The 57,671-nt window shown below is 73.3% G+C and carries 49 protein-coding genes (1 of these 49 running past the window's edge); 28 read left to right on the top strand and 21 right to left on the bottom strand.

Going from position 1 to position 57,671, the window contains the following annotated elements; translation table 11 throughout:
- From ACH45N_RS02270 to ACH45N_RS02295, 6 genes are all read right to left on the bottom strand, one after another.
- Window positions 1-767, bottom strand: the 5' portion of a protein-coding gene (locus ACH45N_RS02270) for an SCO7613 C-terminal domain-containing membrane protein (protein WP_397390749.1). The gene continues 3,619 nt to the left of window position 1, outside the view; only the first 767 of its 4,386 coding nucleotides appear in the window; it begins with the start codon at window positions 765-767; its stop codon lies beyond the left edge, outside the window.
- 114 nt (window positions 768-881) lie between these two features.
- Entirely contained in the window at window positions 882-1,829 is a 948-nt protein-coding gene (locus ACH45N_RS02275; protein ID WP_397390751.1) for an alpha/beta hydrolase, read from the bottom strand.
- Window positions 1,826-3,226 (bottom strand): MFS transporter, encoded by a 1,401-nt coding sequence (locus ACH45N_RS02280; RefSeq protein WP_397390753.1) that lies wholly within the window; start codon window positions 3,224-3,226, stop codon window positions 1,826-1,828. Before ACH45N_RS02280 ends, ACH45N_RS02275 begins: the two co-directional genes overlap by 4 nt.
- Entirely contained in the window at window positions 3,223-3,879 is a 657-nt protein-coding gene (locus ACH45N_RS02285) for an ArsR/SmtB family transcription factor (RefSeq protein WP_397390755.1), read from the bottom strand. The genes ACH45N_RS02280 and ACH45N_RS02285 overlap by 4 nt, the downstream gene beginning before the upstream one ends.
- 134 nt (window positions 3,880-4,013) lie before the next feature.
- Window positions 4,014-4,775 carry a sulfite exporter TauE/SafE family protein gene (locus ACH45N_RS02290; protein WP_397390757.1) on the bottom strand — a complete coding sequence of 254 codons (762 nt, stop codon included), beginning with the start codon at window positions 4,773-4,775 and terminating at the stop codon, window positions 4,014-4,016.
- On the bottom strand, window positions 4,772-5,485 hold the full coding sequence (locus ACH45N_RS02295) for a FadR/GntR family transcriptional regulator (RefSeq protein WP_397390759.1): 714 nt from the start codon (window positions 5,483-5,485) through the stop codon (window positions 4,772-4,774). The genes ACH45N_RS02290 and ACH45N_RS02295 overlap by 4 nt, the downstream gene beginning before the upstream one ends.
- Window positions 5,486-5,594: 109 nt before the next feature.
- Here ACH45N_RS02295 and ACH45N_RS02300 point away from each other — a divergent pair, with 109 nt between their 5' ends.
- The 3 genes from ACH45N_RS02300 to ACH45N_RS02310 are packed head-to-tail and all read left to right on the top strand — an operon-like array spanning window position 5,595 to window position 9,560.
- Window positions 5,595-6,917: an SLC13 family permease gene (locus ACH45N_RS02300; protein WP_397390761.1), complete on the top strand. Its 1,323-nt coding sequence runs from the start codon at window positions 5,595-5,597 to the stop codon at window positions 6,915-6,917.
- Window positions 6,918-6,930: 13 nt separating this feature from the next.
- Window positions 6,931-8,127, top strand: coding sequence for a CaiB/BaiF CoA transferase family protein (locus ACH45N_RS02305; RefSeq protein WP_397390763.1), 1,197 nt, complete (start codon window positions 6,931-6,933; stop codon window positions 8,125-8,127).
- A complete protein-coding gene (locus ACH45N_RS02310) occupies window positions 8,124-9,560 on the top strand; it encodes a carboxyl transferase domain-containing protein (protein WP_397390765.1) in 1,437 nt (478 codons plus the stop codon). Before ACH45N_RS02305 ends, ACH45N_RS02310 begins: the two co-directional genes overlap by 4 nt.
- 103 nt (window positions 9,561-9,663) lie before the next feature.
- Here ACH45N_RS02310 and ACH45N_RS02315 read toward each other — a convergent pair whose 3' ends face one another.
- Window positions 9,664-10,458 (bottom strand): sulfite exporter TauE/SafE family protein, encoded by a 795-nt coding sequence (locus ACH45N_RS02315; RefSeq protein WP_397390767.1) that lies wholly within the window; start codon window positions 10,456-10,458, stop codon window positions 9,664-9,666.
- Complete coding sequence (cpt, locus tag ACH45N_RS02320; RefSeq protein WP_397390769.1) at window positions 10,442-10,999, bottom strand: chloramphenicol phosphotransferase CPT; 558 nt, start codon at window positions 10,997-10,999, stop codon at window positions 10,442-10,444. Before cpt ends, ACH45N_RS02315 begins: the two co-directional genes overlap by 17 nt.
- Before the next feature lie 127 nt (window positions 11,000-11,126).
- On the opposite strand from cpt, the gene clpB reads away from it, so the two are divergent.
- Both clpB and ACH45N_RS02330 read left to right on the top strand, forming a co-directional pair.
- Window positions 11,127-13,736, top strand: coding sequence for an ATP-dependent chaperone ClpB (clpB, locus tag ACH45N_RS02325; protein ID WP_397390771.1), 2,610 nt, complete (start codon window positions 11,127-11,129; stop codon window positions 13,734-13,736).
- 220 nt (window positions 13,737-13,956) lie between these two features.
- Window positions 13,957-15,000, top strand: coding sequence for an ArsR/SmtB family transcription factor (locus tag ACH45N_RS02330; RefSeq protein ID WP_397390773.1), 1,044 nt, complete (start codon window positions 13,957-13,959; stop codon window positions 14,998-15,000).
- Here the strand turns inward: ACH45N_RS02330 and ACH45N_RS02335 are convergent.
- Both ACH45N_RS02335 and ACH45N_RS02340 read right to left on the bottom strand, forming a co-directional pair.
- A complete protein-coding gene (locus ACH45N_RS02335) occupies window positions 14,978-16,906 on the bottom strand; it encodes a septum formation family protein (RefSeq protein ID WP_397390775.1) in 1,929 nt (642 codons plus the stop codon). The genes ACH45N_RS02330 and ACH45N_RS02335 overlap by 23 nt on opposite strands.
- Before the next feature lie 144 nt (window positions 16,907-17,050).
- A complete protein-coding gene (locus ACH45N_RS02340) occupies window positions 17,051-17,875 on the bottom strand; it encodes an exodeoxyribonuclease III (protein WP_397390777.1) in 825 nt (274 codons plus the stop codon).
- Window positions 17,876-18,057: 182 nt separating this feature from the next.
- Here ACH45N_RS02340 and ACH45N_RS02345 point away from each other — a divergent pair, with 182 nt between their 5' ends.
- From ACH45N_RS02345 to ACH45N_RS02380, 8 genes are all read left to right on the top strand, one after another.
- Entirely contained in the window at window positions 18,058-19,329 is a 1,272-nt protein-coding gene (locus ACH45N_RS02345) for an ATP-binding protein (protein WP_397390779.1), read from the top strand.
- A 35-nt stretch (window positions 19,330-19,364) separates the two neighbouring features.
- Window positions 19,365-20,885, top strand: coding sequence for an ABC transporter substrate-binding protein (locus tag ACH45N_RS02350; protein ID WP_397390781.1), 1,521 nt, complete (start codon window positions 19,365-19,367; stop codon window positions 20,883-20,885).
- A 24-nt stretch (window positions 20,886-20,909) separates the two neighbouring features.
- Window positions 20,910-21,857 (top strand): ABC transporter permease, encoded by a 948-nt coding sequence (locus ACH45N_RS02355; protein WP_397390783.1) that lies wholly within the window; start codon window positions 20,910-20,912, stop codon window positions 21,855-21,857.
- Window positions 21,854-24,451 carry a dipeptide ABC transporter ATP-binding protein gene (locus ACH45N_RS02360; RefSeq protein WP_397390785.1) on the top strand — a complete coding sequence of 866 codons (2,598 nt, stop codon included), beginning with the start codon at window positions 21,854-21,856 and terminating at the stop codon, window positions 24,449-24,451. Before ACH45N_RS02355 ends, ACH45N_RS02360 begins: the two co-directional genes overlap by 4 nt.
- 154 nt (window positions 24,452-24,605) lie before the next feature.
- Entirely contained in the window at window positions 24,606-28,043 is a 3,438-nt protein-coding gene (locus ACH45N_RS02365) for a S8 family serine peptidase (protein WP_397390787.1), read from the top strand.
- A 102-nt stretch (window positions 28,044-28,145) separates the two neighbouring features.
- Window positions 28,146-28,826, top strand: coding sequence for a hypothetical protein (locus ACH45N_RS02370; protein ID WP_397390789.1), 681 nt, complete (start codon window positions 28,146-28,148; stop codon window positions 28,824-28,826).
- Between the two features lie 287 nt (window positions 28,827-29,113).
- Window positions 29,114-30,118: an isopenicillin N synthase family dioxygenase gene (locus ACH45N_RS02375; protein ID WP_397390791.1), complete on the top strand. Its 1,005-nt coding sequence runs from the start codon at window positions 29,114-29,116 to the stop codon at window positions 30,116-30,118.
- 160 nt (window positions 30,119-30,278) lie between these two features.
- A complete protein-coding gene (locus ACH45N_RS02380) occupies window positions 30,279-30,698 on the top strand; it encodes a rhodanese-like domain-containing protein (protein WP_397390793.1) in 420 nt (139 codons plus the stop codon).
- 191 nt (window positions 30,699-30,889) lie between these two features.
- Here the strand turns inward: ACH45N_RS02380 and ACH45N_RS02385 are convergent, their stop codons facing one another.
- The gene (locus ACH45N_RS02385) at window positions 30,890-31,642 is read right to left on the bottom strand and encodes a response regulator (protein WP_397390795.1); all 753 of its coding nucleotides are present in this window, start codon (window positions 31,640-31,642) and stop codon (window positions 30,890-30,892) included.
- Window positions 31,639-33,021, bottom strand: a complete 1,383-nt coding sequence (locus ACH45N_RS02390; protein ID WP_397390797.1) for an ATP-binding protein — start codon at window positions 33,019-33,021, stop codon at window positions 31,639-31,641. Before ACH45N_RS02390 ends, ACH45N_RS02385 begins: the two co-directional genes overlap by 4 nt.
- A 191-nt stretch (window positions 33,022-33,212) precedes the next feature.
- Here ACH45N_RS02390 and ACH45N_RS02395 point away from each other — a divergent pair, with 191 nt between their 5' ends.
- From ACH45N_RS02395 to ACH45N_RS02410, 4 genes are read left to right on the top strand one after another with little or no spacing between them, the layout of a single operon-like run.
- A complete protein-coding gene (locus ACH45N_RS02395; protein ID WP_397390799.1) occupies window positions 33,213-34,214 on the top strand; it encodes a Bug family tripartite tricarboxylate transporter substrate binding protein in 1,002 nt (333 codons plus the stop codon).
- Window positions 34,211-34,801: a tripartite tricarboxylate transporter TctB family protein gene (locus tag ACH45N_RS02400; protein ID WP_397390801.1), complete on the top strand. Its 591-nt coding sequence runs from the start codon at window positions 34,211-34,213 to the stop codon at window positions 34,799-34,801. Before ACH45N_RS02395 ends, ACH45N_RS02400 begins: the two co-directional genes overlap by 4 nt.
- Complete coding sequence (locus ACH45N_RS02405) at window positions 34,794-36,296, top strand: tripartite tricarboxylate transporter permease (RefSeq protein ID WP_397390803.1); 1,503 nt, start codon at window positions 34,794-34,796, stop codon at window positions 36,294-36,296. Before ACH45N_RS02400 ends, ACH45N_RS02405 begins: the two co-directional genes overlap by 8 nt.
- 10 nt (window positions 36,297-36,306) lie before the next feature.
- Window positions 36,307-37,086 carry an SDR family NAD(P)-dependent oxidoreductase gene (locus ACH45N_RS02410; RefSeq protein ID WP_397390805.1) on the top strand — a complete coding sequence of 260 codons (780 nt, stop codon included), beginning with the start codon at window positions 36,307-36,309 and terminating at the stop codon, window positions 37,084-37,086.
- 44 nt (window positions 37,087-37,130) lie between these two features.
- Here ACH45N_RS02410 and ACH45N_RS02415 read toward each other — a convergent pair whose 3' ends face one another.
- Window positions 37,131-38,228 (bottom strand): magnesium and cobalt transport protein CorA, encoded by a 1,098-nt coding sequence (locus ACH45N_RS02415; RefSeq protein ID WP_397390807.1) that lies wholly within the window; start codon window positions 38,226-38,228, stop codon window positions 37,131-37,133.
- 72 nt (window positions 38,229-38,300) lie between these two features.
- On the opposite strand from ACH45N_RS02415, the gene pyrE reads away from it, so the two are divergent.
- Complete coding sequence (pyrE, locus tag ACH45N_RS02420) at window positions 38,301-38,882, top strand: orotate phosphoribosyltransferase (RefSeq protein ID WP_397390809.1); 582 nt, start codon at window positions 38,301-38,303, stop codon at window positions 38,880-38,882.
- A gap of 85 nt (window positions 38,883-38,967) precedes the next feature.
- Entirely contained in the window at window positions 38,968-39,693 is a 726-nt protein-coding gene (locus tag ACH45N_RS02425) for a hypothetical protein (RefSeq protein WP_377230827.1), read from the top strand.
- A 30-nt stretch (window positions 39,694-39,723) separates the two neighbouring features.
- On the opposite strand, the gene ACH45N_RS02430 is transcribed toward ACH45N_RS02425, so the two are convergent.
- From ACH45N_RS02430 to ACH45N_RS02450, 5 genes are all read right to left on the bottom strand, one after another.
- On the bottom strand, window positions 39,724-40,500 hold the full coding sequence (locus ACH45N_RS02430; RefSeq protein ID WP_397390811.1) for an HAD-IIA family hydrolase: 777 nt from the start codon (window positions 40,498-40,500) through the stop codon (window positions 39,724-39,726).
- 66 nt (window positions 40,501-40,566) lie between these two features.
- Window positions 40,567-40,710, bottom strand: coding sequence for a type II toxin-antitoxin system RelE/ParE family toxin (locus ACH45N_RS02435; RefSeq protein WP_397390813.1), 144 nt, complete (start codon window positions 40,708-40,710; stop codon window positions 40,567-40,569).
- Window positions 40,647-40,841 carry a type II toxin-antitoxin system RelE/ParE family toxin gene (locus ACH45N_RS02440; protein ID WP_397393858.1) on the bottom strand — a complete coding sequence of 65 codons (195 nt, stop codon included), beginning with the start codon at window positions 40,839-40,841 and terminating at the stop codon, window positions 40,647-40,649. Before ACH45N_RS02440 ends, ACH45N_RS02435 begins: the two co-directional genes overlap by 64 nt.
- Complete coding sequence (locus tag ACH45N_RS02445) at window positions 40,838-41,143, bottom strand: hypothetical protein (protein ID WP_397390815.1); 306 nt, start codon at window positions 41,141-41,143, stop codon at window positions 40,838-40,840. The genes ACH45N_RS02440 and ACH45N_RS02445 overlap by 4 nt, the downstream gene beginning before the upstream one ends.
- A 146-nt stretch (window positions 41,144-41,289) precedes the next feature.
- On the bottom strand, window positions 41,290-42,063 hold the full coding sequence (locus ACH45N_RS02450) for a VTT domain-containing protein (RefSeq protein ID WP_397390817.1): 774 nt from the start codon (window positions 42,061-42,063) through the stop codon (window positions 41,290-41,292).
- Window positions 42,064-42,094: 31 nt separating this feature from the next.
- Between ACH45N_RS02450 and ACH45N_RS02455 the strand changes: the two genes are divergently transcribed.
- The 3 genes from ACH45N_RS02455 to fbaA all read left to right on the top strand — a co-directional run bounded on the left by ACH45N_RS02455 (window position 42,095) and on the right by fbaA (window position 45,243).
- Window positions 42,095-42,733 (top strand): TrmH family RNA methyltransferase, encoded by a 639-nt coding sequence (locus tag ACH45N_RS02455; protein ID WP_397390819.1) that lies wholly within the window; start codon window positions 42,095-42,097, stop codon window positions 42,731-42,733.
- Window positions 42,734-42,781: 48 nt separating this feature from the next.
- Window positions 42,782-44,032 carry an MFS transporter gene (locus ACH45N_RS02460; protein WP_397390821.1) on the top strand — a complete coding sequence of 417 codons (1,251 nt, stop codon included), beginning with the start codon at window positions 42,782-42,784 and terminating at the stop codon, window positions 44,030-44,032.
- A gap of 191 nt (window positions 44,033-44,223) precedes the next feature.
- Window positions 44,224-45,243 carry a class II fructose-bisphosphate aldolase gene (fbaA, locus tag ACH45N_RS02465; RefSeq protein WP_397390823.1) on the top strand — a complete coding sequence of 340 codons (1,020 nt, stop codon included), beginning with the start codon at window positions 44,224-44,226 and terminating at the stop codon, window positions 45,241-45,243.
- A gap of 171 nt (window positions 45,244-45,414) precedes the next feature.
- Here fbaA and ACH45N_RS02470 read toward each other — a convergent pair whose 3' ends face one another.
- A complete protein-coding gene (locus ACH45N_RS02470) occupies window positions 45,415-45,894 on the bottom strand; it encodes an STAS domain-containing protein (RefSeq protein WP_397390825.1) in 480 nt (159 codons plus the stop codon).
- Between the two features lie 417 nt (window positions 45,895-46,311).
- Between ACH45N_RS02470 and ACH45N_RS02475 the strand changes: the two genes are divergently transcribed.
- Window positions 46,312-48,603: a SpoIIE family protein phosphatase gene (locus ACH45N_RS02475; protein WP_397390827.1), complete on the top strand. Its 2,292-nt coding sequence runs from the start codon at window positions 46,312-46,314 to the stop codon at window positions 48,601-48,603.
- A 94-nt stretch (window positions 48,604-48,697) separates the two neighbouring features.
- On the opposite strand, the gene ACH45N_RS02480 is transcribed toward ACH45N_RS02475, so the two are convergent.
- Entirely contained in the window at window positions 48,698-49,102 is a 405-nt protein-coding gene (locus tag ACH45N_RS02480; RefSeq protein WP_285101873.1) for an STAS domain-containing protein, read from the bottom strand.
- A 161-nt stretch (window positions 49,103-49,263) separates the two neighbouring features.
- Between ACH45N_RS02480 and ACH45N_RS02485 the strand changes: the two genes are divergently transcribed.
- The 3 genes from ACH45N_RS02485 to purD all read left to right on the top strand — a co-directional run bounded on the left by ACH45N_RS02485 (window position 49,264) and on the right by purD (window position 52,383).
- The gene (locus ACH45N_RS02485) at window positions 49,264-49,707 is read left to right on the top strand and encodes a DUF3151 domain-containing protein (RefSeq protein WP_285101874.1); all 444 of its coding nucleotides are present in this window, start codon (window positions 49,264-49,266) and stop codon (window positions 49,705-49,707) included.
- 76 nt (window positions 49,708-49,783) lie between these two features.
- Complete coding sequence (locus ACH45N_RS02490; RefSeq protein WP_397390830.1) at window positions 49,784-51,076, top strand: adenylosuccinate synthase; 1,293 nt, start codon at window positions 49,784-49,786, stop codon at window positions 51,074-51,076.
- Between the two features lie 17 nt (window positions 51,077-51,093).
- Window positions 51,094-52,383 (top strand): phosphoribosylamine--glycine ligase, encoded by a 1,290-nt coding sequence (purD, locus tag ACH45N_RS02495; RefSeq protein ID WP_397390832.1) that lies wholly within the window; start codon window positions 51,094-51,096, stop codon window positions 52,381-52,383.
- 49 nt (window positions 52,384-52,432) lie between these two features.
- On the opposite strand, the gene ACH45N_RS02500 is transcribed toward purD, so the two are convergent.
- Entirely contained in the window at window positions 52,433-54,739 is a 2,307-nt protein-coding gene (locus ACH45N_RS02500) for a substrate-binding domain-containing protein (protein WP_397390834.1), read from the bottom strand.
- Window positions 54,740-54,802: 63 nt separating this feature from the next.
- Between ACH45N_RS02500 and ACH45N_RS02505 the strand changes: the two genes are divergently transcribed.
- Both ACH45N_RS02505 and ACH45N_RS02510 read left to right on the top strand, forming a co-directional pair.
- On the top strand, window positions 54,803-55,927 hold the full coding sequence (locus ACH45N_RS02505) for a LacI family DNA-binding transcriptional regulator (RefSeq protein WP_397390836.1): 1,125 nt from the start codon (window positions 54,803-54,805) through the stop codon (window positions 55,925-55,927).
- 142 nt (window positions 55,928-56,069) lie between these two features.
- Window positions 56,070-57,476 carry a glycoside hydrolase family 6 protein gene (locus tag ACH45N_RS02510; RefSeq protein ID WP_397390838.1) on the top strand — a complete coding sequence of 469 codons (1,407 nt, stop codon included), beginning with the start codon at window positions 56,070-56,072 and terminating at the stop codon, window positions 57,474-57,476.
- Window positions 57,477-57,671: the final 195 nt, after the last annotated feature.

A 57,671-nucleotide genomic window follows, 5' to 3' on the forward strand; every position in this document is an offset into this window, starting at 1 on the left:
GCGAGGAAGGGCGCGACGCCGCCGAGCAGCCCCGCCTCCAGCCCGAGCTCCGCGCACACCCAGCCCAGCGCGACGGCCAGGGTCGCCACGGCCTCCGCCGACGAGCGCAGCCCGGCCCGGCGCATCAGCGCCGCCGCCACCACGGAGGCGACCGTGACCGCGAGCGTCGCCACGGTGCGCAGCACGAGCTGGTCGGCGAGCGTGAAGAACACGAAGACCACAGCGGAGACGGCCACCAGCGCGGCGCCGACCCCGGCGAGGATCGGCTGGAGGGCCACGGTGCTGCGCCGCCGCGCGGGACCGGCGACGGTGCCGGACGACGGGGCGGTGCCGCCCGCGGCGCCCTGTCCGGCCGAGGCGTCCGACCCGGCCGCCGGGACCGCACCTGCGGGCGTCGTGCGCGGCGCGCCGGGCGCCCCGGACGCGTCCGCCGTTCCGGCCGACACCGGGGCGGTCGAGCCTGTCGTCGGACGCGCAACACCCGAGCCGACCTGGCCGGCGCCGGCCGGGGCCGACCCGGCGGCCGCTCGCCGGGCGTACGCGGCCGCCGCGGGCTGCTCTGCGCGCATCTCGTCGAGGATCCGCTGTCGTTCCCGGATGGCCCGCTCGACGGTGAGCGAGGCCTCGTGCACCTCGATCCCGCGCCGGCCGCCGAGGTCGAGCGCGCAGGTCCCGCAGACGGTGTCGCGGAGGGCCGCGCCGCAGGCCGGACAGGACACGGTGTCGGGCAGACGCCGCAACGCATGACGTACCCACGTCTCTTCCATGGGCGGAAGCCTGGCGGAGCCGGACCCGACGAGGACAGCCCGGCACGCCAGGGATCGGTCACAGTTTCATGCCGAATGTGCGTTTCGCGCGTCTGGACGCGGTGTCCGGCAGCGTCAGACCGTGGCGTCCAGCCAGTCCAGCACCGTGGTCAGGTACTTCTCCCGGGCCGGCTTCGGGGACAGCGCGAGGTCGTGGGCGCCGCCCTCGATCACCGCGATCTCTACGGACGTCCCCAGTCGCGGCGCACGCGCGTGCATGTGCGCGACGTCGAGCACCACGTCCGTGCCGAGCTGCTCCGCGATGTCCCCGGCGTCGGACCCCGTCCGGCCGCTGGTGCACACGAGCACCGGGCACTGCACGGACAGCCCGCGGCCGACGGCGCGGTGCCCGCGGCGGATCGCCGCCAGCCAGCCGGCCCGCACCGGGAACCCCGCGTACGGCTTCCAGCGCAGGTCGTACTCCCACTCGCCGCCGTTGGTGACGTGCAGGGCCCGACCGTAGCCCTCGCCCAGCCGGGACACGACGAGCCGGGGCGAGACCCGGCCGAGCACGTAGACGGCCTGCGTGACCAGGGTGCGGTCGGACCAGCTCCCCTTGAGGTCGAGCCAGGGGCTGTTCAGCACCAGGGCGGTCACCCGGTCGGGCCGCGCGTTCGCGTACATCGAGGTGATGAGCCCGCCCGTCGAGTGCCCCAGGAGCACCAGCCCGGTGTGGCCGTCCTCGGCGATCACGCCGGCGGCCGCGTCGAGGTCCTGCGCGTAGAGCTCCAGACGGTTGACCATGTTGGCGTCGCGGCCCGCCGCCGTCCACGCGTCCATGGACCGCCCGTGGCCGCGCAGGTCGACGGCGTAGAACGGGTAGCCGCGCCCGGCGACGGCCTCGGCGAGGTGCCGCTGGAAGAAGTAGTCGGTGAACCCGTGGACGTAGAGCACGGGCGGGCGCCCGACCCCCGGCCCGTCGTCGGGCGCGTAGCGGACCAGGGTGGCCTCGGCGCCGCCCGGGAGGTGGAGCGTCCGCGCGTCGAAGCCCGCACCCAGCACGTCCTCGGTCCAGTCGTTCACCCGGCCAGTGTGCCCGACATGCGTGGCGCGCGGCCAGACAACATGCGCTCCCGGCGCAGCGCGGGCAGGAAGCAGAGGGCGCCCAGCGTGCTGAACACCCCGCCGATGATCATGGCCGCCTGGGTGGACAGCAGGCCCGCCGTCCAGCCGAGGGCGGGGGCGCCGAGCGAGTAGGCGGCGAACCCGACCATGGACGCCATCGAGAGCACCGTGGTGCGGTTCCGGGACTCGGCCTCACGGTGCAGCAGCGCCTGGTAGGCGGGCCCGCACGCGCCGTGCAGCCCGTAGGTCACGAGATACGCGGCGATCAGCCCGACCGGGCCGAGCGCGAGCCCCATCCACACCGTCCCCAGCCCGTTGAGCAGCCGCGCGACGATCGCCGTCCGGGCCACGCCGAGCCGGGGCGTGGCCAGGCCCGTCAGGGCCGCCCCGCCCGCGAAGACCGCCCAGCCGGCGGCCGCGGCCGGCCCGGAGACCGCGGCCCCGGCCTGCGTGCCGCCCAGGAGCTCGGAGAGCCGGATAGGCTGGAACGTCTCGAAGATCACCATCCCCACGCTCCAGAACACCTCGACGACCAGCAACCAGCGCAGCACGCGGTTGTCCCGCGCGAGGCGCAGGCCGTCGCGGACCACCCCGGGCGCCTGCCGCGCGGAGTCCAGCACCCGCGCGGCCAGGCCCGGCCTGCCCGGTGGGCCCGACGACGGCGCTGCCGGCAGGGCCGGCGTCGCCCCGGGGCCGTCCGCGGCGGCGTCGCCCGCCCCCGCGTCGGCCGCGGTGTCCGCCTCGGGCGGGTGCGCCGCGCCGCGCGGCGTCTCCCGGACCAGGACGACGACGGCGACCAGGTGCACGATCGCGAGCACCCCGTAGACCGCGTAGGGCAGCACGAGCGCGGACCACGCGCCCAGCGGGTGCCACCAGACGAGGGCGCCGGAGACCAGGGCCCCCGCGGCGATGACCACCCCCATCACCGTGCCCTGCGCGGCGAGCGGGCGGTCGACGTCGGCCCCCGGCTCGGTGGCGTGCACCGTGTCGACGAACCAGGCCTCCAGCGGGCCGGAGTCGAGCGCCCGGAACATGCCGGTGACCGCGGCGGCGAGGGCGAAGGCCCAGAAGGACTGCGCGGTGAGGAACAGGGCGGCGGCCGCCACCTGCAGCACGGCGGCCGCGACGAGCATCGGCCGCCGGCCGAGCGAGTCGGCCAGGCCCGCCGTCGGCAGCTCCAGCGCGAAGACGACGAAGCCGGCGACGGACAGTGCCGTGAGCGCCTGCGGCACCGACAGCCCGCGCTCGATCGGCAGCAGCGTGGTGACCGTGACGACCAGCCCGACGGGGAACCAGCGGGTCAGGGTCAGCAGCAGGAAGACCTGCCGGGCGCGGCGCGGGGTCAGGGGGGTCATGACCGGTCCGTCCCGGCGGCGCCGTCGGGCGTGGTGCCGGGCTCGGGCGCGGCGTCGGGTCCGGCCTCGGGCACACCGATGCCCGGGACGTCGTCCGGCTCCAAGGGGAACGCAGCCTGCCAGAACTGCACGCGCCGGGCGTCCGGGGCGGGCTCGGCGTCGCGGTAGCGCTCCAGCACCGCGTCGATGTCGCGGCGGAGCGCCTGGAGCTGCTCGGGGTTCACGGTCACCCAGGCGTCGCCCTGGCCGGTGGCGTCCTGCCAGTCGGTGGGCCAGGCCTCCGCGACGTCGAGCCAGTGCCCGAAGTCGGTGGTGAACAGGCGCAGGTAGTCCCGCTCCAGCCAGCCGAGCGCGGTGGCGGCGTCCTCGTCGCGGGCCAGCTCCGAGCGCTCCCAGCTGTGCGAGCTGGTGGCGGCGCGCCACAGGCGCTGCTTGCCGGCGCCGTCACCGGTGTCCGCGACCAGGCCGACCGACTCCAGCTTGCGCAGGTGGTAGCTGGTGGCGCCGGTGTTGGTGCTCAGCGCGTTCGCGAGCGTGGTGGCCGTCGCGGGCCCGCCGCGCCGCAGGGCGCCCAGCAGGCGTGACCGGAGCGGGTGGGCGAGCACCTTGACGGCCTCGGGGGTGAGGCGAAAGTCGTCCTGGGGAGCGGTCATACGTGCACAGTAGGCGTGCACACCTTCTATGCACAAGAGTCATGCACAAAAAGTGTGCACAGACGTCAGAGCTCGGCCCGGTGCGGAACCGCGGTGTGCGGCTCGGGCCCGAGCCGAAGAGATCTGGAAGAGAGTCAGAAGAGCATGACGACGGCGGTCACGACGCCGGCGATCACCACGAGCACCCGGAACACGCTCGGCGGCATCCTGCGGCCGAGGCGCGCGCCCACGTACCCACCCACCACGGAGCCCGCGGCCAGCAGCCCGATCGCGAGCCAGTCCAGGTCGGCGACGACCACGAAGATGACCGTGGCGACCAGGTTCGCGGCGAGCAGCGCCACCGTGCGCAGCGCGTTGATGTTGCGCACCGCGAGGTCGGTCCCGAGCCCCAGCACCGCCGCCATCATGACGCCGGCCCCGGCGCCGAAGTAGCCCCCGTACACGCCGGTCAGCACCGAGAACACGACCGTCGCCGGCGACATGCCGTGCCGCAGCCGGGTCGGCTCGTCGCGGGTGCGCCGCAGCCACCGACTGATCCAGGGCTGCACGCCCACCAGCAGGCAGGAGGTCAGGATGAGCCAGGGCACGATCGCCTCGAACACGCCCGGCGGGAGCGCGAGCAGCAGCACGGCCCCACCCACGGACCCGACGGCGCAGGTGACCAGCACGATCACCGCGACGCGCGGGTGCTCCCGCAGCTCCTGGCGGTAGCCGAACGACCCGCTCAGCCCGGCGGGCACCAGGCCCACGGTGTTCGACGCGTTCGCGACCACGGGCGGCAGGCCCACGGCCAGGAGCACGGGGAAGCTCAGCAGCGAGGCGACGCCGACGGTGGTGGACAGCACGCCCGCGCCGAATCCCGCACCGAGGACGGCGAGGTGCTCCCAGCCGGTCACCGCTCGTCCTCCCGCAGCAGGGCCACGTCGCTGACCATCTCGACGTGCGCGTGCATGGCGGCGGCGGCGCCCTCCGGGTCCTGCGCGCGGATGGCGTCCGCGATGGCCCGGTGCCCGGTCAGGGAGTTGCGCGGCCGGCCCGGCTGCGAGAGCGACTCGATGCGGCTCTCGCGGATCAGGCTGGCGATCTCCCGCATCGTCCGGGCCAGCAGGTCGGAGTGCGCCGCGGCGGTCACCGCCGCGTGGAACTGCTCGTCGGCGTCCACCCCCCGGTCCCCGTGCTCGATGGACGCCGCCATGGCGTCCAGGGAGGCGTCGATGGCGACGAGGTCGTCCTCGGTGCGGCGCCGCGCGGCCAGGGCGGCGATCTTGGTCTCCAGCGCGTCCCGGATGTCGATGATCTCGGGCATGCGGTCGGCGTGCGCGCGGATGGCCTCGACGATGCGGCTCTCGCTGTGCTTGCCGGTCAGCACGGTGCCGTCGCCGTGCCGCACCACCACGACGCCCACCACCTCGAGCGCCACGAGCGCCTGGCTGAGGGTCGCGCGGCTGACGCCGAGCCGGGCGGCGAGCTCCCGCTCCGGGGGCAGCCGGTCGCCGGCTTTCAGCCCGTTCTGGCTGATCCACGTGGTGATCTGCTCCGCGACCTGCTCGTAGAGGCGGGTGCGGGCCAGCGGGGTCGGCAGTTCGGCGGAAGCCTTCGGGGTCACAACCCTGAGGATACTTGACAGAAAGGACACTGGCCTATTGGCTAGGCCACTGATCCATCGTGCCTCGTCGGTCAACGGTGACCGCCGCGATGGAGACAGAGGAGTTCTCATGGGTCCTGAGTGGATCGCGATCATCGCGCTCGTCGCGTTGTTCGTCGCCGGGACAGTCCTGCCGATCAACATGGGCGCGCTCGCCTATGTCGCGGCGTGGTTTGTCGGCGTCTTCGCCCTGAACATGGACGAGAAGGAGGTGCTGGGCGGGATCAGCGCCGATCTCGTCCTGACGCTCATCGGCGTCACGTACCTGTTCTCGATCGCCAAGAACAACGGGACCGTCGATCTCATCGTGTCCCAGGCCGTCCGCGCCGTCGGCGGCCGGGTGGCGCTCATCCCCTGGGTCATGTTCGCCGTGACCGCGCTGCTCACCGCGATCGGCGCCGCCAGCCCCGCGGCCTGCGCCATCATCGGCCCGGTCGCGCTCGGGTTCGCCCGCCGCTACAAGATCAACCCGCTCATGATGGGCATGTTCGTGGTGCACGGCGCCCAGGGCGGCGGGTTCTCCCCGATCAGCATCTACGGCACCATCACCAACTCGGTCATGGCCGACGTCGGCTACGAGGGCACCGAGATGGGCGTCTTCGTCGCCTCGCTCGCGATCAACACCGCGATGGCCGTGGTCCTGTTCCTCGCGCTCGGCGGCCGCCAGCTCGTGAACGAGCGGGTCGACCCCGCCGACGCCTCCGGGCACCTCGTCGACGACCTGCACGCGGGCGGTACCTCCGTCACCGTCAGCGGCCAGGGCGCGGGCATCTCGACCACCACGCGCGGGCTCGGCGTGCGCCGCGACCACGTGCTGACCCTCGTCGCCTTCGCCGCCGTCGCCACGACGGCGCTCGCGTTCGACCAGAACATCGGTTTCGTCTCCATCACCGCCGCCGTCGCGCTGGCCATGCTCTCCCCGCACCAGCACAAGGACGCCGTCAAGCAGATCGCCTGGCCCACCGTGCTGCTGGTCGCGGGCGTGAGCACCTACGCCGCCATCCTCACCGCGTCCGGCGCGCCCGAGTACATCGGCACCTGGGCCGCGGGCCTCGGCGTCGCGGCCGTCGGCGCGCTCGTCCTCTGCTACGTGGGCGGGATCGTCTCGGCCTTCGCGTCGTCGACGGCGCTGCTGCCGGTGATCATCCCGATCGCCGTACCGCTCATCGCGGCCGGGGGCGTGAGCCCCTGGGCGATGGCCGCCGCCCTGGCCGTCTCGTCGACCATCGTCGACGTCAGCCCCTTCTCCACGAACGGAGCCCTGATGCTCGCCAACCGTCCGGACACGATCTCCGAGCAGGCCTACTACAAGCAGATCCTCGGCTACGCCGTCATCGTCACCCTCGTGGGCCCGCTGCTGGTCTGGGCCATCCTCGTCCTGCCGGGCTGGTGAGCACGTGAGCACCATGACCGGACCCCTGACCGACGTCGTCGTCGTCGACCTCTCCCGCGCCCTGGCCGGGCCGCACGCCACCATGATGCTCGGCGACCTGGGCGCGCGTGTCGTCAAGGTGGAGGTGCCCGAGCGGGGCGACGACACGCGCGGCTGGGGCCCGCCGTTCGTCGGTGCGGAGGACGCGCGCGAGTCGACGTACTTCCTCTCCGCGAACCGCAACAAGGAGTCCATCGCGCTCGACCTCAAGGCCGACGCCGACCGGACGACCCTGCTCGACCTCGTCGACCGCGCCGACGTTCTCGTGGAGAACTTCCGGCCCGGCGTCCTGGACCGGCTCGGCCTCGGCGTCGAGACCCTGCTGGAGCGCAACCCGCGCCTGGTGGTGCTCTCGATCACCGGGTTCGGGCACGACGGGCCCGAGGGCGGCCGGGCCGGGTACGACCAGATCGCCCAGGGCGAGGCCGGCCTCATGTCCCTGACGGGCTCCGGCCCGGACGACCCGCAGCGCGTGGGCGTGCCGATCGGCGACCTGCTCGCCGGGATCTACGGTGCGTACGGCGTGCTGGCGGCACTGCACGAGCGGCACCGCACCGGCGTCGGCCAGGTGGTGCGCACGTCGCTGCTGGCCGCCGTCACCGGGGTGCACGCCTTCCAGGGCACGCGGTGGACGGTCGCCGGGGAGGTGGGGCGCGCGCAGGGCAACCACCACCCTTCCATCGCGCCGTACGGCCTGTTCCGCTGCCGTGACGGCGCCGTCCAGATCGCCGTCGGGTCCGAGGCGCTGTGGCAGCGGTTCTGCCTCGCGTTCGGGCTCGACGCCGACGCCGAGGGCCTGCGGGACAACTCCGGGCGGGTGGCCCGCCGCGACCAGGTGATCAAGCTGGTCGAGGACGCGTTCGAGCCCTACGACGCCGACGCCCTGCTGACCAAGCTCTCCGACGCCGGGGTCCCGGCGGGCCGGGTGCGTACGCTCGACGAGGTGTACACCTGGGAGCAGACGGCGAGCCAGGGGCTGCTCGTCGACGTCGAGCACACGAGCCTCGGCCGGCTCACCCTGCCCGGCCCGCCGCTGCGGTTCTTCGACGCCGACGGCGCCGAGGTCACGCGCCGCGAGCACCGCGCGCCGCCCGTGCTGGACGAGCACGCCGCCCGTATCCGGGCGTGGCTCGACGCGCCGGGCGGGCGCGGGCCGGAGACCGGTCCGTGACCCGCCGCTGGACGGCGCGCGAGCTGCTCGACCTGGTGCTCGACGCCGACAGCTTCGAGTCCTGGGACGAGCCGGTCGACACCTCCGGCCACCCGGCGGAGTACCGCGCCGTGCTGGCCGCCGCGGCCGAGAAGGCCGGCACCGACGAGTCCGTGCTCACCGGCCGGGGGCGGGTGCGCGGGCGGCCCGTGGTGGTCGTCGTCAACGAGTTCCGGTTCCTCGGCGGATCCATCGGCCGGGCCGCCGCGCGACGCATCACCGCAGCCGTCCGGCGCGCGACGGCGGAGCGCCTGCCCGTCCTGGCCACGACGGCGTCGGGCGGTACGCGGATGCAGGAGGGCACGCCCGCGTTCCTCCGGATGGTCGAGATCTCGCGCGCCGTCATGGCGCACCGCGACGCCGGCCTGCCCTACCTCGTCTACCTGCGGCATCCCACGACCGGCGGCGTCTACGCGTCCTGGGGCTCGCTCGCCCACCTCACCGTCGCCGAGCCGGGTGCCCTCATCGGGTTCCTCGGCCCGCGCGTGGTCGAGGCGCTGACCGGCAAGGCGCTGCCCGACGGCGTGCAGTCCGCCGAGAACCTCGCCGCCAAGGGCGTGCTCGACGGCGTCGTCACGCCCGAGAGCCTGCCCGCGCTGGTCGAGCGGGCGCTCGCGGTGCTGGTCGACCCGCCGTCGCCGGCCACGCTGCCGCGCCGGACGGGTGAGCCGTCCGGGACGACGTCCGCCTGGGACTCCGTGCTGCGCACCCGCGCCGCGGGCCGCGTGGGCGTGCGCGACCTGCTGCGCCACGGGGCCTCGGGGACCGTACGGCTCTCCGGCACGGACGAGGGCGAGCGGGACGAGTCGATGCTGGTCGCGCTCACGCGGCTCGACGGCCGGCCGTGCCTGGTCGTCGGCCAGGACCGCAGCCGGCAGACCGAGAGCACCCCCATGGGCCCGGCCGCGCTGCGCGTGGCCCGGCGCGCGATGGGGCTGGCCGAGGAGCTGCGGCTGCCCCTCGTCGCCGTGATCGACACCCCCGGGGCCGAGCTCTCGCAGGCCGCCGAGGAGGGCGCGCTCGCCGGCGAGATCGCGCGCTGCATGGCGGCGCTGACCCGGATGACCGTGCCGACGCTGTCCGTGATCCTCGGCCAGGGCTGCGGCGGCGGGGCGCTCGCGCTGTTGCCCGCGCAGGCGGTCATCGCGGCGGAGCACGCCTGGCTGTCGCCGCTGCCGCCCGAGGGCGCGAGCGTCATCGTGCACGGGGACACCACGCACGCGGCCGAGCTGGCCGAGGCGCAACACATCCGGGCGGTGGACCTGCTCGCCGAGGGCGCGGTGCAGCGCGTGGTGCCGGAGCACGACGACGACACGGTGCCGGACATCGCCCGCGCCGTCGCCGCGGAGTGCGCGGCGGTGCTGGCGGGGCTGGCCGGGCCGGCTGCCGCGTGAGTGATCGGCAGTTTCGGGTGGTCGGCAGAAGGTCAGGTGGTCGGCAGCTCGAACTACCGATCACCTGACCTTCTGCCGACCGCCCGAACTACCGACCACGCAGCTAGCGCTTCTCCAGCGCCTTGCGGATCTGCTGGACCAGGGCGAACACCAGGAGCGCGGCGAAGGCGATCGAGGCGACGCTGTCGGGCAGCACCACCGACAGGCTCGCGCCGCCGAACGAGAACACCGACGCGACCAGGCCGATGATGGCCGCCGTCTTGAGGTGCACCAGGCCGTTGCGCGCGTTGACCCATGTGCCGGAGACGGCGGTGGGGATCATCGCGACCAGCGACGTGCCCTTGGCGAGCGCGGGGGCGAAGTCGAACAGCGCGGACAGCCCCGGCACCGCGATCTGGCCGCCGCCGATGCCGAGCAGGCCCGACGCGATGCCCATGACGAGGCCGAGCCCGACCATGCCCGCGCCGTCGAGCAGGCTGGGGATCCCCTGCGCCGTGCTGACCGACGGCGGGTCGGCGAACGCGTCGAGCAGGGAGCGCACGATGCCCGCGACGAGCACGCCGACGAACAGCCAGCGCAGCAGGGTCTCCGGTACGCGCGCGAGCAGCCGCGCGCCGTAGGCCGCGCCGACCACGGAGCCGACCACGAGCAGCGCGGCCGAGATCAGGTCGACCGCCTGGTGGGTCAGGTACGGGATGGAGCCGACGATCGCCGCCGGCAGGATCGCCGCGAGCGAGTAGGCGCTGGCCCGGCGCTGCGTGAGGCCGCCGAGCGAGGTCAGGAGCGGCACCATCACGATGCCGCCGCCCAGGCCGAACAGCCCCGAGAAGGACCCGCCGACGATCCCCACGAGGACGGCGCGGGGTGGGGTCAGGGAGTCGTCAGTCTGCTCGGTCACCCCGTGATGATCTCAGGTGTGCGGCGATGGTCCGCGCACAGTCCAGCGACCCGGTGCCCGTGGTGTCGACCTCCAGGTCGTACCGGACGCCCCGGTGGACGACGTCGGCCTGCTGCGCGGCCATGCCCGTGACCCGGTCGCCGCGGGCGGCCTCGCGCCGTGCGGCGACCGCGGGGTCGCACCGCACGCCCACCCAGAGCGTCGGTACGTCGCCCAGCGCGTCGAGCCAGCGGCGCTGGGACCGGGCGCCGCCGAGGAACACGTCGTCGACCACGAGGTGCGCGCCGGCCCGTGCCATGGCGACCAGCCCGGCGATCCAGGCGTCCTGCAGCGCCATGAAGTCCTGGCCGACGGCGACGCCCCCGTCGTCGGCGAACCCGATCCCGTCGCCGCCGGCCGTCAGCCGTGCGGGCATCGCGTCGACCAGGGTGTCGATGCTGAGCGAGAGCCAGGGCTCGGGCAGCACGGCCTGGAGGTCGCGGGCGATCGCGGACTTTCCCGAGCTGGACCCGCCGTTGAGGACGATGACCTGGGTGCTCATGCCGCCACCGTACGAGTGTGGGTGAGGCGCGCTACAGTGATTATCAAGTTGAGTGGAATAGGCTCAACTTTGAGACGGTTTCACCTGGGTAGAACTGAGCCCACTTTCACCAGCCCCGGGAGGCTTCATGGACACCAAGTTCACGACCATGTCGCAGCAGGCGATCGGCGACGCCATCCAGTCGGCGTCGGCCGCCGGCAACCCGCAGCTCGAGCCGGTCCACCTGCTCGCCTCGCTGCTCACGCAGGAGCGCGGTGTGGCCGTCGGACTGCTCGACGCGGTCGGGGCGAACGCGCAGGCCATCGGCCAGCAGGTGCGCGCCGCCCTTGTCGCGCTGCCCCAGGCCAGCGGGTCCAGCACGGCCCAGCCGAGCGCGAGCCGCGCCCTGGCGACGGTGCTCGACCTGGCGGGCAAGGAGGCCCAGGGGCTGGGCGACGAGTACGTCTCCACGGAGCACCTGCTCATCGCGCTCGCCGCCGGGCAGTCGTCCGCGGCGCAGATCCTGTCCGATGCCGGGGCGACCGCCGACGCGCTGCGCGCGGCCCTGCCCGCCGTCCGTGGTTCCGGCCGTGTCACGAGCCCCAACCCGGAGGGCACCTACAAGGCGCTGGAGCAGTACGGCACCGACCTCACGCAGCAGGCGCGCGACGGCAAGCTGGACCCGGTGATCGGCCGCGACGCGGAGATCCGCCGCGTGATCCAGGTGCTGAGCCGCCGCACCAAGAACAACCCCGTGCTCATCGGTGAACCCGGTGTCGGCAAGACCGCCGTCGTCGAGGGCCTGGCCCAGCGCGTGGTCGCCGGCGACGTGCCCGAGTCTCTCAAGGGCAAGCGCCTGATCGCCCTCGACCTGGCCTCGATGGTGGCCGGCGCCAAGTACCGCGGCGAGTTCGAGGAGCGCCTCAAGGCCGTCCTGGAGGAGATCACGGCGTCGGACGGCGAGGTGGTCACCTTCATCGACGAGCTGCACACCGTGGTCGGCGCGGGTGCCGGCGGCGACGGCGCGATGGACGCCGGCAACATGCTCAAGCCCATGCTGGCCCGCGGCGAGCTCCGCATGGTCGGCGCCACCACGCTCGACGAGTACCGCGAGCACATCGAGAAGGACCCGGCGCTGGAGCGCCGGTTCCAGCAGGTCTTCGTGGGCGAGCCCTCGGTGGAGGACACCGTGGCGATCCTGCGCGGGCTCAAGGAGCGCTACGAGGCGCACCACAAGGTCACGATCGCCGACTCGGCGCTCGTGGCCGCCGCGTCGCTCTCCGACCGGTACATCTCCGGCCGGCAGCTTCCCGACAAGGCGATCGACCTGGTCGACGAGGCCGCGTCCCGCCTGCGCATGGAGCTCGACTCCTCGCCGATCGAGATCGACGAGCTGCAGCGCGCCGTCACGCGCCTCGAGATGGAGGAGGTCGTGCTCTCCGAGTCGGAGGACGCCGGCTCCAAGGACCGGCTCCAGCGCCTGCGGGCCGACCTGGCCGACCGCCGGGAGGCCCTGGCCGCCCTGACCGCGCGCTGGGAGTCCGAGAAGGCCGGGCACAACCGCGTGGGTGACCTGCGCGCACGCCTGGACGAGCTGCGCACCGACGCCGAGCGCAAGCTCCGCGAGGGCGACCTGGAGGGTGCGGCACGCATCCAGTACGGCGAGATCCCCGTCGTCGAGAAGGAGCTCGCGGCCGCCGAGGAGGAGGAGTCCGAGGTCGAGGCGCTGCCGTCCCCGGACCAGCCGATGATCGCCGACAAGGTCGGCGCCGACGAGATCGCCGAGGTGGTCGCGGCGTGGACCGGCATTCCCGCCGGGCGGCTGCTCCAGGGCGAGTCCGAGAAGCTCCTGCACATGGAGGACGTGCTCGGGCAGCGTCTGATCGGCCAGCGGGCCGCGGTCGCCGCGGTGTCCGACGCCGTGCGGCGCACCCGCGCCGGCGTCTCCGACCCCGACCGGCCCACCGGGTCGTTCCTGTTCCTCGGCCCGACGGGCGTCGGCAAGACGGAGCTCGCCAAGTCGCTGGCGGACTTCCTGTTCGACGACGAGCGCGCCATGGTGCGCATCGACATGTCGGAGTACGGGGAGAAGCACTCCGTGGCCCGGCTCGTCGGCGCCCCTCCGGGCTACGTCGGGTACGAGGAGGGCGGTCAGCTCACCGAGGCCGTGCGGCGCAGGCCCTACTCGGTGGTGCTGCTGGACGAGGTGGAGAAGGCGCACCCCGAGGTCTTCGACATCCTGCTCCAGGTGCTCGACGACGGCCGCCTGACCGACGGCCAGGGCCGCACCGTGGACTTCCGCAACACCATCCTGGTGCTGACCTCGAACCTCGGCTCGCAGTTCCTCGTGGAGCCGATGCTGTCGGACGAGGAGCGGCGGGAGTCCGTGATGACCGCCGTCCGCGCGGCGTTCAAGCCGGAGTTCCTCAACCGGCTCGACGACGTGGTGATCTTCGACGCGCTCTCGCTCGACGAGCTCGGCCGCATCGTCGACCTGCAGGTTGCGGCCTTCGCGAAGCGGCTCGGCGACCGCCGCATCACGCTGGAGGTGACCGCGGCGGCCCGCGAGTGGCTCGCCCTGGAGGGCTTCGACCCGGCCTACGGCGCCCGGCCGCTGCGCCGCCTCGTGCAGCGCGAGATCGGCGACCGCCTGGCGCGGCTGCTGCTCGCGGGCGAGGTGTCCGACGGCGACACGGTGGTCGTGGACCGCGCCGACGGCGAGGGGCTGGCCCTCGAACGGCGGGTGCTCACCGCGTAGCCCGAACGGGGGGCCGCCTACGGCGGGCCGGCACCACCGGATGTGACGGTGTTGTGAAGGTGGCCCCCCGATCGCCCAGAACCGGAAATCCCGCACGTCCCTCTGTATGTGCGGGGTGAATCCGTGCGCGGCCGGCCGCGCACGGCCCGGCACGGTCCAGGGCGCGCGGGGGGCGAGCCGGCGGGAGCCACCACGAGAGGCAGACGGTCGAGGAGGCCCGGTGCTGCGGTTCCACTTCACTTCGGACGACCTGGCCCGGGTCCGGATCGCCCCGGGTCCGGACCCCATGTGGGAGACGCTGCTCAGCGCCCACGTGGTGAACCAGCGCGGCGGGACGACGCCGTTCGACCCCTGGCGCGAGCGCGTGCTGTCCGGCCTGCCGCCCGCTGCGCGGATGCTGCTGCGCCTGGCGCCGCCGCGGGGGTACTCGCCGGACTTCCTCACGCCCGCCACCGGCGCGGACCTGCTCCTGCCCGGCGCCGACGCGTTCGAGACCGGGCTCGACGCGGTGCTGTCCACGCCGCGCGACCAGCTCCGGCGCGACATCTCCCGGCTCGCGCACGGCCGCAGGCCGCACCTGTGGATGCGGGACCTCGCCGACGGGGCGGCGCCCGCCGTGCGTGGGCTCGGCGTCGCGATGCGCTCGTACCACGAGCAGGCGGTCGGGCCGTACTGGAGCGGCATCCTCACCGCGGTCGACGTCGACCGCACGGCGCGCACCCGGGCCTGGGTGGAGGGCGGCACCGAGCACGCGCTGCGCACCCTGCACCCCGCGATCCGGTGGGAGCACCCCGTGCTCTCCGTGACGACCGCCGCCGAGCGGGACGTGCACCTGGCGGGCCGCGGCCTGCTCATCGTCCCGTCGTACTTCTGCCACCGGGCCCCGATCTCGCTGGCCGACCCCGAGCTCCCACCGCTGCTGATCTACCCCATCACCCACGAGCAGGTGTGGACCGGCACGCGGCCCGAGGCGCAGGCCGACGGCGGCCGGCAGCTCACCGCGTTGCTCGGGCGCACCCGGGCCGCGGTGCTCCGCGCCCTCGGCACCGGTGCGACCACGAGCGAGCTCGCGCAGCGCCTGGCGATCTCCCCGGCGTCGGCCTCGGAGCACGCCACCGTGCTGCGCAACGCCGGGCTCGTCTCCAGCGGGCGCGAGCGCAACACCGTGCTCCACGCGCTGACCCCGCTCGGCCGCACCCTGCTGGACGGCGGCGACGGCCGGGTGCCGACGGCGTCGACCGCTACTGCAGCAGATCCTGCGTGATCGGCTCCGCGGTGGTCGCCAGGCACAGGCCGACCCGGTCGCCGTCGGCCCACGAGTCCTCGCTGGGGCCCCAGACGACGTAGCTCACCGAGTCCGCGACCGGGCTCGTGCGCGCGTTCGGGCCGAGCTGCTTGGTGCCGCAGACCTGCGCGATACGCGTGTCGACGGCGTCCCGGCCGGGCCAGACGGCGGCGTCGGCGAAGTCGGTGCGGCCCACCACCTGGGCGGTGTGCGAGGCGTCGCACGGGACCGCCAGCACCTCCGAGATCTCGCCGTCCGGCGGGACGCTCTCCACGCAGGAGCCGAGCACGAGCTGCAGCGGGTGCACCTCCTGGGGCTCCGCGATCATCGCCTCTATGGGCTCCCACTGCTGCCGGCCGACCATGTTCACGATGAGGGCGATCACCGCCACGACTGCCACCACGGCCAGCGTCGCCCCGGCGATCAGGGCGTACCGCCGCCGCTTCGCGGCCTCGTCGGCCTCGGTGGGCGGGCGCCAGCCCGCGTAGGAGGCCTCGGGCGCGTAGTCGTGGACGGCCGGGAACGAGTGCGGCGAACCCCCGGGCGTCACCGGGAACGGCGACGGCGGCTGCTGCGGGGCCGACGGCTCCTGCGGCGACCCGCCCTGCGGGTGCTGCTGCGGCGCCGCGGGCGTCGGGAACGGGCTGGGCGGCGTGGTGGCCGGCGGGGTGCGGGTCGCGGGGGAGGCGAAGAGCTCCGAGGCGGCGGCGAAGTCGTCCTCCGTCGCCGGGGTGCTCGTCGGTGACTCCTCGGCGTCCGGGTCGTCCTCCGCCGGGGCCGGCTCGGCCGGCGTGCCTTCCTTCGCCCGCTCGGCGTTCTGGGCCGCGGGGGCGGTCGCGGCCGGCGCTGCCGGCGCGTCCGCGGGGGAGCCGTCGGACGGTGCGTCGGGGCTCTGCGCGTCGGGGCTCTGGGCCGAGGCGTCGTCGCCCGACGCCTCGTCCTCGGCCGCGACCGTACGGGGCCCCAGCGCCTTCTTGTGCGCGGCGGCGATCGCCGCGAAGGAGAGGGCCTTGAAGTCGAACGTCTCGTCGACGACCGGCGCGGCGGTCGACGGCTTGGTGTCGGCGGCCTGGTCGTTCGACGTGCCGGGGCTCGCGTCGTCGGCGCTGTCGGCCGACGTCGTGGCCTCGGCCGGAGTGGTCTGGGGGTCGGGGGTCGACTCAGGCGCCGCCGCATCCTCGGGCTCCGCGTCCTCGGGCTCCGGCGTCGCCTCGGGTGCGGACCCCGCCTGGGGTGCGGATGCCGCCTGGGGTGCGGACCCCGCCTCGGGTGCGGATGCCGCCGCCGGGGTCGCGGGCTGCGCGGCCGGTCGTGCGGCGGCCGGGACCACACGGATCTCCTCGGTGGGCGCCTCGTACCGTCGCGTCCGGTCCGCCGCCGCGGGGGACGGCTCGGGCGCGGGTTCCGCGGGCGGCACGTCCTCGGGCTCCGGCACGGTGCTCGGGGTGGTCGGCCCTGCGGCGGGCTCGGTCGTGGCGGCCGGCTCGGTGACCGCCTCCGGCTCGGCCGGGCTCGTGGCGGACGGCTCGTCGTCCGCCGCCGTGGAGGCGCCGGCGGCGTCGGTGGCCTCGTCCGCGGGCGAACCGGTCGAGCCGTCGGCGGCCGAACCGGTCGAGCCGTCGGACGCGTCCGCGTCCACCCCGGCGACGGCGTCGTCCACGCCCGCCGCGGGCTCGGGCGCTGCGTCCTCGGGCCCAACGGTCTCAGGAGCCTCGCCGGACGGTTCCGCGGCCTCCGCGTCGCCCTCGCCGTCGTCCTTGCCGCCGAGGCCGGCGGGCGCGCGATCCGGCTCCGACTCGACCGGGGACGCCTTCGCTACAGGATCCGAGACGGGGATCTCGGCGACTTCAGTGGCGGCCGGGGTCTGGTCGGGCGTCGACGTCATGCAGGTTAACTTACCGACATTCTGTAACGACCCCGCTACCGGAACGGCAACCGTTTCGACCGCACTCGATTTGGGGACAACTTCACCCGAGGATTTCCCCATCGGGAGTGGAACCTGCCCACATCACAGCCGTCGCAGGACGGATCAATCGGTCAGGTCGACAATCACCGGGACGTGGTCCGACGCGCCCTTCCCCTTGCGCTCGTCGCGGTCGATCACGGCTCCGGCCGCCCGTCCCGCGAGCGCGGGCGAGGCCCAGCAGAAGTCGATCCGCAGCCCCTTGTTCCGCGGGAACGCGAGCTGCTGGTAGTCCCAGTAGGTGTAGGTGTGCTCCTCGGGGAGGAACTTGCGGGTCAGCTCCGTGTACCCGGCGTCGCCGAAGGCCTCGAACGCGGCCCGCTCGGGCGGGGACACGTGGGTCTTCCCGGCGAAGTCGGCAGCGTTGTAGACGTCGGTGTCCAGCGGGATCACGTTCCAGTCCCCCGTGAGCGCGACGGCGTCGCCGGCGTCCGCCCAGGTCGTGGCCGCGGCTCGGAGCGACTCCAGCCAGGCCAGCTTGTAGGCGTAGTGCGGGTCGTCGAGCGCCCGGCCGTGCGGCACGTACAGGCTCCACACGCGGACGCCGCCGCAGGTCGCGCCGATCGCCCGCGCCTCGACCGGCGGGACGACGTCGAGCAGGGTGTCGGGGCCGTCGTCGGCGACCGCCTTCGCGAAGCCGGGCTGCCCCGGGAACTGGGTGGCGACGTCGTCCAGGCCGACGCGCGACACGATGGCCACGCCGTTCCACTGCGACAGCCCGAAGTGCGCCACCTCGTACCCGGCGGCCTCGAACGCCGCGGTGGGGAACTGGTCGTCGCGGCACTTGGTCTCCTGGATCGCCAGGACGTCGGTCTGCGACCGGTCGAGAAAGGCGAGCACACGGTCGACCCGCGTGCGGATCGAGTTGACGTTCCAGGTAGCGAGGCGCACGCCGACAGCCTACGTGCGCGGCTGTGCCGGCCGTCGTACGACCCGTGCGCGTGCGGTGGAGTAGGTGATGCGCATATGGTGGAGTAGATAGTGCGCGCGCGGTGTAGTAGATGGTGCGCAAATCGTGTAGTAGCAGCTGCGAGCCCGCCAGCGCTCCGTTGCCCGAGATGGAGGAGATGTACGTGGCCGTCTATGAGCGTCGCGTGATAGACGACCTGCTCGATGAGGTACAGCCCCACCTGGAGGCCACCTCGATCTACGGGCCAAAGGGCGTCGGAAAGACGGAGACGGCTCGCCGTAGAGCGAAGTCCGTCCTGGAACTCGATCAGGAGAGCGGCAGGCAGCGGCTCCTGTCCGATCCTGGCCTGCTGCGCACGCTTCCCGGTCCGGTACTGGTCGATGAGTGGCAGCGCTGGCCGGAGTCCTGGGATCGAGTGCGCCGAGCGGTAGATGACGGCGCTGAGCTCGGCCGTTTCCTGCTCACCGGGAGCTCGGCTCCCCGCGGGGCCGGTGTGCACTCGGGTGCCGGGCGGATCATCGGCCTCCGAATGCGTCCGATGAGCCTCCTCGAGCGCGGTGTGGCCAGTCCCGCAGTGAGCCTCGCCGACATGCTTCGCGGGGAGGCGGAGATCGGCGGGGAGACAGATGTCGTGCTCGGCGACTACGTCGAGGAGATCGTTGCGTCGGGCCTGCCTGGTGTCCGCTCCGCTCCCACGCCGCAGCTCCGTCGTCTCAGACTCAATACCTACCTCGACAACATCGCCCAGCGGGAGTTCGTGGAGCAGGGGTACCCGGTCCGCCGTCCCGAGGCCCTTCGCGCGTGGCTCGCTGCGTACGCAGCCGCACTGTCCACCACGGCCAAGTACGTCGAGATCCTCGATGCGGCGACACCCAACGAAGGTGACAAGCCCTCGAAGAAGACGACGATCGGATACAGGGATGCGCTCTCCGGACTGTGGCTGCTCGACCCGACCCCCGCGTGGATGCCGACTTCGAATCACCTGGCCAGACTGGGACAGGCCAGCAAGCACCAGCTCGCTGATCCTGCGCTTGCGGCCCGGCTCCTGAACCTGACCGCGGACGGGCTGATGGCAGGTCGCGGTGACATGGCAGCCATCAACCACGGAGGCATACTCGGTGCGCTCTTCGAGTCCTTGGTCACCCTCGACACGCAGGTCTATGCCCAGAACGTGGAAGCCCGCGTCTATCACCTCCGGGACCGGGACGGCCGTCACGAGGTGGATCTCGTCATCGAGGGCGTCGGCAATCGCGTCGTCGCCCTGGAGGTCAAGCTCACAGCGACGCCGGACGACCACGATGTTCGGCAGCTCTTGTGGCTCCGCGAGCAGATCGGTGACAACCTCGCAGACATGGCCGTCATCACCACGGGTAAGCACGCTTACCGCCGGCGAGACGGCGTCGCTGTGATTCCCGCCGCACTTCTCGGACCCTGATTATCGAGCCGTTTCACCCCGACTACGCTGGTCGTGTGCAGATTCTCACCGGGCGTCGTGCCCTCGGCGCCGTCGTCGTCCTCACGTCAGCGGCCCTGGTCACGGCATGCAGCGCCGGGAGCTCGTCCGGCGGGGCCTCGGCGGGGCGCACCGACGTCGTCGTCGGGCTGACCGGGGAGCCGACCAACCTCGACTTCACCACGACGTCGGGCTCCGCGATCCCCCAGCTGCTGATGAACAACGTGTACGAGGGCCTGGTGACCATCGACCAGGAGGGCGAGGTGCAGCCGCAGCTCGCCGAGTCCTGGGAGATCAACGGCGACCGCACCCAGTACACGTTCACGCTGCACGACGGCGTGACGTTCTCCGACGGCTCCGCCTTCACCGCGGACGACGTGGTCTCGTCGATCGGGCGGGTCCAGGACGACTGGACGCTGAGCCTCAAGTCGAAGATGGACGTGGTCGAGAGCGTCGAGGCGGTCAGCGACACCGAGATCGTCGTGACGCTGGCGCACCCCAGCAACGCCTGGCTGTTCGACATGGGCACGTCCGTCGGCGCGATGTTCCCCGACGACCTGTCCGTCGACCTGGCCACCGAGGCGGTCGGCACCGGTCCCTACACGGTCGAGGAGGTCGCGACCGGCGAGCATGTCACGCTCGCCGCCCGTGACGACTACTGGGGCGAGGCGCCCGCGCTCACCGAGGTCACCGTGCGCTACTTCGCCGACGCCAACGCGCAGGCGAACGCCGTCCGCGCCGGCGACGTCGACATGGCGTACAACATGCAGGCCCCGGACCTGATCTCCGGTCTGGAGCAGGACGAGGACCTCCAGGTGATCGACGGCACCTCGACCGGCGAGGTGCTGCTCTCGCTGAACAACGCCCGGCCGCCGTTCGACGACCTGAACGTGCGCCGCGCGGTCATGTACGCGATCGACCGCAAGGCCGTCCTGGACACGGCGTGGGCCGGGCACGGCCAGCTCATCGGCTCGATGGTGCCGCCCACCGACCCCTACTACCAGGACCTCACGGGCTCCTACCCGTACGACCCGGACCGGGCGCGCGAGCTGCTGGCCGAGGCCGGCGCCGAGAACCTGAGCATCACGTTCGACGTCCCGACCCGCCCCTACGCGGAGGCCGTCGCCCAGGTGGTCGTCTCGCAGCTCAAGGACGTCGGCATCGACGCGAAGATCGTCCCGGCCGAGTTCCCCGCCGTCTGGCTCGACAAGGTGTTCACCGAGCACGACTACGAGATGTCCGTGATCCTCCACACCGAGGCCCGGGACATGCTCACGATCTTCGGCGACCCCGACTACTACATCGGCTACGACAACCCGGAGCTCGCCCAGGTGGCCGAGCGGGCCGACGAGGGCAGCCCCGACCAGTACGTCGCGGGCATGCAGGAGGTCGCCCGGATGATCGTGGACGACGCCGCGAGCGACCCCCTGTTCCTCTTCCCCAACACGGTCGTGGCCGACGCCGCCCTGGCGGGCATCGCCGCGAACGCCACCACGGAGTCCATGGACCTGACCGGCCTGCGCTGGTCGGACAGCTGATCCGGCTCGCCGCCGGACAACGCCGTGGCCAGACACCTCGCGTCGCACCTCGCCCAGCTCGCCGCCACGCTCCTCGTGGCGACGGCGGCGATCTTCGTGCTGCTGCGGGTGCTGCCCGGCGACCCCGCCGTCGTCGCCCTCGGGATCGAGGCGTCCCCGGAGGCGCTCGCGGCCTGGCGCGCCGAGCACGGGACGGACGGCCCCCTGGTCGTCCAGTACCTGAGCTGGGTGGGCGGGCTGCTCACCGGTGACCTCGGCACCAGCTACGTCACGTCGCAGGACCTGACGCCGCTCGTCGCGGACCGGGTGCAGGTCACGGGCATCCTGGTGCTGCTCGGCATGCTGATCGCCCTGGTGGTGGCGGTGCCGCTGGGCACGCTGGCCGCCGTCTGGCACCGGAACGCGGGCGGCGTGACGCTCTCCGCGGTGAGCCAGGTCGGGGTGGCCGTGCCGAACTTCCTGGTGGGCGTGCTGCTCGTGTCCGTGTTCGCGGTGCGCCTCGGCTGGCTGCCGTCGGGCGGGTGGACGGCGCCCGTCGACGGGCTCGGCGAGTTCTGGCGGCACGTGCTGCTGCCCGCGGTCGCGCTGGGCTCGGTGCAGGCCGCGATCATCACGCGGTACGTGCGCAGCGCCGTGCTGGAGATCATGCGCGAGGACTTCCTGCGCACCGCCCGCGCCAAGGGGCTCACCTTCACCGGCGCGCTGGTGCGGCACGGGCTGCGGAACGCGGGCGTGCCGATCGTGACGGTCGTCGGGGTGCAGATCGCGTCCATGCTGATCGGCGCCGTGGTGATCGAGCGGGTCTTCGCCGTGCCCGGTCTCGGCAGCCTGCTGCTGGACTCCGTGGGCAACCGCGACCTGCTGGCCGTGCAGTCGATCGTGGCGGTGCTCGTGGTGCTGGTGGTGCTGCTGAACTTCCTGGTCGACCTGGCCTACACGCTGCTGGACCCGCGGCTGCGGAGGGCCGCATGAGAGGCCGCCAGCTGCACCCGCAGCTCGTCATCGGCGCCGTGCTGGTCGGGCTCGTGCTGGTCACCGCGCTCGTGTCGCTCGTCTGGACCCCGTACGACCCCGAGCACGCCGGCGCGGCCCGGCTGCTGCCGCCGGGGGCCGAGCACTGGTTCGGCACCGACCGGTTCGGCCGCGACGTGCTCTCGCAGGTCATGGCCGGCGCGCAGATCACGCTGCTGGTCGGGCTCGTGGCGGTCGGCATCGCCGCCGTGGTCGGCGTGCCGCTCGGCGTGCTCGCGGGGATGCTCCAGGGGTCGGGCCGCGGACGGCCCGCCGCGGTGCTCATGCGGGGCAGCGACATCCTGCTCGCCTTCCCCGGCCTGCTGCTCGCGATCGTGCTGGGCGCGGTCTACGGCGCGGGCACGGTGACGGCGATGGTCGCGCTCGGCATCGGCTCGATCCCCGCCTTCGCGCGCGTGGCCCGCGGCGGCACCCTGCAGGTGATGCGCTCCGACTACGTGCTCGCCGCCCGCGCGGCGAACCGGGGGAGCCTCGCGATCGCGACCCGGCACGTGCTGCCCAACATCGCCGGCACGGTGCTGGTGCAGTGCTCCGTGAACTTCGCGATCGCCGTGCTCGCCGAGGCCGGGCTGTCCTTCCTCGGCCTCGGCACGCCCCCGCCGACGCCGTCGTGGGGCCGCATGCTGCAGGAGTCGCAGCAGTTCCTGGGCGTGGCCGACCACCTCGCGATCGTGCCGGGCGTGGCGATCGCCGTCGCCGTGCTCGGCTTCAACCTGCTGGGCGACGGCCTTCGGGACGTCCTGGACCCGCGGCTGGCGACCGATCCCTCCGCGGCGCCGCAGGTCGAGCACCCCTCGCTGGTCGAGCCTGTCGAGACCTCCGCACCCCCGTCGGCCGAGCCTGCCGAGCCTGCCCTCGACCTCCGGCACCTGACCGTCCGCACGACGAGCGGGCGCACCATCCTGGACGACCTCTCCCTGCGCGTCGCCGCGGGCGAGCGCGTCGGGCTGATCGGGGAGTCCGGGTCGGGCAAGACCATGACGGCGCTCGCGGCGCTGGGCCTGCTGCCCGACGGCGTCTCCGCGGCCGGCCACGTCGGCCTCGCCGGGGTGCCCGGGAACCTCCTGGACCGGGGCGAGCGCGCGCTGGCGCGGTTGCGCGGCCGGGAGATCTCGATGGTCTTCCAGGAGCCGATGACGGCCCTCAACCCCCTGATGCGCGTGGGCCGCCAGGTCGCGGAGGCGATGACGGTGCACGGGGTCCCGAGCGCGACGGCGTCGCACAGGGCGGCGGACCTGCTGGCCGAGGTGGGCCTGCCCGACGGCGCCGCCCGGCGGTACCCGCACGAGCTGTCCGGCGGGCAGCGGCAGCGGGTGGTGCTGGCGATGGCGCTGGCGAACGACCCGGCGGTGCTCGTGGCCGACGAGCCGACGACGGCCCTCGACGTCACCGTGCAGCGGCAGGTGCTGGATCTCATGGTGCGGCTGGTCCGCGACCGCGGCGCCGGGCTGCTGTTCATCACGCACGACCTGGCCCTGGTGTCCCAGGTGTGCGAGCGGGTGGTGGTGCTGCTCGACGGCGTCGTGGTGGAGGAGGGGCCGGTCGCCGAGGTGTTCGCGCAACCCCGGCACGAGTACACGCGGGGGCTGCTCGCGGCGTCCGCCCTCGAACCCCGCCCACCGCTGGTCGAGCCCCCATCGCTGGTCGAGCTTGTCGAGACCCTGAAGCCGGTCGAGCCCGTCGAGACCCCGCCCGCCCTCACCCCGGAACCCGCCCTGATCCGCGTCCAGGACGTCACGCGCACCTACGCGCACCGGGGCCAGGCGGTCCAGGCGCTGCGGGGCGTCTCGCTGGAGGTCCGCGCGGGGCAGCGGTTCGGCATCGTGGGCGAGTCGGGGTCGGGCAAGTCGACGTTGCTGCGCATCGTCTCCGGTCTGGACCGGGCGACGTCGGGCCGGGTGACCAGCGCGGGCGTCGACCTGAGCCCCGCGGACGGCGCGCCGTCGGCAGGTGCGCGCGGTGGCGGGCCGGCGGCGGCGCACGACCTCGGCGACCTGCGCGCCGCCCTGCAGCTCGTGTTCCAGGACCCGTACGGCTCGCTGGACCCCCGCATGACCGTGGGCGACATCGTGGCGGAGCCGCTGCTCAACCCGGCGAACGTCCGGGACGGCGGCCCCCGGACCCCCGCCGCCCGGCGGGACGCCGTGCGCGAGATGCTGGACGCCGTCGGCCTGCCGCTCGACGCGGCCGACCGGTACCCGCACCAGTTCTCGGGCGGGCAGCGGCAGCGCATCGCGATCGCGCGGGCCCTGGTGTGCCGGCCGCGCATCCTCGTGGCGGACGAGCCGGTCAGCGCGCTCGACGTGTCCGTGCGCCGGCAGGTGCTGGACCTGCTCGCGCGGCTCGCCGACGAGTACGCGCTGACGCTGCTGCTCGTGTCGCACGACCTCGGCGTGGTGCGGCACGTCTGCGACCACGTCGCCGTGATGCACGACGGGCTGGTCGTCGAGGAGGGGCTCACGGCCCAGGTCTACGACGACCCGGCGCACGAGTACACGCGGCGTCTGCGCGCGGCGACGCCGCTGCTGCGTTGACCTGCGCCGCACGTGTCAGACGTACAGGTCCCCCGGGTGACCTGTGGGTCTGACACGTCCGGCCTTCTCCTACCCAACGATCTCGACGCAGCCGGCGTCTGCCCTGGTGAAGGCGGCAATCGACCGCCGGCGTCCGCACGAGGGAGACAGGTAGATGCGCGCCAGAACGGGTGCAGCGGCAGCGGCGATCGCGGTGGCGGTCGCGCTGGGTACAGGGGTACCGGCGTGGTCGTCCGGGGGAACAGGGTCCGGCGGGGCGGACGGCGGCGCGACGGCGGCCGCGGGCGCGTCGTCCACCGCCACCGTCACCCTGATCACCGGGGACCAGGTCGACGTCGGGCGGTACCCCGACGGCCGCCGGTCCGTCACGGTGCGCCCCGCGGCCGGCCGCGAGGGGATCGCGTTCCAGAAGCTGGTCCGGGGCGACAGCGTGCAGGTGATCCCCGGCGACGTCGCGCGCCTCGTGCCCGACCGCCTGGACCCGGCGCTGTTCGACGTCACGGGCCTCGTCGCCGCCGGGTACGACGACGGGCACCGGGACACGGTCCCCGTCATCGTGCAGGACGCCGCGGTGGCGGACGCGGCGGCCACAGCGTCCGCCACCCCGGGCGGGACCCCGGACGGGACCGGCGCCGCGGCCTCGACCCGTCTCGCGCAGCACGACGAGCCCGACTGGGCGGCGCTCGGTCTCGACCCCGAGCGGAGCCTGCCGTCGGTCGGCGCGGTCTCGGCCGACCTGGACCGGGCCGCGGCCGCCGACCTGCTCGCGACCCTGGACCCGGCCCCGGCGGCCCGCTCGGCGGCGCCGTCCGTGCCTGGCGCACCGGCCGTGAAGGTCTGGCTGGACGGCCACGTCGAGGCGCTCGACGTGGACTCGATGCCGCAGATCGGCGCGCCGGCCGCCTGGGACGCCGGGTACACCGGCGACGGGGTGACCGTCGGCGTGCTCGACTCCGGCATCGACACGACCCACCCCGACCTCGACGACGTGCTGGTCGGGGCGCGCGACTTCACCGGCTCCGGCGACACCATGGACCGGTACGGCCACGGCACCCACGTGGCCTCGATCGCCCTGGGCTCGGGCGACGCGTCCGACGGCGACAACCGCGGCGTGGCTCCCGGAGCCGACCTCCTGGTCGGCAAGGTGCTCGACGACTTCGGCGGCGGTGAGGCGTCGTCGATCATCGACGGCATGGAGTGGATCGCGGAGGCCGGCGCGCAGGTGGTGAACATGAGCCTCGGCGAGTCCGAGCGCTACACCGACGGCACGGACCCGCTCTCGATGGCCGTCGACACGCTGAGCGACCGGTACGGGACGCTCTTCGTCGTGGCCGTGGGCAACGAGGGCCTGTACGGCGCCGTGGTCCCGCCGGGGGCCGCGAGCTCGGCCCTGACGGTGGGCGCCGTCGACGACGACGACCAGGTCGCGTACTTCTCCAGCCGCGGACCGCGGGTGCGGGACTACGCCATCAAGCCGGACATCACGGCGCCGGGCGTCGAGATCGTGGCGGCCCGCGCCGCCGGCACCAACGAGTGGGAGAGCAACGGCCCCTACACGGCCTGGAGCGGCACCTCCATGGCCGCGCCGCACGTGGCCGGCGCGGCCGCCGTGCTCAAGCAGGTCCGCCCCGAGCTGACGGGGCCGCAGCTCAAGGCCGTTCTCATGGGCTCGGCCCGGCACACCAGCGGCGGCGCGTTCGACGAGGGCGCCGGCCGCGTCGTCGTCCCCGCCGCGCTCGACCTGCCCGTGACGCCGACGCCCGCGTCGCTGTCGTTCGGTGGCTTCGAGTACCCGCAGGAGGGCACCTCGACGAAGACGCTCACCTACGAGAACCCTGGCACCGCCGCGGTCACGCTGGACCTCACGGTCGACGCGGCGGACCAGGACGGCGAGCCGCTGCCCGCCGGAGCCGTCACGCTCGGCGCGACGTCCCTGACGGTGCCCGCCGGGGGTATCGCGACGGTCGGCGTGCGCATCGACCGCACGGTCGGCGCCGTCGAGCGCCGCTACTCGGGCGCGGTCACGGCCACGGACGCCGCGGGCCGCGAGGTCCGCACGCCGCTCGGCTGGTACAAGGAGCCCGACCTCGCCGACCTGGACGTCCGGACCCTCGGGCGGGACGGTGAGCCGCACACCGGGTCGTCGAGCGTGCGCATCGTGAACGTGGACGACCCGACGCTGTTCGACGAGCACCGGGAGATCGGCCCCGAGGGCCTGGACCTGCGGGTCCCGCCGGGCCGGTACTCGGTCACGGGCTTCCTGTGGACCACCGACGAGGAGTACGTCGTCTCCGAGGTCTCCGCCGTGCTCCGGCCGGAGGTGACCGTCGCCGACGACACCACGGTCGTGCTCGACGCCCGCGAGGCGCGCGAGCTCACCGTGTCCACCCACCGGCCCGCCGCGGTCCGGTGGATCGCGCTGGACGACACCCGGACGACGGCGGCGGGCGACGACCCGTACGGGTTCGGCACCGTGGTCGGGGCCGGCGCGAAGGCGTACGCGACGCCGACGGAGGCGCCCGTCACGGTCGGCACGTACGACCTGCAGACCCACTTCGTCCTGGAGCAGCCGGTGGCGGCGGGCCGGGCGCCGTCGTACACGTACGACCTCCTGTACACGCAGGACGTGGTGGACACGTTCCGGTTCCGGGCGACGGCCCGCGACACGGCCGCGGTCACGACCACGTACGCGTCCCTCGGCGGCGACCACCACGCCGAGAGCGCCCGCGTCGGCACCGCGCCAGGCCACCTGTGGGGCTCGGCCGTGGGCAGCCCGGTCACGATCCCCGGCCGGCGCACCGAGTACCTGAGCACGAACGGCGTCGCCTGGGGCCACCAGGTCTACTCGGGCTCGGCCGACGACCCGCAGCAGGGGTACTTCGACTCCGTGGCGCGCACCTACGCGCCCCGGGAGAAGGCCCGGACCACGGTGGGCGGCGCCGTCCTGAGCACGCGGGCGGGGTCCGGCGCGTTCACGATCACCGACGGCGCGCTCGGCCTCCGGCTCGTGCCCTGGAGCGACGCGGACGGGCACCCGTTCGAGTCGTTCGGCGGGCAGAGCACCCGCCTGCGGGTCTGGCAGGACGGCGTCGCCGTGCTCGACCAGAGTCGGCCCTCGGCCGAGGTGGCGCTGCCCGCCGGCGGCGCGGCGCACCGCGTCGTCCTCGACGCGAGCCTGGAGTCGTCCTGGTGGGAGCGGTCCACGCGGACGAGCACCGAGTGGCGGTTCCGCGCGGCTCCGGACGCGACCACCGGCCCGGCCGTGCTCGACGTCGGCTACGCGGTCCGGGGCCTCGACGCGCGCAACGCGGCGCCCCGCAGCACGCGGGTCATGCTCACGGTAGGGCCTGTGGCGGGTGACCCGGACGGCCGGTCCGCCAAGAGCCGGGTCACGTCCGCGCGCCTCTGGTGGTCCGCGGACGACGGCACCACCTGGCACGCCGTGTCCCTCACCGACCGGCGGCCGGGGACGTTCACCGGGACGGTACGGGTGCCGCGCGGCACCGAGCACGTGTCGCTCCGGGTCGAGGCGCGGGACGCGTCGGGCGGCACGGTGAAGCAGACGACGATCCGCGCGTACGCCGTCCGCTGACCTGCCGCCCCACCGGCGCACGTGTCAGACGTACAGGCCCCCCGGGCGACCTGTGCGTCTGACACGTGCCGGGCCCCGCGCCGGTGTAGCCTCCTGCGCGAGATGAGCGAGCACGTGACCAGCGGCGACGGCGGCCCGCCCGCGCCCGACGACGGCCTCCCCCGCGCCCGGGTGACGCACCACGGCAAGCCCCCGATCCGCCTGATCTACGTGCCCGGGCTCGGCGACCGGATGCCGCCGCTGGTGCACCTCCAGCGCGAGGCGCTGCGCACCTGGCGCGCCCTCGGCGTGCGCACCACGATGTTCCGCGTGCGCTGGTCGTCCGACGCGTCGTTCGAGGAGCGGCTGGACCGGCTCGACGCCCTGGTCGAGCAGTTCGAGCAGCGGGGCGAGCGCGTGGCGCTCATGGGCGCGTCCGCCGGCGCGGGCGCGGTGCTCGCGGAGTACGCCCGACGCCGCTCGATCATCGCCGTGGTGATCATCGCCGGGAAGTTCCTCGAACCCGAGGACATCATCAAGCCCGTGCTCGAACGCAACGCGCCGTTCGCGCAGTCGCTGTCCGCGGTGCCGAAGCTGCTGGAGGAGCTCGGCCCCGACGACCGGGCCAGGATCCTGAGCCTGCGCTCGGCGCGGGACGGCGTGGTCGACGACGAGGACACCCTGCTCGAGGGTGCCGTGAACGAGACGATGCGCGTGGTGGGCCACGTGATCGCGATCGGGTACGCGCTGATGTTCCGGGCGCGGCGGGTCGTCCGCTTCCTGCGCGAGGTCGTGACCGACTGAGCCGGACCCGTGCCGTTCCGCGGTTCCGGGTGCTACCGTGTCTCACATCGTGAGCACCTTCCTCTGTACCTGCTGTCGCCGCTGAGCGGTCGCCCACCGGGCGACCCCCTGGCGCGTCCCCTCGCGCCGCCGACAGCAGCCCCTGCTCACATCGCATCCCCGTGCGCACACGCCGGGCTCCCGCATTCCTCCGTCCGGAGGCCGAGAGCACCTGGCGGAGGTGTCGGCGGATGCCGGGGCGGTCGCCGTCGGCGCACCCACCCGGCACCCTCGAAAGGACCCTCACCATGCCCGGCATCCCCGTACTGGACCTCTCGCTGCTCGACGGCGACCCCGGCGACCAGGCCCGTTTCCGCGACGAGCTGCGGCGCGCGACCCACGAGGTCGGCTTCTTCTCCCTGGTCGGCCACGGCGTCCCCCGCGACCTGATCGACCGCGCCTACGCCACCGCCCGCGAGTTCTTCGCGCTCCCCGAGGAGCAGAAGCGCGCGATCGAGAACGTCCACAGCCCCCACTTCCGCGGCTGGACGCGGATGGGCGGCGAACGCACGCTCGGCCGCGTCGACCAGCGCGAGCAGATCGACATCGGCGCCGAGCGGCCGGCGGTCCCCGCCGGACCCGGCGTCCCCGACTACTGGGTCCTGGAGGGCCCGAACCTCTGGCCCGAGTCTCTCCCGGCCCTGCGCGAGGTCGCCGAGGAGTGGCTGACGCGACTCGACGGCGTCGCGACGCGGCTGCTGCGGGCGTGGGCCGAGTCGCTCGGCGCGCCGTCGGACACGTTCGACGCCGTGTTCGAGCGGCCCTCGCCGCACCTGAAGATCGCGCGCTACCCGGGGGTCGAGGCCGCCGCGCCCGCGCAGGGCGTCGGCGCGCACAAGGACCTCGGCGTGCTCACGCTCCTCTCGGTCGAGGACGGCAAGGCGGGCCTCCAGGTCGAGAAGGACGGCGAGTGGCTCGACGTCGTCCCGCCCGCCGGCGCGTTCGTCGTGAACATCGGCGAGCTGTTGGAGATCGCGACGGACGGCTACCTCAAGGCGACGCTGCACCGCGTCGTGTCCCCGCCGGCGGGCACCGAGCGCATCTCGATCCCCTACTTCCACGGGCCTGCGCTCGACGCGACCATCCCCGACGTCGAGCTGCCGGAGCCGCTCCGCGCCGCCGCGCCCGGCGTCACGCTGGACCCGGCGAACCCGCTGCACGCGGTGTTCGGCGACAACTGGCTCAAGAGCCGGGTGCGGGCGCACCCGAACGTGGTGGAGGCGCAGCACCCGCACCTGCTCCAGACCACGTGACGGTCCCTGCCCCGCACCGTGTCAGACGCACAGGTCACCCGGGTGACCTGTGCGTCTGACACGGGTCGGGGGCTCGGAGTAGCCGGCCTTACGGATGGTTCAGAAACAGTGCGGATCCGGACTCTTGTCGCCGGCGTCCCGGCGTCCGCACACTCTGGCCATGACGATCTCCCAGGACACCTCCGCCGCCGTCGCCCACTTCGCGGGGCGCCTCGCCTTCGAGACCGACGTCAGCGACGTGCACGCGGCCCTGGCCGCGAACAGCCCGTTCACGCTGGTCGACGTCCGCTCCCCGACCTGCTGGGACCAGGGCCACATCCCGGGCGCCGTGCACCTGCCCGGCGGCAAGGTGCGCCTGCGGGCCGAGCAGACCGTCGACCGGGACAAGCCCGTGGTCGTGTACTGCTGGGGTCCGGCGTGCAACGGCGCGACCAAGGCTGCCCTGGAGTTCGCGAGGCTCGGCTACGACGTCAAGGAAATGATCGGCGGGTTCGAGTACTGGGTCCGGGAGGGCTTCGCCTACCAGACGGCGGCCGGCCCGGTCCAGCCGGAGCCGGACCCGCTGACGGCCCCGGTCTGACGCCGGGGCCGCCGGTGTCACCGGAGTGCGCTTCTACCCCGTCATTGGGCCCGTAACCGCCCCGATTCCGGGCCCGATGACGGGGAAGAAGCGCACTTCGCGCGTCGGACGTCGGACGTCGGGCGGCGGACGTCGGGCGTCGCGCGTTGCACGTCGGACGACGCGCGTCGGGCGTCGGACGGCGGGCGGCGTCACGCCGGGCGGTAGCGGTTCTCCGGGCGACCCGTCGCGCCGTAGCGGGGCGCGACCTGGGCGTACCCCTCCGTGACCAGGTGCTCCAGGTAGCGGCGGGCGCTGACACGCGACATCCCGACCGCCTCGGCGACCTCGGCCGCCGACGCGTCGCGGGCCGCCGCCGCGCCGGCGCCGGCCCCGCCGCCGTCCGCCCGGCCGCCGTCCGCCCCGCCCACGCCGTCCCCGGCGCACAGCCGCGCGAGCGCCGCCCGGACCAGGTCGCGGCTGCGGCCCGAGAGTCCCTTGGGCAGCCGGTCGGCGGAGCGCGGCCCGGCCAGGAGCTGGTCCACCTCGTCCTGGTCGAGGGTGTCCTGGGCCCGGCGAACGTCCTCGCGCCGCTGCCACACCTCGTCGAGCCGTTCCCGCAGCGCGGCGGACGTGAAGGGTTTGACCAGGTAGGCGAGCACCCCGCCGGCCATGGCCTGGCGCACGCTGTCGAGCTCGCGCGCGGCCGTCGTGGCGACGACGTCGACCGGCGGCCCCGGCAGCATCCGCAGCCGCTGCAGCACGTCGAGCCCGCCGATGTCCGGCAGGTGCAGGTCGAGCAGCACCAGGTCGGGGCGCAGCGCGGACACGAGGCGCAGCGCGTCCGCGCCGGTCCGCGCCTCGCCGACGACGACGAACCGGGGGTGGCTCTCCACGAAACCCCGGTGCACGGTCGCGACCACGGGATCGTCCTCGACGACGAGCGTCCGCGCCTGTTCGGTCACGACCGGGCCTCCGGAGCCTCGGCGCCCGCCCGTGCCTCGGCGCCCGCCCGAACGCCGGCGCCCGCAGCGGCCCCCACCCCGGCCCGCGCCCGCCCGGCCGCCGCGACCGGCACCGGCAGCTCGACCCGCACGCGCGCCCCGCCGAGGTCACCGGTCCCGAGCACCACCTCGCCGTCGCGCCGGTCCACCACGCGCCGCACGAGGGCCAGCCCGATGCCCCGGCTGTGCTCCCGGTCGCCGGGCACCTTCGTGGAGAACCCCGCCTTGAACACCTGGTGGTGCAGCGCCGCGGGGATGCCCGGGCCGTCGTCGTCCACCTGGAGGCACAGCCGCGTCCCCTCGGTCCCGAGCAGCACGCGGACCCGGCCGTCCGGCCCGGCGGCGTCCACGGCGTTGTCGATCAGGTTGCCCAGCACGATGAGGGCGTCGGTGTGCAGCGCCGAGCCGTCCGGCGTCGTCGGCACGTCGAGCGCGGACTCGTCCGCGACGTCGAGCGTCACGCCCCGCTCCCGCGCGGTGATCGCCTTGACCAGCAGCAGCGCGGCGATCTCGGGGGAGCGGACGTCCGGCGCGACGGCGGACGCGGTGAGCAGCCCGCCGTGGCCGGAGCGCTCGATGAACGCGACCGCCTCCTCCGTGCGGCCCAGCTCCAGCAGCCCCGAGATGACGTGCACGGTGTTGGCGAACTCGTGCGACTGGGAGCGCAGGGCGTCCGTGAGCCCGCGGGTCTCCAGCAGGGTCGCGATGTCCTCGGGTTCGAGCAGGTAGATCCGGCGGCGGACCAGGCGGGTCACCCAGGCCGCGCACAGCACCCCGACGACGGCGGCCGCGGCGAGCGCGGCGAGCAGCCAGCCCCGGTCGTCGGTCAGGTCGGCGCGCAGCTCGGACTCCAGGATGCCCACGCTCGCTGTGCCGATCACGGGGGCGGGCGAGGAGTCGTCGGCCGCGTCGCCGAAGACGGGCACCTTGACGCGCCACGACGTGCCCAGGGTGCCGGTCTGGGTGCCCGTCCACACCTTGCCGGACAGCGGCACGGACGGGTCCGTCGAGACCCGCTGCCCGATCTGGTCCGGGTCGGGGTGGGAGTAGCGCACGCCGTGCTCGTCGGTGACGACCACGTACGTGACCTCGGAGGCCTCGCGGATCACCTCGGCGATCGGCTGGATCGTCGCGGCCGGGTCCTCGTCGTCGAACGCGTCGTGGATCGCGGGCAGGCGCGCGACCGACTGGGCCACGCCGGACATGCGGTCGACGTAGGCCTCGCGGAGCTGTCGTTCCTGCAGGGTGGAGGCCACGAGCCCGGTCGTGCACACGAGTACGAGCACGATGACGACCTGCAGCGCCAAGAGCTGCACCCGGAGCGTCATCGCCCTTCTCACGGGGGCCAGTGTGCACCGGTTCGTCGTCGGCGCGGTAGCCGCGCGGCGTGACCGAAACGACCACAACCTTCGTTGCGACCAGAACCGGGGCGGCACGGCCGCCGCTCCCTACGCTCTCGCCCGGACGGACAGAGGGCCGGCGGTGCAGCCGGCCCCGACCGTCCGCACACGCATCCGCTCGAGGAGGAGACATGCGCATCATCCGGTCCGGGGCTGCCCCCGTCGGAATCGTCCTGGCCCTGGCGCTCGCCGGCTGTTCGGTCCTGGAGTCGAACGGTGGCGGCGGCGACGCCGCGATCGACGAGCTCAGCATCGTCGTGCCCGCCGGGCCCGGCGGCGGCTGGGACCAGACCGGCCGCGCCATGCAGGCCGACCTGCAGGAGGAGGGCCTGGTCGGCTCGGCCACGGTCACCAACGTGGACGGCGCGGGCGGCACCGTGGGCCTGGCGAACATCGCCAACGCCACCGACCCGAACACCCTGCTCGTGATGGGCCTGGTCATGGTGGGGGCCGTCGAGACCAACCAGTCGCAGGCCCGGATCGAGCACACCACCCCGATCGCCCGGCTCACCGAGGAGCAGGAGGTCATCGTGGTGCCGAAGGAGTCGCCGTACCAGACCGTCGACGACCTCGTCGCCGACATCAAGGAGAACGGCAAGAAGGTCTCGATCACCGGCGGTTCCGCCGGCGGTACCGACCACATCCTCGCGGGGATGCTGATGCAGGCCGGCGGCATCCCGTCGGAGAACATCGGGACCAAGCTCAACTACATCGCCTACTCCGGCGGCGGCGAGTCGCTGGCGGCGCTGCTCGGCAACAACGTGAGCGCGGGCATCTCGGGGGTCAGCGAGTACGCCGAGCAGGTCGCCGCGGGCGAGCTGCGGGCCCTCGCGGTCTCCGGCGAGGAGCGCGTCGAGGCCCTGCCCGACACGCCGACCCTCACCGAGGCCGGCTACGACGTCGTCCTCACCAACTGGCGCGGCGTGGTCGCCCCGGGCACGATCGACGATGCCCAGCGCGAGGCGCTGACCAGCACGGTCACCGAGCTCGCGCAGTCCGAGTCGTGGCAGGCCACGCTCGAGGAGAAGGGCTGGGACGACGCCTTCCTCGCCGGGGACGAGTTCGACACGTACCTTGAGGGCAACATCGCGGAGTCCCTGGCCGTGCTCAAGGACATCGGGCTCGTCCGGTGACCTCGGACGGCATGGCGCCCGGGGTGCCCGAGGTGGCCGGCACGGCCGGCACGGCCGGCACGGCCGACGCGGCCGACGCGGCCGAACGCCCGCGCCGCCGGTGGGGCGAGCTCGTGCTCGCCCTGGCCACGACCGCCCTCGGGGTCTACGTGCTGGTGGCCGCCGGGAGCATCACCGTCCCCGGCTCGACCAACACGCTCGGCCCGCGGGCCTTCCCGTACCTGGTGGGCGGCATGCTCGTCGCCGCGGGCGCCGTGCTGACCGTCCTGATCCTGAGCGGCCGGGTCGGCGAGGAGGAGGGCGGCGAGGACGTCGACCCCACCGTCCGGACCGACTGGCTCACGGTGGTGCTGCTCGTGGTGGCCCTGGTGGTCCACGTGTTCGCGATCAACGTCGTGGGCTGGCCGTTCGCCGCCGCGCTGCTGTTCGCGGGCGCGGCGGTCGTCCTGGGCGCCCGCCCGTGGTGGCGCGCCGCACTGGTCGGGCTCGCGTTGGGCCTGGTCGTCCAAGTGATCTTCGGCGGGCTGCTGGGGCTGTCGCTCCCGGCCGGGCCGCTGCTGGAAGGGGTGCCGTTCCTCCGTGGATAACTTCTCGGCCCTGATCGACGGGTTCGCCACCGTGCTGCACCCGATGTACCTGCTGTACGCGCTGTTCGGCGTGTTCATCGGGACGGCGGTGGGCGTGCTGCCGGGCATCGGTCCGGCCATGGCCATCGCCCTGCTCCTGCCCCTGACGTACACGCTGGAGCCGACGGCGGCGATCATCCTCTTCGCCGGCATCTACTACGGCGGCATGTACGGCGGGTCGACGACGTCGATCCTGCTCAACACCCCCGGCGAGTCCGCCTCGATCGTCACGGCGATCGAGGGCAACAAGATGGCCCGCGCCGGGCGCGGTGCCGCCGCGCTCGCCACCGCCGCCATCGGCTCGTTCGTCGCGGGCTCGCTCGCCACCGTGGCGCTGACGTTCCTGGCGCCCGTGATCGCCCGCTGGGCGGTGCAGCTCGGCGAGCCCGACTACTTCGCCCTCATGGTGGTCGCCTTCGTCACCGTGGGCGCGCTGCTCGGGACGTCGGTGCCGCGCGGCCTCGCCGCGCTCGCCCTCGGCCTGTTCCTCGGCCTGGTCGGTACCGACACGCTGACCGGCCAGCAGCGCTTCACGTTCGGCGTGCTCGACCTGGCCGACGGGATCGACGTCGTGATCGTCGCCGTCGGCCTGTTCGCCGTGGGCGAGGCCCTGTACGTGGGCTCACGCATGCGGCACGGCCCGGTCCGGATCATCCCGGTCGAGAAGGGCTGGCGCACCTGGATGAAGCGCGACGACTGGCGCCGGTCCTGGAAGCCGTGGCTGCGCGGCGCCGCCATCGGCTTCCCCGTCGGCACCATCCCCGCGGGCGGGGCCGACGTCGCGACCTTCCTGTCCTACGCCGCCGAACGGCGGCTCGCCGGCCCGCGGCGCAAGCAGTTCGGCAAGGGCGCGATCGAGGGCGTGGCCGGACCCGAGGCCGCGAACAACGCGGCGGCGTCGGGCGTGCTCGTCCCGCTGCTCACCCTGGGCCTGCCCACCACGGCGACGGCGGCGATCATCATCGTCGCGTTCCAGTCCTACGGCATCCAGCCCGGGCCGCTGCTGCTGCAGAGCGAGTCCGCCCTGGTGTGGGCGCTGATCGCCAGCCTGTACATCGGCAACCTCATGCTGGTGGTGCTCAACCTGCCGCTGGTGGGCATGTGGGTCAAGGTGCTGCGCATCCCGCGGCACTACCTGTACGCGGGCATCCTCCTGTTCGGCGCGCTCGGCTCGTACGCGCTGAACTTCTCGCCCGTGGACGTGCTGCTCCTGGTGCTGATCGGCCTGGCCGGGTTCTTCATGCGCCGGTACGGGTACCCCGTGGCCCCCCTCGTGGTCGGCATGATCCTCGGCCCGATGGCGGAGGACCGGCTCCGCCGCTCCCTCGCGATCAGCCAGGGCGACCTGACGTACCTCGTGAGCAGCCCGTTCGCCGCGACCGCGTACATCGCCATCGTGGTGCTCCTGGTGGTCGGCCTCTGGCTCAAGCGCCGGGAGCGGGCCGAGGAGGCCTAGGGTGCCCCCCATGGGTACAGCACTGATCACGGGTGGGTCCGCCGGCCTGGGCCTCGAGTTCGCACGGCAGCTCGCGGGGAGCGGGCACGACCTGGTGCTGGTGGCGCGCGACGACCGGCGGCTGGCCGACGTCGCCGCCCAGCTCCGCGACGCCACGGGTGTGGCCGTCGAGGTCCTGCCCGCCGACCTCTCGGTGCCCGACGACGTCGCGCGGGTCGCCCAGCGGCTCGCCGTCGTCGGCGGCCGGCCCGAGGACGGCGACCTGCGGCCCGTCGGGCTGCTCGTCAACAACGCCGGGTTCGCCACGAGCTCGCCGTTCGCGACGGGCCGGATCACCACCGAGCGCCGGGGCATCGACGTCATGGTCAAGGCCGTCGTCGAGCTCAGCCACGCCGCCCTCGGGCAGATGCTCGAACGGCGGCGCGGCGCGATCCTGAACGTCGGCTCCGTCGCCGCCCTCACCGCGGGAGGCTCCTACGCCGCCGCGAAGGCGTACGTGCGCACGTTCACCGAGTCGCTGGCCGCCGAGCTCCGCGGCACCGGCGTCACCGCGACGCTGCTGTCCCCAGGGTTCACGCACACCGAGTTCCACGCGCGCGCCGGCATCGGCGAGTCCTCCATCGTCCCCGAGTGGGGCTGGCTGGAGGCCGAGGACGTGGTCCGGACGGCGCTCGCGGACGTGCGCCGCGGCGTCGTCCTGTCCACGCCCTCGGTGCGCTACAAGGTCGCCTCCGCCGCGCTGCGGATCATGCCGCGCTGGGCCGTGCGGGCGGTCGGCAGCTACCGCTGACGGCCCCGGCCCGCCGGACCCGCCGGGCGCGCGGCGGCCCGCCGTCAGAGCCAGCCGACCCGCTTGAAGATCCGGTAGAAGATCCCGCCCAGGCCGACCATCCCGGCGATCGCGAGCGGGTACCCGAAGGTCCAGTGCAGCTCGGGCATGTGGTCGAAGTTCATGCCGTAGATGGTGCCGATCAGCGTGGGCGCGAAGAGGATGGCCGCCCACGCGGAGATCTTCTTCATCTGCTCGTCCTGCTTGAGGCTGATCTCCGTCATGCGGCGCGACTCCTCGTTCTGCTCCTGCGTCACCAGCGTCGAGTGCACGTCGAGCGCGTTGGTCAGCAGCGACCGGAACGTGTCCGAGGTCCCCGAGAGCTTGATCGCGTGGTCGAGCACGTTGCGCAGGCTCCGCAGCAGCTCGACCCAGCGGCGGTCCTGCACGTCCCCGTCGCGGTGCGGGGCGTCGTCCGGGTGCGCGGCGGCTGACTGCTGGTCGGCGTACTCCCGCTTGCCGTCGTACAGGTCCTGGAGCATCTCGACCAGCGGGCCGGTGGCACGCTGCAGCCCGATCACCTCGCGGGTCGCCTCGTAGATGCGGAACGAGACCTCCGGGTCCCGGGAGAAGAGCTGGTCCTCGATCTGGTCGATGTCGCCGCGCAGCCGCGTCACCACGGGCCGGTAGGTGTCCACGACCTCGTCCAGCAGCGCCGCCAGGATCGCGACCGGCCCCAGGCGCAGCAGGTCCGGGTCCTGCTCCAGCCGGCCGCGCATCGCGTCGAGGTCGGGCGTCACGGACCGCCGGACCGTGACGACGAAGTCCGGGCCCACCCACGCGTGCACCTCGCCGAACTCGACGCGGTCGATGCTCCCGTCGCCGTCGTCGTCCACGTTGCGCGCGGGGTGCAGCACCACGAACAGCACGTCGCCGTAGTGCTCGGCCTTGGGGCGCTGGTGCGCGTGGATCGCGTCCTCGACCGCCAGCGGGTGCAGGTCGAACTCCGCGGCGACGGCCTCGATCTCGGCCGGTTCCGGCCACGACAGGTCGACCCAGGCGATGCCGCCGCGCGCGCGGGTCGTCTCGCAGGTCTCCTCGATGCTGACCGGGTTGGCCGTGCGCCTGCCGTCCACGTACACCGCGTTGTCCATGATGCTCACAGCAGAACCTTCCCAGAGTCGGACGGCAACCCGGGCCGCGGTCCGGCGGCACGCGCGACGTACCCTTGCACCGTGAACGCTGACTTCTCCCCGACCCCGCGCGAGCAGCTCGCCGAGCTCATCAAGGAGCTCGCCGTGGTGCACGGCAAGGTGACCCTGTCCTCCGGCAAGGAGGCCGACTACTACGTCGACCTGCGCCGTATCACGCTGCACCACCGGGCCGCCCCGCTCGTGGGGCACGTGCTCCTGGACCACCTCGAGGAGGTCGGGCTCGGCACGGCCGAGATCGACGCCGTCGGCGGGCTCACGCTGGGCGCCGACCCGATCGCGGACGCGCTGCTGCACGCGGCGGCCTCGCGCGGGCAGGACCTCGACGCGTTCGTGGTGCGCAAGGCGGCGAAGGCGCACGGCATGCAGCGGCAGATCGAGGGTCCGGACATCGCGGGCCGCAAGGTGGTCGTCGTCGAGGACACGACCACGACGGGCGGGTCGCCGATCGCGGCGATCGAGGCCGCGCGGGCCGCCGGCGCCGAGGTGCTGGGCGTGGCCACGATCGTCGACCGGGCCACGGGCGCGGGCGAGAAGATCGAGGCGCTCGGGGTGCCGTACCACTACCTCTACGGCCTCGAGGACCTGGGCCTCGCTGAGCTGTAGGTGCGACGCTCCAGCCGCGAACTGGCCGTCCCCATATCACTCCGTCGTGGAGACTTTTGCCTAGCCCTACGGTATCTTTAAGTTCATGGGGCCATTTGTCGCATTAGTCCTGCTCGTGGTCGGCGTGGTCGTCTTCACCATCGCTGCGGTGCGCGTCATGGGGCGTGGTCGCACGCAGGACGTCGAGCGGTGGGCCGAGGCGAACGGCTGGGAGTACGTCGGCACCGACCCGGTGCTCGCCCAGCGCTGGAGCGGACGGCCCTTCGGCGTCGGCCTGGACCGGACGGCGCGCGACGTGGTCCGCGGGAACGTGGACGGCTTCGACATGGTCTCGTTCACCTACACGTGGCGGTCCGGCACGGAGGGTGACACGCGCCGGATCGGCCTGCGTCGCACGGCACACGTGGTGGCGCTCGACGCGCTCCCGGGTGAGCCCGTGGTCGACCTGTCGCCCGAGGGCCTCCGCGAGAAGTGGCAGAAGCTCTTCGGGGCGCAGGACGTCCAGATCGACAACCCCGCGTTCGACGGCCAGTGGCTCGTGCGCACCTCCGACGAGTTCTTCGCGCGCCGCGCCCTGGACGCCCGCCTCGCGAACATCGTGATGCTGCCGGACTTCCACGGCTCCCGGCTGCGCATCGAGGGGCCGTCGGTGCTGCTGTGGCGTCCGGGCCGCACCGACGCGACGTCGCTGACCGAGCGGGCCAAGCGGGTCGCCGACGTCGCGCGCATCGTGCTGCCCATGGAGAAGGGCGGCCCGCGCTTCGAGTCGGGCGGGACGATCGACGGGTTCGGGATCCCCGGCCTGACCTGACGACTCCCGCCGGGCCAGGCCTGGGCCGGATCAGACCAGGTCGACGATGTCCGCGATCGAGTTCACGACGTGGCTCGGCCGGAACGGGTACTTCTCGACCTCCTCGATCGACGTCGACCCCGTGAGCACCAGGAACGTCTGCAGGCCGGCCTCCATGCCGCCCAGGATGTCGGTGTCCATGCGGTCGCCCACCATGGTGGTCGACTCCGAGTGCGCGCCGATCAGGTTGAGTGCGGACCGGAACAGCACCGGGTTGGGCTTGCCCACGTAGTAGGGCTGCCGGCCGGTCGCGGCCGTGATCATCGCGGCGACCGAGCCCGCGGCGGGCAGCAGGCCGTCCTGGGAGGGGCCGGTCACGTCCGGGTTGGTGCAGATGAACCGGGCGCCGTCGACGATCAGGCGGATCGCCTTCGTGATCGCCTCGAACGAGTAGGTCCGGGTCTCGCCGAGCACCACGTAGTCGGGGTCGGACTCGGTGAGCGTGTAGCCCGCCTGGTGCAGCGCCGTCGTCAGGCCCGCCTCGCCGATGGCGTACGCGCTCCCGTTCGGGATCTGGTCGGCGACGAACTGTGCTGTGGCCAGCGCCGACGTCCAGAGGTTCTGCTCCGGCACGTCGATCCCGCTGTACGCGAGCCGGGCGCGCAGGTCACGCGGCGTGAAGATCGAGTTGTTGGTCAGGACCAGGAACGGCAGCTCCTTGTCCCGCAGCGCCTTGATGAACTCGGGGCCGCCGGGGAGAGCCGTGCCCTCGTGCACCAGCACGCCGTCCATGTCCGTCAGCCAGGCTTCGGTGGTCCGCTCGATCATGGGCGCCAGCCTAGTGTCTTGGTCCGGGAACCCCCGCGCCGCCGCCGGAACGTGGTCAGAGGCGGGTCACCAGCCCCGGTAGACATCTCGGCGATTGCCGATCTTGACGACCGTGACAGTCGCCTGTGAGTCGCTGATCTCGTAGATCACCCTGTGGTCATTGACCGCGATGCGGACTCGGCGTGCCCGGACAGCTTCGTCGAACCCCACGGGCGGGGATCATCTGCGAGCTTGTCGATGGCGGCCTTGACCTTGTCAGCCGCACGCTGGTCGCTCTTGCGCAGCTTCTCCAGGTCGCGCACGGCGGCGCTGCTGTACGCGATCCCGTAGCGCTTGCTCATGCGCTGTCACCGGTAATGGGTCTGCCGTCGGCCGTGTAGCGCAGACCGTCGTCAGGTTCCTGCTCCTTGACCCGTGTGAGCCAGCCTTCCTCGGCGCGCAGCTCGAGCGTCTCGAAGATCTTCGCGTCGTCGTGGTCGATCAGCACGGCCACGACCTTCCCGTCGCGCACGATCCCGATCCGCTGTGCTTCGGAGGCGACCCGGTCGACGAGGGCAGCGGCGACCTCGCCCAGTTCCCGCACGTCGATCAGTTCTGGCACGTACAGATCGGTGGAGATATGTTTCGCCAGGTCGTCACTCATGCCAACGAAGGTACGTCGGCGGCGTCCGGACCACATCACGCAGACGGGGCAACGGTTGCTGCCCGGGGAGGGTTACGGAGACGTAGCACTGCTACCGCTCCGTAACCCCCCTTGAGGAGTAGTGCCTGCCCCGGAGGGGCCCGGGGTTACGCGCGCGGGTCGCGCGGTGCGCCCGTCAGGGCGGCGTCGTCCGACGGCGCGGGCTCCTCGGGGGCTGCCGCCGCGGCCGCCTTCTCCGCACGCCGGGCCCGCCAGATCTCGACGACCATCGGGATCACGGAGACGAGCACGATGAGGACGAGCAGCGCCTCGATGTTCTCCTTGACGAACGTGAAGTTGCCGAGCACGAAGCCCAGCAGGGTCACACCGACCGCCCACAGCAGCGCGCCGATCGCGTTGTACGTGGCGAAGTGGCGGTACGACATCTTGCCGACGCCGGCCGCGACCGGGGCGTAGGTGCGCACGATCGGCACGAACCGCGCGACGATGATCGTGCGGCCGCCGTACCTGTCGAAGTAGGCGTTGGTCTGGTCGATGTAGGACCGCTTGAAGAGCCTCGAGTCCGGCTTGTCGAAGATCTTGGGGCCGGCCTTGCGGCCGATCAGGTAGCCGGTCTGGTCGCCGAGGAACGCGGCGGCGAACAGCATGAGGCAGAGCACCGCGAGGTTGATCTGCAGGGTGCCCTGCGCCACGAGCGCACCCGCCGTGAACAGCAGCGAGTCGCCGGGCAGGATCGGGAACAGCAGCCCGGTCTCGATGAAGATGACGAGCGCGATGCCCACCAGCGCGGCGTCACCGAACCGCTCGATGAGGTAGTTCGGGTCCATCCAGTCGATGCCCAGGAGCTGCGGCACGGGCGCGGCGTGGACCGAGGTGGCGGCCAGTCCGGACACGACTTCCGGGAGTGCGGTCGTCAGCATGCATCGAGCGTAGCGGGGCACAATGACCGGCATGACCAGCGAGCCCGTCGAGAGCCCTTCCGCGGCAGAGCCCGGGGTCGGCGTCGGACCCTGGCCCGGCGCCCTTCCCGACGACCCCCGCTACGACCCGGAGCTGCTCGCCGTCGGCGACCGCCGGAACGTGGCCGACCAGTACCGGTACTGGTCCGTGGAGGCGATCGTCGCCGACCTGGACACCCGTCGGCACCCCTTCCACGTGGCGATCGAGAACTGGGCGCACGACCTCAACATCGGCTCGGTGGTCCGCACGGCCAACGCCTTCAACGCGGCGGGAGTGCACATCGTGGGCCGACGCCGCTGGAACCGCCGGGGCGCGATGGTCACCGACCGGTACCTGCACGTGACGCACCACCCGGAGGCCGCCGCGCTGGCCGAGTGGGCCGGCGGCCTGCCGATCGTCGGCATCGACAACGTGCCCGGGTCGGTGCCGATCGAGGGGCACGCGCTGCCGCGCGAGTGCGTGCTGCTGTTCGGCCAGGAGTCGACCGGCCTGACGGCGGAGGCGCAGGCCGCCTGCGACGTCGTGCTGCACATCACCCAGTACGGCTCGACCCGCTCGATCAACGCGGGCGCGGCGGCCGCGATCGCCATGCACACCTGGATGGAGCAGCACGCCGACGGCGCGGCGTAGCCGCCGAAAGTCGTTGCCCGGGGCTGGTGGCTCGGACAGGATCGTCGGGTGAACCGGCGACCCCTCACACGTGACCGGAACTTCCTCGTCTTCTGGGGTACCCAGACGTTCTCGGTGCTGGGGGACTCGTTCTCGGTGATCGCGTTCCCGCTGCTGATGCTGGAGGCGACCGGCTCGCTGGTGCAGATGGGCCTGCTGACCGCCGTCATGGCGGCCGGGTCGCTGCTGATGGGGCTCGTCGGCGGGGCGATCGTCGACCGGTTCGACCGCCGTCGGCTCCTCGTCGCGTGCGATGTGGCGCGCCTGCTCCTGTTCGCGGCCGTGCCCGTGTGCTGGGCGATCGAGCCGCAGGTGTGGCTGCTCTTCGCCGTCGCGGCCGTGGCGTCCGTGTTCGGGCAGCTCTTCCAGATCACGTACATCACAGCCGTGCCGAACATCGTGGGCCGGGACCGGGTCGCCGAGGCCAACAGCAGGCTCCAGGCCACGGCCGCGCTGGCCAGCATCGGCGGGCCGGCGCTCGCCGGGCTGGTCGCGGCGGCGTTCGGGGTCACGGCGGCCATCGCCGTCGACGCGGCGACCTTCGGCATCTCGGCGCTCGGGCTCCTCGCCGTCCGCCTCTCGCGGGTGGCGCCCACCGCGACCCCGGCGGACCGGCCGGGCCTCGGTCGCGACCTGCGGACCGGGTTCGTGACCGGGGCCCGGTTCCTGTGGGGGCACCCGGTGCTCCGGGCGCTGACCGTCTTCCTGACGATCACCACCTTCGTCACCCTCGGCATGACCGACGTGATCATCTACCAGGTGCGGTACGGCCTGGGGCAGGGCGAGAACGTGGTCGGGTACGTCATGGCCGCCGCCGGGGTGGGCACGTGCGTGGCGGCGGCCCTCTCCGCGTGGCTGCGCCGCACGCTCGGTTTCGGCACCCTCTGGCTCGGCGCCATGACGCTGTGCGGTGTGGCGGCGGCCGTCCTCGCGCTGAGCCAGGACGTGCTGGTCCTGGGCACCGCCGTGCTCGGGTTCTGGTTCGGGCTGATGCTCGCGGCCGTCTCGTCGATGTCGCTGCGGCAGCTGATCACGCCGGACGCGCTGCTCGGGCGCGTCACCGCCGCGTTCTGGACCATCCACCACAGCCTCGCGCCCCTGGGTGCCGCCGCGCTCACCGCCGCGGCGGACCGGTTCGGTGCCTCGGGTCCGCTGCTCGCCGTCGCCGTCGTCTATCTCGGTGTGGTCGGCGTCGCCCTCTTCACCCCGATCCGCAGCCGCAACCCCGAGGACCGACCCGTCGACCAGGCGCCGGGCTGACCTCGTCCGGAGCCCGCTCGCGGCCCGTCCGGAGCCCTTCGAAAGTCGGAAACCACAGTGTTTCGGCCGTTCGACTGTCGAACGACCGCACACGACTGCCTGTGGATCATGGCAAGATCGATGGTGCATCCCCGGGCGGCCCTGGACACACTTGCGACCGCCCATCTCATCATTCGTTTGGAGTTTCGCAGATGCCCATCGCAACCCCTGAGGTCTACGCCGAGATGATCGACCGGGCGAAGGCCGGCAAGTTCGCCTACCCCGCGGTCAACATCACCTCGTCGCAGACCGTTACTGCCGCACTTCAGGGCTTTGCCGAGGCGGAGTCGGACGGCATCATCCAGGTTTCCGTGGGCGGCGCCGAGTACGCGTCGGGCTCGACGGTGAAGGACCGGGTCTCGGGTTCCCTCGCGCTGGCGGCGTACGCCACCGAGGTCGCCAAGGGCTACGGCGTCAACATCGCCATCCACACGGACCACTGCACGGCCGACAAGCTCGACTCCTGGGTCAAGCCGCTCCTGGCCATCGAGGCGGAGCAGGTCAAGAACGGCGGTCTGCCGACGTTCCAGTCGCACATGTTCGACGGCTCGACCGTGCCGATCGAGGAGAACCTCGTGATCGCCGCCGAGCTGCTCGAGCTGTCGCAGGCCGCGCGCACGATCCTCGAGATCGAGATCGGCGTCGTCGGTGGCGAGGAGGACGGCCACACCGCCGAGATCAACGACAAGCTGTACACGACCCCCGAGGACGGCCTGGCCACGATCAAGGCCCTCGGCGCCGGCGAGAAGGGCCGCTACCTGACGGCCCTCACCTTCGGCAACGTGCACGGCGTGTACAAGCCGGGCGCCGTGAAGCTCCGCCCGGAGATCCTGCTCGACATCCAGAAGGCCGTCGGCGCCGAGATCGGCAAGGAGATGCCGTTCGACCTGGTGTTCCACGGTGGTTCGGGCTCGACGGCGGAGGAGATCGCCGCCGCCGTCGACAACGGCGTCATCAAGATGAACATCGACACCGACACCCAGTACGCGTTCTCGCGTCCGGTGGCCGACCACTTCTTCAAGAACTACGACGGCGTGCTCAAGGTGGACGGCGAGGTCGGCAACAAGAAGGCCTACGACCCGCGCGCCTGGGGCAAGTCCGCGGAGGCCGGCATGGCCGCCCGCATCGTCGAGGCCTGCCAGCAGCTGCGCTCGGCCGGCCACAAGATGTGAGCACTGCGCTCAGCTGATCGGCAAAAGGTCAGGTGATCGGTAGCCCGGGCTACCGATCACCTGACCTCTTACCGATCTTCTGTATTCGCGCGGGACCTGTATTCGCGCGGGACCTGTATTCGCGCGGGACCTGTATTCGCGCGGGACCTGTATTCGCGCGGGGCCCGCGTTTCAGGACTGGGGCGGGCCGCCCACGTTGGCCGGGGCCGGGGTGGTGCCCGAGGGCGGGCCCGACGGGCCGTCGTCGTCGAGCTCGAAGCCCGGGTCCTCGTCCACGATGTCGAGGAGGTCGCCGATCCGCGTCACCTCCAGCAGGAAGCGCACCGTCGGCGGCGCCCGCAGCACGCGCACCCGGTGCGGGCTGCGGCTCGCGAGGCGGGCGAGGAACGCGACGCCCGACGAGTCCATGAAGGTCACGTGGTGCGCGTCGATCTCGACGGGAAGACGAGACTCCTCGGCCGCGGCCGTCGCCTCGTGCAGGTCGCCACCGATGTCGGCGTCGATCTCTCCGGAGAGGACGATCCGTGCGCGCGAGCGGCCCACGATGACGTGGATGCTCGCAGGATCGCCGATCTCGGGGGTCTGATGTCCGGGGTCCTGGGGGCTCCCGCCCTGCGGACCGCGCGGCGGGTCATAGGTTCCGTCCTGCACGGTTCTCCTTCCGGGAGCAGTGGTCGTGACGCTGTATCGGTCCGATGATAGAGGTTGAGGTTCAGATCTCGGACTGTCCCAATCTACGGTTGAATGTCCTGCTGGAACAGCACCTCGAGCATGAGATCCCGTTGGGAGGGCATTTTGACCGATTCATCCGGTCTGACACCGTCCTCTCCGCTGCCGCGGCACCCCGGCCTTTCTAATTTCGGCCTCGGTCCGACCCAGGACGGAATGTCGAACGGCATCATCGGCGGAACCTCCGGCGACACGCCGAGCGCAACCCCGAACGCATCAGCGAACGCATCATCGAACGCACGATCTGACGCACCCGTGAATGCGTCCTCGGACGACTCGGCGAACCGGAGCGGGAGCGGGCACGCCAACGGCCGTGCGGTGCCGCCGCCGGCTGCCAGCGTGCCGCCGAGCATCCCGTCCGGCACGGCGCGGGGCGGCGGTGCCCACCGGGCGCCGGGCGCGGACCCGCGCTCGCGGCTCTCAGGCACGGGCATCCCGCGCACCCTTCCGCCGTCGGTCGGCGACGTGGTGCTGCGCGCCGCCGTGACCGTCGGGCTCCCTGTGTTCCTGACCGGTCCCACCGAGGACGGCATGCCCATGCTCTGGGCCAACCAGGCGTTCGAGCGCTACGCCGGCGTGCGCTTCAGCGACTTCGCCGGGTACACCGTGCGCCGGCTCGGCGAGATGCTCGTCGAGCCGCAGGACCTGGAGCGGATGACCGAGCTCGTGAACGCGGGCCAGGAGGTGCACGCGACGGTGCGGTCGCACCTGCGGGGCGGCGCGCACGGCTGGGCGCAGCTCACGCTCACCCCCGCCCGGGCCGGGCACGACGACCGCATCACGCACTGGGTCGGGTTCAGCGTGGACGTCTCCGAGCACATGGAGCGGCACGCCGCCCAGCTCGCGAGCCTGGAGATCGAGCGGCAGCAGCGCGAGGACCTCGACCTCATCGCGCAGACCACCGAGATCCTGACGGACCTCGAGTACCCCTACGCCCTGCGCGACATCGCGGAGCTGCTCCAGTCCATGGTGCGCTGGGCGGGCTTCTACGTGAACGACGACGGCCTCAAGCACGCCGCCGGCGTCGACGTCGCCGCACCGCCGAGCGGCCGGGGCCGCCGGCACGCGCGGTACATCGAGGGCGACAACATCGCGGACAAGACGCAGCGCCGCCGGCCGCAGACCGACGCCCTCGGCGACTCCGTGACGACGGGCCCCATGCCGATCCTCGAGGTCGTGGACTCGGTCCAGGACGTGCTCGACGGCGTGCTCGACGGCCCCGTCACGCTGCACCTCGACATCCCGCACGCGCCGCACTCGGCGTCGGGCTGGCTGCAGCGCGACCTGACGCTCCGGCTCGCGGACGAGCTGGGCAAGGCGCCGGACTCCGTGGTGGTGCACCCCGTCGCCGGGCGCCGGGACGTGCTCGGCCTCGTGGTGATCGTGCCGGACGAGGACGAGCCGGGCGACTACGTCGAGGCCGACGAGCCCGACACCCTGCGCACCGTGATCGAGGTCGTGGCGCGCCGTGCGGGCAGCGCCATCGACAACGCGCGGATGTACGCGCGCGAGCACCGCCTCGCCGAGACCCTGCAGCGCGCCATGCTCCCCGAGCAGGCCGACGTCGCAGGCCTCGACGTGTGGACCTACTACGCCCCGAACGCCGAGCACGCCCAGGTGGGCGGCGACTGGTACGACGTGCTGCAGATCTCGCCGGAGCTGGTGGGGCTCGTGATCGGCGACGTCGTCGGGCACGACGTCGAGGCCGCCGCGACCATGGGCCAGCTGCGCTCGGTGGTGCGCTCCTACGCGTTCGAGCTGTCCACGCCGAGCCGGGTGCTCGAACGCGTGGACCAGCTCGTGGCCGGCATGGGCATCCCGCGCTCCGCGAGCATGGTGTACGCCTCCCTGCAGCGCGAGGAGGAGCCGGACACCTGGACGGTCGGCTACTCGCGCGCGGGCCACCTGCCGCCGCTCCTGCTGCGCGCCGGCGAGGTGATCAAGCTGGACGACGGCGGCGGCGCGCTCGTCGGCTTCGGCTCCCGGGAACGGACCATGGGCGAGGCCAAGCTGCACCCCGGCGACACGCTCCTCTTCTACACCGACGGCCTCATCGAGCGCCGCGACCGGTCCCTGCGGCTGGGCCTGGAGGCCCTGCTGGAGACGGCGTCGGCGATCACGGCCCGGGACGCGGCGGGCGTGGGCGAGGAGCTGCTCTCGCGGCTGGCGGACGCGCCGGAGGACGACGTGGCGATCGTCGTCGTCCGGATCCCCGACCCGGCGGGTGACGCCGCCGAGACGGCCCTGTCACCGCGCTGGCGGCGCTGGATGCTGCCGAGCGAGCCGTCGTCGATCGGCCGGGCCCGGCACGCCGTGCTGCGCACGTGCCAGGCGTGGGGCATCGAGGAGTCCGCGCAGGCCGAGCTGGTCGTCTCCGAGCTGGTGGCGAACGGCGTGCTGCACGGCTGGGGGCACATCGCGCTGCGCCTGTACGACACCGGCGACGGGCTGCGCATCGAGGTCGAGGACAACAACCCGGCGCCGCCGGTCGCGACCGACGGGCACCCGAACCGCCTGGGCGGGTTCGGCATGCAGATCGTGGACCGGCTGGCCGAGTGGGGCTGGCGTCCGTCGGGCTCGGGCAAGCTGGTCTGGGCCAAGCTGCGCCGTCAGCCGACGCCGCCGAAGTAGCGGACCGGCGGGGTGGACCTTTGGTCACCCCGCCCGGGTCTCCCGAGACCTTCGGGCACTGTGCGCCGCGTCGGCGAGACGCTTGGGAAACGTTTTACGCGGTGGACGCGTCGCGGTGGGATAACGGCGACGTGTCGTCGTCCCGCGACGTCATCACGGCGAACCCCGAGTCGGGGGCGGCCGGCTCGCACGAGTGCTCGTCGTCCACGCGGAAGAGCTCCATGGCCCCGCACACCTCGAGCACGAACAGGTCCCGCTCGTCGGCCCCGCGGATCACGGTGGCGCCGCCGCGCTTGCGGCCGGCGTCGGCCAGCGAGATGAGGAACGCGGCCCCGGTCGAGTCCATGAAGGTCACCCGGCACATGTCGATGACGAGCAGCTGTCGGCGCAGGCCGACCACGCGCGCTGCGATCTCCGGGAACTGGTCTCGTTCGGCGAGGTCGAGGTCGCCGGCGATCACGAGCGTCGTCGTCGTGGGAGACGTCGCGATCTCGATCATGTGTCGAGCGTAACGACTGTTGCTCGATCGCACCGGATGAAAGGCAAAATTCACCGTTGTGGTTGGCGTCAAGGGCAATCCTGTGCGACCTCTTTGTCCCGTGTTGTCCCTAGTGCGCGCCAGGTCGGCCGGAGGTGTCGCCGAGGTGTGACAATTCGAGCATGAGCTCCCACGAGAACCTGCTCCAGGGTCCCGCCCCCACGCTGCTGTCCGACGACCACCCGACCGCGCGCGAGCGGCTGGCCGACGGCGGCGACCCGGTCGAGGTCGCGGCGCAGGCCCCGGCATCGTCCCTGGTGTGGGCGGTCCTGGCCGAGCGCGCGCTGACGGCGGGCACCGCCGCGGGCGACGTCGAGGCGTACGCCTACGCGCGCACCGGCTACCACCGCGGGCTCGACGCGCTGCGGCGGTCGGGCTGGCGCGGGCAGGGCCCGATCCCGGCCGGCCACGTGCCCAACCAGGGCTTCCTGCGCGCGCTGCTGGCCCTCTCGGAGGCGGCGCACCGCATCGGCGAGGAGGCCGAGGCCGAGCGCTGCGCCACGTTCCTGGTCGACTCCGGCACGTCCGTGGACGAGGTTCGCGCCCTGGTGCCCACCACGAAGTAGACTCGGGCGCGGCCCGCGGGCGCCAACGGAGCGCACTCGGCGGAGCAACCCTAGGAATTCGAGAAGGTGGAGATCCATGCCAGGCGTCGTGCTCGTCGGGGCCCAGTGGGGCGATGAGGGCAAGGGAAAGGCGACGGACCTCCTGGGCTCCCGCGTCGACTACGTGGTCAAGTTCAACGGTGGTAACAACGCAGGGCACACGGTCGTCATCGACGACGAGAAGTACGCCCTGCACCTGCTGCCGTCGGGCATCCTGTCGCCCGGCGTCGTGCCGGTCATCGCCAACGGCGTGGTGGTCGACATCGAGGTCCTGTTCGAGGAGCTGGACGCGCTGATCGCGCGCGGCGTGGACGTGTCCCGCCTGCTCGTCTCGGGCAGCGCCCACATCATCGCCCCGTACCACCGCACCATCGACAAGGTGACGGAGCGGTTCCTGGGCAAGCGCCGGATCGGCACCACGGGCCGCGGCATCGGTCCGGCGTACGCCGACAAGATCAACCGCGTCGGCATCCGCATGTGGGACCTGTTCGACGAGAAGATCCTGCGCGCCAAGATCGAGGGCTCGCTGGACCAGAAGAACCACCTGCTCGTGAAGGTCTACAACCGGCGCGCCATCACGGTCGAGGAGGCGCTCGACGAGCTGCTCCAGCACGCCGAGCGCCTGCGGCCCATGGTCACGGACACCGCCGTCGAGCTGAACAAGGCGCTCGACGCGGGCAAGAACGTGCTGTTCGAGGCCGGCCAGGCCACGATGCTCGACATCGACCACGGCACCTACCCGTTCGTCACGTCGTCCAGCGCGACGGCGGGCGGCGCGGTCACCGGGTCCGGCGTCGGCCCCACCCGGATCGACTCCGTGATCGGCGTCATCAAGGCGTACACGACGCGCGTCGGCGAGGGGCCGTTCCCCACGGAGCTGTTCGACGACAAGGGCGAGTTCCTGCGCAAGACCGGCGGCGAGTACGGCGTCACCACGGGCCGCGCGCGGCGCACCGGGTGGTACGACGCCGTGATCGCCCGCTACGCGACGCGGATCAACGGCCTCACCGACATCGTGCTCACCAAGCTCGACGTGCTCACCGGCATGGAGAAGGTCCCGGTCTGCGTGGCCTACGACGTCGACGGCGTCCGGTACGACGAGATGCCCACCGACCAGACGGCGTTCCACCACGCGAAGCCGATCTACGAGGAGCTCGACGGGTGGTGGGAGGACATCTCCCGGGCGCGGTCCTTCGACGACCTGCCGAAGAACGCCCAGGCCTACGTGAAGGCGCTCGAGGAGATGTCGGGCACCCGGATCTCCGCGATCGGCGTGGGGCCCAAGCGCGACGAGATCATCCCCGTCCACGACCTCATCCACCAGCGCTGAGAAGGACCTCTGCCACCGTGAAGATCCTCGTCATCGGGACAGGTGCCCGCGAGCACGCCATCGTCCACTCGCTCGACCGGGAGAACGTCTCCGGCACCGCCTCCCACGAGCTGCACGCCGCGCCGGGCAACCCGGGCATCGCCGGGGTCGCCACGCTGCACGAGGTCGACCCGCTCGACGGGCCGGCCGTGGCCGCCCTGGCCGAGCGGCTCGGCGCGGAGCTGGTCGTCGTCGGCCCGGAGGCGCCGCTGGTCGCTGGCGTCGCGGACGCCGTCCGCGCGGTCGGCATCCCCGTCTTCGGCCCGTCCGGCGAGGCGGCCCGGCTGGAGGGTTCCAAGTCGTTCGCCAAGGAGGTCATGGCCGCCGCCGGGGTGCCGACCGCGATGGCGCACGTGTGCACCGACGTCGCGGAGCTGGAGGCCGCGCTCGACGCCTTCGGCGCCCCGTACGTGGTGAAGGACGACGGCCTCGCGGCCGGCAAGGGCGTGGTCGTCACCGACGACCGCGCGGCGGCGCTCGCCCACGGCACGGCCTGCCTGTCCCACGAGAACGGCCGGGTGGTGGTCGAGGAGTACCTCGACGGCCCCGAGGTCTCCCTGTTCTGCGTGTGCGACGGCACCACGGTGGTCCCCCTGGTCCCCGCACAGGACTTCAAGCGTGTCGGGAACGACGACGAGGGCCCCAACACGGGCGGCATGGGCGCGTACACCCCGCTCGACTGGGCGCCGTCCGGCCTCGTGGACGAGGTGCTGAGCCGCGTGGCCCAGCCGACGGTCGACGAGATGGCTCGCCGCGGCACGCCGTTCTCCGGTGTGCTCTACGTGGGGCTCGCCCTCACCAGCCGCGGCACCCGCGTGGTGGAGTTCAACGCGCGCTTCGGCGACCCGGAGACCCAGTCGGTGCTGGCCCGGCTCGCGACGCCGCTGTCCGAGGTGCTGCTCGCGGCGGCCCGCGGCGGGCTCGCCGACCTGGAGCCCCTGCGCTGGCGCCCCGAGGCGTCCGTCACCGTGGTCGTCGCGTCCGAGGGCTACCCGGCGTCGGCCCGGTCGGGCGACCCGATCACCGGCATCGAGGACGCGCAGGCGCTCCCCGGGGTGCACGTGCTGCACGCCGGCACGGGGCTCTCCGAGACCGGCGAGCTGGTCAGCGCGGGCGGCCGCGTGCTGTCCGTCGTGGCGCTCGGCACCGACCTGGCGGACGCCCGCCGTCGGGCCTACGAGGGCGTCGCGCGGATCGAGCTCAAGGGTTCGCACCACCGCACGGACATCGCGCTCAAGGCGGAGCGCGGCGAGGTCACCGTCCCGTAGCACGTCGCCCGTGCCGGACGGCGGCGCGCCGCCGGACCGACGGCGCGCCTCACCGCGCCACGCCCCGCCGTTCCCGTGCCGGCATGCCGGTGACGTCGATCAGCACGCCGATCATCCGGGCGCGCACGCCGGCGTCGTCGGTCACGGTGGTGGCGCGGCAGCGCACCCACATCTCGCGGCCGTCCGCGGCGAGCAGGCGGTGCTCCAGGTCGAGCGGCTCCGCGGCGCCTGCGAGCTGCCGGGCGATCGCGATCTGCACGGTCCGCACGTCCTCGGGGTGCACGCGCCCGGTCCACTCCTCGATGCCGGTGCACGCGGCGTCGTCGGGCAGGCCGACCAGGGCGCGCCAGGTGCGCGAGTAGAAGACCTGCCCGGTCGCGATGTCCCAGTCCCAGGTGCCCTCCAGGGCGACGTCCTGGACCAGCGCGTTGCGCTCCACCTCGGTGCGCAGGTCGAGCACGAGCGCCCGCTCCCGGTCCGCGGCCTCGGCGAGCGCGGCCCGCTGCCGCTGCAGCGACGTCAACCGGTCCTCCCGGTCCAGCGCGACGGCGACCATGGCCGCCCAGTGGTCGTACTTGTCGCGCGAGCTCGTGGCGCGCGTGTCCACGCCGCCGCCGATCGCCAGCATGCCCCAGTCGCTCTGCCCGAACGTCACCGGCACCACGAACACGACCCCCTCGCCGGAGAGCGCGGGCGGCGGGAACGTGCCCACGGGCATGCGCCTGCCCACCAGCGCCGTCGCCTGGCGGGACGTGGCGGTGGTGCCCACGATCTCCAGGGTCCGCGCCGCGTCCACGGGGCCGGACGGCGGGCCGGCCGCCGCGCCGGACGCCGCGGCCGACCCGGGCGCTCCCTCGGTGTCCGTCCACAGGGCGAGCGTGGCCGGGCTGCGGTGCCCACGCGGGAGCCAGGTCAGCGCCCGGATCGCGCGCCCGTCGGCGTGCAGCAGGTCGAGGTCGAGCTCGTACTGGTCGGTGATCGTCCGTTCGAGCTGTCCCGACCGGGCCAGGAGGGTCTGGGTGCACCCGGCGCTGAGGGCGACCAGCACATCGGTCGCGGTCCGGGTGACGGCGCGGGCACGGGCGGCCCGGCTCGGGGCGCGGGCCGCGCCGGCCGGGCCGGCTGCCGTCCTGGCCGACGGCGCCGGCTCCCCGCCGGGTCCGGACGCCACCTGGTCGGTGCGCACCTCTTCCCGGAACTCCTCCTCGACCGACCGCAGCGCGGGGATGAGCTGCTCCAGCGCCTCGGGGTGGGGCCGGAGCACGCGCGTGCTCTCGGCGAGGCTCGTGAGCGTCGCCTGGGTGGGCGGCTGGCCCAGCGCGGCCGCGCCGCGGAACAGCCGCTGCACGCCGCGCATCCACGACTCCAGGTCGGCGCCGGGTCCGAGGCGCGCCTCGGCGCCGTCGAACGTCGCGCGCGCCACCTCGCCGAACCGGCGCCACGCCGTCGAGCCCTCCTGCGCGGGCAGGCCCTCGAGGAGGGTGCCTGCCCGGGCGTCGAGGCAGCCGCAGGACTCGCGGGTCACCAGCGTGGAGCGCGAGAGGTGCTGGCCCGCCACGCGTTCGCCCCGGATCCGGGCCAGGAGCAGGGAGACGGCCAGCTCGCCCACCTGGTCGTGGTGCGGGTCCACGGACGCGAGCCGGGGGCGCACGCGGGCGCCCGCGTCGGAGTGGTCGAAGCCGACGATCGCCTGGTCGCCCGGCAGGGACAGCCCCTGGGCCCGCAGCACGCGCGAGAACCCGATCGCGTTGCGGTCGGTCGCGGCGACGGTCGCCGTCGTCGGCAGGCCCGGGCCGCCGACGAGGGCCTGCGCCACGGTCGCCGCGCTCGCCTCCTGGTTGTCGGCGGTGCGGTAGAGCCACTCGGGCCGGGGCGTGATGCCGTGGGCGGCGAGCGTCGCGACGTACGCCGCATGCCGTTCGACGATGTCGGCCTGGCGCAGGCTGCCCAGGAACCCGATCTCCCGGTGCCCGTGGGCGATGAGGTGCTCCACCGCGGCGCGCGTGCCGCCCTCGTTGTCCGGCGTCACCACGGGGGCGTCGATGCTGGTGGTGCGCTCGCTGACCAGCACCACCGGCGTGCCGTCCGCCTCGATCCGCAGCAGCGTCGCCTCGTTGACGGCCGACGTGATGACGATGACGCCGTCGAGCTGGCCGAGGCTCACGGCCGCGGTGCCGGGCGGGCGGTCCGGGAACTGCTCGCGCTCCAGGTCCGCCGGATAGGTCTGCACCGCGACCACGCGGTGCCCCTCCGGGCGGACGGTGCGCGCGATCCCGGCGAGCACCCGTCCGAAGTAGTAGCCACCGACGACCGGGGACAGCACCCCGATCACATACCTGCGCTTTCCGTTAAGCATGCTTATACACCCGTCTTCGTTGACGCTGTGCAAAATTCACCCAAGGGTGCATGCTACGTGGTTATGGTCCCAACGTCGCGACCGAACCGTCCGGATGTATCCGATTATTCGACCCCTGCGCGACGGCCGACCATCGTCGATGTCGCGCGGGCCGCCGGCGTCTCGACCGCCGTCGTGTCGTACACGCTCAACGGCCGCCGCGGGGTCTCCGCCGCGACCCGCGAGCGCGTGCTCCGCGCGGCGGACGAGCTCGGCTGGCGGCCCGCCACGGCGGCCCGCTCGCTGCGCAGCGGTCCGGCCGCCGCGGCCCTGGTCGTGGTGCACGACCAGCCGTTCGGCACCCGGGCCGCGTTCCCGCTCGACCTCGTGACCGGCGCGCTCCAGACCCTCGGCCCGGACACCCTCACGCTCGCCGTGCACGTGGCCGGCTCGACGGCCGAGGCCGCACAGCTCATGGACCGCTGGTGGACCGAGCGGCGCTACGCCGCCTTCGTGGTCACGGGCGTCCGGGCGGACGACGAGCGCCTCGCCGCCCTGCGCTCCCTGCCCGCGCCGGCCGTCGTGGTGGGCACCGCGCCGGACGGCGCGCCCGCGACCTGGCAGCACGTGGTGCTCGACGACGGCGACGCATTCGAGCAGGTGGGCGGCTTCCTGGCGGAGCTGGGGCACCGGCGGGTCGCGATGGTCGCGGGGTCGGAGCGCCTCGTCTCGCCCGCCCGCCGGGCCGCCGCCCTGGAGGTGGCGCTGGCCCGGCGCGGCATCGACCTGCGCACCGTCGCGGGCGACGGGCCCGAGCGCGCGGCGGCGGCGCTGCGCCCGCTGCTTGCCGCCGCGGACCGACCCACGGCGGTGGTGACCGACGACGACGCCACCGCCGGGCTCGTGCTCGACGTGGCCCGGCGGCTGGGCCTCGACGTGCCGTGGGACCTGTCGGTGGTCGCCGGGACCGACTCGCCGGCGTGCTACCTGACGACGCCGTCGCTCACCGCCGTGCCGTACCCCGTGGAGGAGCTCGGCCGGGCCACCGGCCGGGCGCTGCGCTCCGCCCTCGGCACCGGTCCGGGGCGGCGCGGGCCGGAGTCCGGGCCCGGCTCGGACCGGGCCCCGGGCGCGGAGCCGCCGTCGGGCACCGTGGCGGTGGGGCGGCTCGTGGTGCGCGGTTCGACGGCGCCGCCGCCCGGTGGCTAATCGTTTAAGACGGTTCTGCCGCAGCCAAACGGTAGGCAAAGTTGCGCCATGCCGCGGCGGAACGAGCCGCCGTGGTGCGCGGACCGTCGTCCGGCCCCGGGGCCGGCGCGGCGCGCGCTCGGTCCGGCCAACGGAGGTCACCGTGACAACAGCACCTCGCCGCACACGCGGCACGTCCCCACGCAGGTCCCGCACCGTGGCGGCAGCGGCAGCGGGCGTCCTGCTCGCGGTTCCAGCGCTCGTCGCCGGCTCGAGCGTCCCCGCCGCCGCGCTCGAGGACAACCCGTTCGTCGGGGCCGCGCAGTACGTCAACCCGGACTGGTCGGCCCTGGTCGAGACGGCCGCCGACGAGGTCGGCGACGCCGGGCTCGCGGCGGACATGCGGGCGATCGCCGACGAGCCGACGTCGGTCTGGATGGACCGCATAGCCGCGCTCGAGGGCACCGAGCGCCAGCACGGCCTCGAGTGGCACCTCGACCAGGCGGTGGCGCAGTCCGGCGGCTCGCCCCTCGTGTTCAACGTGGTGATCTACGACCTGCCCGGCCGCGACTGCCACGCCCTCGCCTCGAACGGCGAGCTGCCCGCCACCGCGGCCGGCATGACCCGGTACAAGACCGAGTACATCGACCCGATCGTCGCGCTGCTGGACCGGCCCGAGTACGCGAACCTGCGGATCGTCGCGACGATCGAGCCGGACTCGCTGCCCAACCTCGTGACCAACCAGTCCGACGCCGACTGCGTCGCGGCGGCCCCGTACTACCGCGAGGGCGTGCAGTACGCGATCTCGGAGCTGTACGAGGTCGGCAACGTGTACTCCTACATCGACGCGGCCCACTCGGGCTGGCTCGGCTGGCCGAACAACTCCAGCGGTGCGGCGCAGGAGTTCGCCGACGTCATCGAGGGCAGCACCTACGGGTGGAACGCCGTGTCCGGGTTCGTCACCAACACGGCCAACACCACGCCGCTGGAGGAGACGTACCTGACCAACCCCGACCTCCAGGTCGGCGGCGGCCCGGTGAAGTCCGCCGGCTGGTTCGAGTGGAACCCCGACTTCGACGAGATCGACTGGACAGCGAACCTCTACGACCTGATGGTCGCGCAGGGCGCCCCGTCGAGCATCGGCATGCTCGTCGACACCGGTCGCAACGGCTGGGGCGGGTCCGCCCGACCGACGGCGGCCAGCACCTCCACCGACCTCAACACCTACGTGAACGAGTCCAAGGTGGACCGCCGTAACCACCGCGGCGCCTGGTGCAACCCGTCGGGCGCCGGCATCGGTGAGCGGCCGACGGTCGCGCCGTCCGGCCACGCCGAGTCGCACCTCGACGCCTACGTGTGGGTCAAGCCCCCGGGCGAGTCGGACGGCTCGTCCACGGAGATCCCGAACGACGAGGGCAAGCGCCTGGACCGGATGTGCGACCCGACGTACCAGTCCAGCGAGCTGGGCGGCCGGTTCACCGGTGCCCTCGCGGACGCCCCGCTGTCGGGCCACTGGTTCCAGGCCCAGTTCGAGATGCTGGTCGCCAACGCGTACCCGGCGATCAGCTAGCCGCCCGGGTCTGCTCGACCGCCCACCCGGCTGACTCGCCCACCCGGCTGACTCGCCCACCCGGCTGACTCGCCCACCCGGAGCCCGCGAGTCAGCCGGGTGGTCCGACCAGGGCCCTGACCGGACGCACGCGGTGCGCCGAGTCAGGGGCCTGGTCCGGCCCGTCTCGGTGCGCGGCGGCGTCATCTCCGCGAA

Origin of the sequence: Promicromonospora sp. NPDC019610 (assembly GCF_044389365.1) — a bacterium.
Lineage (GTDB): Bacteria > Actinomycetota > Actinomycetes > Actinomycetales > Cellulomonadaceae > Promicromonospora.

Coding starts and splice junctions, on each gene's coding strand:
- ACH45N_RS02280 (WP_397390753.1), bottom strand. CDS start 3,226: ATGACCCCCCTGACCCCGCGCCGCGCCCGGCAGGTCTTCCTGCTGCTG.
- ACH45N_RS02285 (WP_397390755.1), bottom strand. CDS start 3,879: ATGACCGCTCCCCAGGACGACTTTCGCCTCACCCCCGAGGCCGTCAAG.
- ACH45N_RS02300 (WP_397390761.1), top strand. CDS start 5,595: ATGGGTCCTGAGTGGATCGCGATCATCGCGCTCGTCGCGTTGTTCGTC.
- ACH45N_RS02305 (WP_397390763.1), top strand. CDS start 6,931: ATGACCGGACCCCTGACCGACGTCGTCGTCGTCGACCTCTCCCGCGCC.
- cpt (WP_397390769.1), bottom strand. CDS start 10,999: ATGAGCACCCAGGTCATCGTCCTCAACGGCGGGTCCAGCTCGGGAAAG.
- clpB (WP_397390771.1), top strand. CDS start 11,127: ATGGACACCAAGTTCACGACCATGTCGCAGCAGGCGATCGGCGACGCC.
- ACH45N_RS02335 (WP_397390775.1), bottom strand. CDS start 16,906: ATGACGTCGACGCCCGACCAGACCCCGGCCGCCACTGAAGTCGCCGAG.
- ACH45N_RS02360 (WP_397390785.1), top strand. CDS start 21,854: ATGAGAGGCCGCCAGCTGCACCCGCAGCTCGTCATCGGCGCCGTGCTG.
- ACH45N_RS02365 (WP_397390787.1), top strand. CDS start 24,606: ATGCGCGCCAGAACGGGTGCAGCGGCAGCGGCGATCGCGGTGGCGGTC.
- ACH45N_RS02370 (WP_397390789.1), top strand. CDS start 28,146: ATGAGCGAGCACGTGACCAGCGGCGACGGCGGCCCGCCCGCGCCCGAC.
- ACH45N_RS02375 (WP_397390791.1), top strand. CDS start 29,114: ATGCCCGGCATCCCCGTACTGGACCTCTCGCTGCTCGACGGCGACCCC.
- ACH45N_RS02380 (WP_397390793.1), top strand. CDS start 30,279: ATGACGATCTCCCAGGACACCTCCGCCGCCGTCGCCCACTTCGCGGGG.
- ACH45N_RS02395 (WP_397390799.1), top strand. CDS start 33,213: ATGCGCATCATCCGGTCCGGGGCTGCCCCCGTCGGAATCGTCCTGGCC.
- ACH45N_RS02410 (WP_397390805.1), top strand. CDS start 36,307: ATGGGTACAGCACTGATCACGGGTGGGTCCGCCGGCCTGGGCCTCGAG.
- ACH45N_RS02425 (WP_377230827.1), top strand. CDS start 38,968: ATGGGGCCATTTGTCGCATTAGTCCTGCTCGTGGTCGGCGTGGTCGTC.
- ACH45N_RS02430 (WP_397390811.1), bottom strand. CDS start 40,500: ATGATCGAGCGGACCACCGAAGCCTGGCTGACGGACATGGACGGCGTG.
- ACH45N_RS02440 (WP_397393858.1), bottom strand. CDS start 40,841: ATGAGCAAGCGCTACGGGATCGCGTACAGCAGCGCCGCCGTGCGCGAC.
- ACH45N_RS02445 (WP_397390815.1), bottom strand. CDS start 41,143: ATGAGTGACGACCTGGCGAAACATATCTCCACCGATCTGTACGTGCCA.
- ACH45N_RS02450 (WP_397390817.1), bottom strand. CDS start 42,063: ATGCTGACGACCGCACTCCCGGAAGTCGTGTCCGGACTGGCCGCCACC.
- ACH45N_RS02455 (WP_397390819.1), top strand. CDS start 42,095: ATGACCAGCGAGCCCGTCGAGAGCCCTTCCGCGGCAGAGCCCGGGGTC.
- fbaA (WP_397390823.1), top strand. CDS start 44,224: ATGCCCATCGCAACCCCTGAGGTCTACGCCGAGATGATCGACCGGGCG.
- ACH45N_RS02480 (WP_285101873.1), bottom strand. CDS start 49,102: ATGATCGAGATCGCGACGTCTCCCACGACGACGACGCTCGTGATCGCC.
- ACH45N_RS02485 (WP_285101874.1), top strand. CDS start 49,264: ATGAGCTCCCACGAGAACCTGCTCCAGGGTCCCGCCCCCACGCTGCTG.
- ACH45N_RS02490 (WP_397390830.1), top strand. CDS start 49,784: ATGCCAGGCGTCGTGCTCGTCGGGGCCCAGTGGGGCGATGAGGGCAAG.
- ACH45N_RS02500 (WP_397390834.1), bottom strand. CDS start 54,739: ATGCTTAACGGAAAGCGCAGGTATGTGATCGGGGTGCTGTCCCCGGTC.
- ACH45N_RS02505 (WP_397390836.1), top strand. CDS start 54,803: ATGGTCCCAACGTCGCGACCGAACCGTCCGGATGTATCCGATTATTCG.